The sequence below is a fragment of the Nocardiopsis sp. CNR-923 genome (genome assembly GCF_001942255.1).
GTDB lineage: Bacteria > Actinomycetota > Actinomycetes > Streptosporangiales > Streptosporangiaceae > Nocardiopsis.
This window is the reverse complement of record NZ_MKKC01000089.1, coordinates 1-44,840: the sequence shown is the minus strand read 5'-3', so window position 1 is coordinate 44,840 and position 44,840 is coordinate 1. Positions and strand designations below refer to the sequence as shown.

At 71.1% G+C, this 44,840-nt stretch carries 39 protein-coding genes, 1 other RNA gene and 9 pseudogenes; 16 read left to right on the top strand and 33 right to left on the bottom strand.

Annotated elements, in window-relative coordinates:
- Positions 1-110: 110 nt before the first annotated feature.
- The 3 genes from BJF83_RS15410 to BJF83_RS15400 all read right to left on the bottom strand — a co-directional run bounded on the left by BJF83_RS15410 (position 111) and on the right by BJF83_RS15400 (position 3,991).
- Entirely contained in the window at positions 111-911 is an 801-nt protein-coding gene (locus tag BJF83_RS15410) for a cyclase family protein (protein ID WP_075926839.1), read from the bottom strand.
- A gap of 236 nt (positions 912-1,147) precedes the next feature.
- The gene (locus BJF83_RS15405) at positions 1,148-2,269 is read right to left on the bottom strand and encodes an alpha/beta hydrolase (RefSeq protein ID WP_075926838.1); all 1,122 of its coding nucleotides are present in this window, start codon (positions 2,267-2,269) and stop codon (positions 1,148-1,150) included.
- An 84-nt stretch (positions 2,270-2,353) separates the two neighbouring features.
- Positions 2,354-3,991, bottom strand: coding sequence for an MFS transporter (locus BJF83_RS15400; RefSeq protein ID WP_075926837.1), 1,638 nt, complete (start codon positions 3,989-3,991; stop codon positions 2,354-2,356).
- Positions 3,992-4,372: 381 nt separating this feature from the next.
- Between BJF83_RS15400 and BJF83_RS15395 the strand changes: the two genes are divergently transcribed.
- From BJF83_RS15395 to BJF83_RS15380, 4 genes and pseudogenes are all read left to right on the top strand, one after another.
- Positions 4,373-5,413, top strand: a complete 1,041-nt coding sequence (locus BJF83_RS15395; protein ID WP_075926836.1) for an iron-siderophore ABC transporter substrate-binding protein — start codon at positions 4,373-4,375, stop codon at positions 5,411-5,413.
- A gap of 81 nt (positions 5,414-5,494) precedes the next feature.
- Positions 5,495-6,435 (top strand): annotated as a pseudogene (locus BJF83_RS15390) (FecCD family ABC transporter permease).
- Positions 6,432-7,483: pseudogene (locus BJF83_RS15385) on the top strand (FecCD family ABC transporter permease). Before BJF83_RS15390 ends, BJF83_RS15385 begins: the two co-directional pseudogenes overlap by 4 nt.
- A pseudogene (locus BJF83_RS15380) lies at positions 7,480-8,273 on the top strand (ABC transporter ATP-binding protein). The pseudogenes BJF83_RS15385 and BJF83_RS15380 overlap by 4 nt, the downstream one beginning before the upstream one ends.
- Positions 8,274-8,294: 21 nt before the next feature.
- Here BJF83_RS15380 and BJF83_RS15375 read toward each other — a convergent pair.
- Entirely contained in the window at positions 8,295-8,783 is a 489-nt protein-coding gene (locus BJF83_RS15375; protein ID WP_075926835.1) for a GbsR/MarR family transcriptional regulator, read from the bottom strand.
- Positions 8,784-8,996: 213 nt separating this feature from the next.
- Here BJF83_RS15375 and BJF83_RS15370 point away from each other — a divergent pair, with 213 nt between their 5' ends.
- Positions 8,997-9,623 carry a TetR/AcrR family transcriptional regulator gene (locus BJF83_RS15370; protein ID WP_075926841.1) on the top strand — a complete coding sequence of 209 codons (627 nt, stop codon included), beginning with the start codon at positions 8,997-8,999 and terminating at the stop codon, positions 9,621-9,623.
- Between the two features lie 75 nt (positions 9,624-9,698).
- On the opposite strand, the gene BJF83_RS15365 is transcribed toward BJF83_RS15370, so the two are convergent.
- From BJF83_RS15365 to BJF83_RS15350, 4 genes and pseudogenes are all read right to left on the bottom strand, one after another.
- Entirely contained in the window at positions 9,699-10,910 is a 1,212-nt protein-coding gene (locus tag BJF83_RS15365) for an acyl-CoA dehydrogenase family protein (protein WP_075926834.1), read from the bottom strand.
- Positions 10,910-11,929, bottom strand: a complete 1,020-nt coding sequence (locus tag BJF83_RS15360; protein ID WP_075926833.1) for a phosphotransferase family protein — start codon at positions 11,927-11,929, stop codon at positions 10,910-10,912. Before BJF83_RS15360 ends, BJF83_RS15365 begins: the two co-directional genes overlap by 1 nt.
- Positions 11,926-12,707, bottom strand: a pseudogene (locus BJF83_RS15355) (SDR family oxidoreductase). The gene BJF83_RS15360 and the pseudogene BJF83_RS15355 overlap by 4 nt, the downstream one beginning before the upstream one ends.
- Before the next feature lies 1 nt (position 12,708).
- Entirely contained in the window at positions 12,709-13,464 is a 756-nt protein-coding gene (locus BJF83_RS15350) for an SDR family oxidoreductase (RefSeq protein WP_075926832.1), read from the bottom strand.
- 298 nt (positions 13,465-13,762) lie between these two features.
- Between BJF83_RS15350 and BJF83_RS30580 the strand changes: the two genes are divergently transcribed.
- Together BJF83_RS30580 and BJF83_RS15340 are read left to right on the top strand one after the other, a co-directional pair.
- Positions 13,763-13,906, top strand: a complete 144-nt coding sequence (locus BJF83_RS30580) for an N-acetyltransferase (protein ID WP_316042288.1) — start codon at positions 13,763-13,765, stop codon at positions 13,904-13,906.
- Positions 13,907-13,916: 10 nt separating this feature from the next.
- Entirely contained in the window at positions 13,917-14,816 is a 900-nt protein-coding gene (locus BJF83_RS15340) for an LLM class flavin-dependent oxidoreductase (protein WP_075926831.1), read from the top strand.
- 19 nt (positions 14,817-14,835) lie between these two features.
- Here the strand turns inward: BJF83_RS15340 and BJF83_RS15335 are convergent.
- A pseudogene (locus BJF83_RS15335) lies at positions 14,836-15,791 on the bottom strand (zinc-binding alcohol dehydrogenase family protein).
- 161 nt (positions 15,792-15,952) lie between these two features.
- Here BJF83_RS15335 and BJF83_RS15330 point away from each other — a divergent pair.
- Positions 15,953-17,429, top strand: a pseudogene (locus tag BJF83_RS15330) (carboxylesterase/lipase family protein).
- Positions 17,430-17,669: 240 nt separating this feature from the next.
- Here the strand turns inward: BJF83_RS15330 and BJF83_RS15325 are convergent.
- From BJF83_RS15325 to BJF83_RS15265, 14 genes and pseudogenes are all read right to left on the bottom strand, one after another.
- Positions 17,670-20,046, bottom strand: a pseudogene (locus BJF83_RS15325) (Tex family protein).
- 317 nt (positions 20,047-20,363) lie between these two features.
- Positions 20,364-21,557 carry a site-specific integrase gene (locus tag BJF83_RS15320; RefSeq protein ID WP_075926830.1) on the bottom strand — a complete coding sequence of 398 codons (1,194 nt, stop codon included), beginning with the start codon at positions 21,555-21,557 and terminating at the stop codon, positions 20,364-20,366.
- The gene (locus BJF83_RS15315; protein WP_075926829.1) at positions 21,554-24,289 is read right to left on the bottom strand and encodes a hypothetical protein; all 2,736 of its coding nucleotides are present in this window, start codon (positions 24,287-24,289) and stop codon (positions 21,554-21,556) included. Before BJF83_RS15315 ends, BJF83_RS15320 begins: the two co-directional genes overlap by 4 nt.
- Positions 24,290-24,537: 248 nt before the next feature.
- On the bottom strand, positions 24,538-25,755 hold the full coding sequence (locus tag BJF83_RS15310) for an FtsK/SpoIIIE domain-containing protein (protein WP_143831901.1): 1,218 nt from the start codon (positions 25,753-25,755) through the stop codon (positions 24,538-24,540).
- Positions 25,737-26,681, bottom strand: a complete 945-nt coding sequence (locus tag BJF83_RS15305; RefSeq protein WP_075926827.1) for a hypothetical protein — start codon at positions 26,679-26,681, stop codon at positions 25,737-25,739. The genes BJF83_RS15310 and BJF83_RS15305 overlap by 19 nt, the downstream gene beginning before the upstream one ends.
- 134 nt (positions 26,682-26,815) lie before the next feature.
- The gene (locus BJF83_RS15300) at positions 26,816-27,892 is read right to left on the bottom strand and encodes a hypothetical protein (RefSeq protein WP_075926826.1); all 1,077 of its coding nucleotides are present in this window, start codon (positions 27,890-27,892) and stop codon (positions 26,816-26,818) included.
- Positions 27,893-28,097: 205 nt separating this feature from the next.
- On the bottom strand, positions 28,098-28,298 hold the full coding sequence (locus BJF83_RS15295; RefSeq protein WP_075926825.1) for a hypothetical protein: 201 nt from the start codon (positions 28,296-28,298) through the stop codon (positions 28,098-28,100).
- Positions 28,295-28,438: a hypothetical protein gene (locus BJF83_RS27505; protein ID WP_158070377.1), complete on the bottom strand. Its 144-nt coding sequence runs from the start codon at positions 28,436-28,438 to the stop codon at positions 28,295-28,297. Before BJF83_RS27505 ends, BJF83_RS15295 begins: the two co-directional genes overlap by 4 nt.
- Entirely contained in the window at positions 28,435-28,683 is a 249-nt protein-coding gene (locus tag BJF83_RS15290; protein ID WP_075926824.1) for a hypothetical protein, read from the bottom strand. Before BJF83_RS15290 ends, BJF83_RS27505 begins: the two co-directional genes overlap by 4 nt.
- Positions 28,684-28,802: 119 nt before the next feature.
- Entirely contained in the window at positions 28,803-29,126 is a 324-nt protein-coding gene (locus tag BJF83_RS15285) for a hypothetical protein (RefSeq protein ID WP_075926823.1), read from the bottom strand.
- Between the two features lie 94 nt (positions 29,127-29,220).
- A complete protein-coding gene (locus BJF83_RS15280; RefSeq protein WP_075926822.1) occupies positions 29,221-29,595 on the bottom strand; it encodes a hypothetical protein in 375 nt (124 codons plus the stop codon).
- Positions 29,596-29,634: 39 nt separating this feature from the next.
- The gene (locus tag BJF83_RS15275) at positions 29,635-29,982 is read right to left on the bottom strand and encodes a hypothetical protein (protein ID WP_075926821.1); all 348 of its coding nucleotides are present in this window, start codon (positions 29,980-29,982) and stop codon (positions 29,635-29,637) included.
- Between the two features lie 23 nt (positions 29,983-30,005).
- Positions 30,006-30,398 carry a hypothetical protein gene (locus tag BJF83_RS15270; RefSeq protein ID WP_075926820.1) on the bottom strand — a complete coding sequence of 131 codons (393 nt, stop codon included), beginning with the start codon at positions 30,396-30,398 and terminating at the stop codon, positions 30,006-30,008.
- Between the two features lies 1 nt (position 30,399).
- Complete coding sequence (locus tag BJF83_RS15265) at positions 30,400-30,609, bottom strand: AlpA family transcriptional regulator (RefSeq protein ID WP_075926819.1); 210 nt, start codon at positions 30,607-30,609, stop codon at positions 30,400-30,402.
- Positions 30,610-30,942: 333 nt separating this feature from the next.
- Here BJF83_RS15265 and BJF83_RS15260 point away from each other — a divergent pair, with 333 nt between their 5' ends.
- Entirely contained in the window at positions 30,943-31,743 is an 801-nt protein-coding gene (locus BJF83_RS15260) for a GntR family transcriptional regulator (protein ID WP_262391573.1), read from the top strand.
- Complete coding sequence (locus BJF83_RS15255) at positions 31,740-32,288, top strand: AAA family ATPase (protein ID WP_075926818.1); 549 nt, start codon at positions 31,740-31,742, stop codon at positions 32,286-32,288. The genes BJF83_RS15260 and BJF83_RS15255 overlap by 4 nt, the downstream gene beginning before the upstream one ends.
- Positions 32,289-32,460: 172 nt before the next feature.
- Here BJF83_RS15255 and BJF83_RS15250 read toward each other — a convergent pair whose 3' ends face one another.
- From BJF83_RS15250 to BJF83_RS29290, 5 genes are all read right to left on the bottom strand, one after another.
- The gene (locus BJF83_RS15250; RefSeq protein WP_075926817.1) at positions 32,461-32,814 is read right to left on the bottom strand and encodes a hypothetical protein; all 354 of its coding nucleotides are present in this window, start codon (positions 32,812-32,814) and stop codon (positions 32,461-32,463) included.
- A gap of 156 nt (positions 32,815-32,970) precedes the next feature.
- Entirely contained in the window at positions 32,971-33,831 is an 861-nt protein-coding gene (locus BJF83_RS15245) for a deoxyribonuclease IV (RefSeq protein WP_075926816.1), read from the bottom strand.
- A 71-nt stretch (positions 33,832-33,902) separates the two neighbouring features.
- A complete protein-coding gene (locus BJF83_RS29300) occupies positions 33,903-34,148 on the bottom strand; it encodes a hypothetical protein (protein WP_262391572.1) in 246 nt (81 codons plus the stop codon).
- A gap of 2 nt (positions 34,149-34,150) precedes the next feature.
- The gene (locus tag BJF83_RS29295; RefSeq protein WP_262391571.1) at positions 34,151-34,540 is read right to left on the bottom strand and encodes a hypothetical protein; all 390 of its coding nucleotides are present in this window, start codon (positions 34,538-34,540) and stop codon (positions 34,151-34,153) included.
- Between the two features lie 20 nt (positions 34,541-34,560).
- Positions 34,561-35,286 carry an FAD-binding oxidoreductase gene (locus BJF83_RS29290; RefSeq protein WP_262391570.1) on the bottom strand — a complete coding sequence of 242 codons (726 nt, stop codon included), beginning with the start codon at positions 35,284-35,286 and terminating at the stop codon, positions 34,561-34,563.
- 61 nt (positions 35,287-35,347) lie between these two features.
- Here BJF83_RS29290 and BJF83_RS15235 point away from each other — a divergent pair, with 61 nt between their 5' ends.
- From BJF83_RS15235 to rnpB, 5 genes and pseudogenes are all read left to right on the top strand, one after another.
- Entirely contained in the window at positions 35,348-36,343 is a 996-nt protein-coding gene (locus BJF83_RS15235) for a YafY family protein (protein ID WP_075926815.1), read from the top strand.
- Between the two features lie 88 nt (positions 36,344-36,431).
- Positions 36,432-37,213, top strand: a pseudogene (locus tag BJF83_RS15230) (Nif3-like dinuclear metal center hexameric protein).
- Positions 37,214-37,310: 97 nt separating this feature from the next.
- Positions 37,311-38,072 (top strand): zinc ribbon domain-containing protein, encoded by a 762-nt coding sequence (locus BJF83_RS15225; RefSeq protein WP_075926814.1) that lies wholly within the window; start codon positions 37,311-37,313, stop codon positions 38,070-38,072.
- The gene (locus tag BJF83_RS15220) at positions 38,069-38,728 is read left to right on the top strand and encodes a histidine phosphatase family protein (protein WP_075926813.1); all 660 of its coding nucleotides are present in this window, start codon (positions 38,069-38,071) and stop codon (positions 38,726-38,728) included. The genes BJF83_RS15225 and BJF83_RS15220 overlap by 4 nt, the downstream gene beginning before the upstream one ends.
- Positions 38,729-38,743: 15 nt before the next feature.
- Positions 38,744-39,130, top strand: an RNA gene (gene rnpB, locus BJF83_RS15215) — RNase P RNA component class A.
- 447 nt (positions 39,131-39,577) lie between these two features.
- Here rnpB and BJF83_RS29285 read toward each other — a convergent pair.
- From BJF83_RS29285 to BJF83_RS15205, 4 genes are all read right to left on the bottom strand, one after another.
- Positions 39,578-39,700 (bottom strand): hypothetical protein, encoded by a 123-nt coding sequence (locus tag BJF83_RS29285; RefSeq protein WP_262391569.1) that lies wholly within the window; start codon positions 39,698-39,700, stop codon positions 39,578-39,580.
- An 89-nt stretch (positions 39,701-39,789) separates the two neighbouring features.
- Positions 39,790-41,031 (bottom strand): helix-turn-helix domain-containing protein, encoded by a 1,242-nt coding sequence (locus tag BJF83_RS15210; protein WP_075926812.1) that lies wholly within the window; start codon positions 41,029-41,031, stop codon positions 39,790-39,792.
- A 218-nt stretch (positions 41,032-41,249) separates the two neighbouring features.
- Positions 41,250-41,405 carry a hypothetical protein gene (locus BJF83_RS27500; RefSeq protein ID WP_158070376.1) on the bottom strand — a complete coding sequence of 52 codons (156 nt, stop codon included), beginning with the start codon at positions 41,403-41,405 and terminating at the stop codon, positions 41,250-41,252.
- 58 nt (positions 41,406-41,463) lie between these two features.
- On the bottom strand, positions 41,464-41,739 hold the full coding sequence (locus BJF83_RS15205; protein WP_075926811.1) for a hypothetical protein: 276 nt from the start codon (positions 41,737-41,739) through the stop codon (positions 41,464-41,466).
- Positions 41,740-41,956: 217 nt separating this feature from the next.
- Between BJF83_RS15205 and BJF83_RS27935 the strand changes: the two genes are divergently transcribed.
- Positions 41,957-42,106, top strand: coding sequence for a hypothetical protein (locus BJF83_RS27935; RefSeq protein ID WP_187347161.1), 150 nt, complete (start codon positions 41,957-41,959; stop codon positions 42,104-42,106).
- Here BJF83_RS27935 and BJF83_RS15200 read toward each other — a convergent pair.
- Positions 42,055-44,414, bottom strand: a pseudogene (locus BJF83_RS15200) (SulP family inorganic anion transporter). The gene BJF83_RS27935 and the pseudogene BJF83_RS15200 overlap by 52 nt on opposite strands.
- Positions 44,415-44,840: the final 426 nt, after the last annotated feature.

The window sequence follows — 44,840 nt, the reverse complement described above, 5'->3', positions numbered from 1 at the left end:
GGATGTGGGTCAGGTGATCATCACGCGGGAGACGGTGATCGACAACGTCAACCCGACGATCGTGCCGCGGAGCCAGCTCGACGAGGGACCGGAGGAGAAGCCCGCCTGAGTCACCACAACGCCAGGACCCGGCACGGGCCGCCGGAGGCGTCCTCCCCCGGGAACACGCCGACCACGAGGGTCGCGCCGGTCGGCGGCAGCTGGTCCAGTCCCCGCAGGCACTCCAGCCCCCACCGGTCCGCCCTCCCGATCACCTCGTGCGCGGGGTACTCCGTCGTCGACCCCGGGTCGGTGCTCAGGGTGTCCACCCCCACCCCGGCCACACCGCGCCGCGACACGAGGTACTCGCAGGCCTGTGGCCCGAAGCCGGGGAAGTGCCAGGCGCCGTCCCCGCCCACGCCGCGCACGGCCTCGTCGCCCTCCGGCCAGCGCGCGTCCCATCCGGAGTTCATCAGCACCGCGGCACCGGCCGGGATCGGCCCGTGGACCCGTTCGAAGGCCAGCACGTCGTCCACCGTGACCACGGTGTCGGGATCCTCGGCCGCCCTCGCCCGGACGTCGATGACCGCGGCGGGGACGACCAGTTCGTGCGGCGCTATCTCCGGGACGGTCCTGCCGCCCCCGATCACGTGCGCCGGCGCGTCCAGGTGGGTGCCGGTGTGCTCGGTCAGCGACCAGCGCTGCAACCAGAACCCGAACGCGCCGTCGGCCTGGGCTGGCCCGGTCGGCTCCCTGCGGGGCTTGTCGTCGTCGAAGCTGGGCATTGACGGCGACACCACATGGCTGAGGTCGGCGATCCGTCGGTGGCCGGACGGCCAGGGGCGGGGAGCCGCTGGAGCGCTCGGGGGCTCGGCCGCGACCGCCTCCCCGCTCCGGGACCGGACGGTCTCACCGGTTCCGCGCAGACACATGGTTCCTCCCCTCGGCCGCCGTGCCCGCCACGACGGCGCCTGGCCCCACCCTGGCACATCCGCCCGCACGGCGAAGGGGGCCGACCCCCGTGGGAGTCGGCCCCGTCAGATCCGGCTTCGACACGTGGAACGGTCGCCCCGGGGGGTTTCGTACGGGCGCCGCCGAGGCGCGGAACCCCCGGTTGTTCGCGCCCGCACCCGGCCCGGAGCCAAGCGGCGGCCCAAGACGAGCGCCGTCAGCCGACGGACTCGGTCAGCCACGCGTCCATGTCCTCGAAGACCGTCTCGGCGTTGCGCTCCAGGCCCATGTAGTGACCGGCGTCCGGCACCATCAGGGTGCGGACGTCGGGCGATCCGCTGTACAGGTCGGCCTGCAGCTGGACGTCCCGGATACGGGCGTCCTCCTCACCGAAGACGACGTGCACCGGGACGTCGATCTCGTCCATGCGCATCAGGTCGACGTAGATCGCCGAGGTGATGGTGGACATGTCGTTGCACGGGTGCGCGTTCTGGAGCGGGGTGACCGCCTCCAGCATCTCCGGGGTGGCGTCGGCGAAGTTGCCGGTCAGGAACTCCTCGGTGCCGTTGTCGTAGTAGTTGTAGCCCTCGGGCAGCTCGGGGCGGGGGTCCTCCACAGCGGGGCTCATCCGCTGGAGGCAGCCGCCGGTCGCGGCGATGAAGCGCTCGTCGGCCTCGGGGGTGAAGCCGAGGTCGCCCCAGCCGTGCACGGACAGGCCGTCCACGTTGCCGAACGAGATCGCGGCGATGTTGACGATCAGACCGCCGTTGGACTGACCGGCGAGGACGACCTTGTCGAACTCGGGAGTGCGGCGGCCCGGGATGGCGCCCCGGTCGGCCGAGCGGTCGAGCTCGTAGTCGCCCTCGCGCAGCTGCTCGACGATCTGGTTGGTGATGTCGGCCTGGGCGCCGATACAGGTGTCGTAGCCGTTCGGGACGCCGCTGGCGTCGTAGCCGATCCGGTCGACGCTGACGGAGACGTGGCCGCGCTCGGCCATCTCCTCGACGTGGTTGTAGCCCTCCAGGTCCATGTTCCAGTACCACTCGCCGCCGGCGATGCCGTGCTGGTACATGGTGACCGTGAGGTCGCGGGGACGGCCGCGGAAGGCGTCGGCCGGCGCGGTCAGGTGACCGGCCACCTCGTAGGTCCCGCCGTCGGTGTTGCACTGCACGGCCGACCGGTTGACGTTGTCCACCTCGAAGGTCACGGGAAGCTGGATGACGTCCCCGCCGCCCCGGGCCGAGGTGTCGGGTTCTGCGAGCGCTGAGCCGGCGGCGGGCGCGGCGACCAGCCCGAGGGCGGTCGCGGACGCGAAGATCGCCCTGTTGATCCGTCGCATGATGGCTTTCCTCTTCCTGGTGAGAACTGCGTCGTCCCGGAAAGGACGGGGGTTGAGCGGGCGCGGGTCCGGGCCCGCGGGTCTTCAGCGCGCGTCTTCGGCGGGTTCGGTGCGCGGCGCGGGGACGGTCGTGTCGGAGTCCGCGACTGGGGTCCGGTCGGTGTCGGCGGTCGTGGGTGAGACCTCCTCCGCCGGGGACCGGGGCTCGCGCAGCAGGCCGATGACGAAGGGCGCGCCCGCCAGGCAGACCGCGGCCAGGATCCACAGTGTGAGCTGGAAGGCGTCGGTGTAGGAGGCGGCCATGACGGCGAACACCCCGGTCTGGTCGCCGGTGACCGAACCGGCCGCTCCGGCGAGGTCGCCCTGGGCGACCTGGTTGGCCAGGGCGCCGATGTCGGGCGTCGGGCCGGAGGTCGCGGAGGGCAGCCGTTCGGCGAGGTTGGTCTGGGTCAGGCTGACCAGGAGGGCGCCCATGCCGGCGACCGCGATCGCCTCGCTGGCCAGGCGCATGGTGTTGAACATCCCCGCGGCCATGCCCGCACGGGCGGGTTCGACGGAGCCGACCGCGGCGCCGTCGATGATGCCGAAGGAGATGCCGACTCCGGAGCCGATGACCGTGAGCGGGCCGAGCAGCCCGATCAGTGTGGTCTCGGGGCCGAGGGTGGTGAGCCAGGCCGCGCCGAGCCCGATGAGGAGCATGCTCAGGCCGAGCAGCCAGCCGATGGGGATGTGGCGCAGCATCTGGCCCGCGAACAGCGGGAGCGCCATGACCGGGACGGTCAGCAGCATCATCGTCAGGCCTGAGCCCTGCGGGGACATTCCGTTGACGCCGATGAAGTAGGAGGGCAGGAAGACCAGCAGGCACACGAAGCCGAAGGCCAGCAGTACCGGCACCAGGCACACCGCGATGAAGCGGGGGTTGCCCAGCAGGGAGAGCTCGAACATGGGGCGCCGCTGCACCCGTTCGGCCGCCGCGAACGCGACCATGAGCACCGCCGCGAGGGCGAAGCCGCCGAGCACGACCGGGTCGCCCCACCCGCGCTGTGGCCCCTCCACCACGCTGAGCGTCAGCAGGAACAGGCTGCTGGTGAAGGTGGTCGCGCCCCACCAGTCGACGCGGGTGGCGTCGGGGTCCCTGGACTCGGGGAGCCTGGCCACGCCCAGCAGGACGACACCGGCGATGACCGCCTGCGCGATGAACACCCCGCGCCAGCCGAACGCGCCGACCAGCAGTCCGGCGGTCGAGGGGCCGAGCGCCAGCCCCGTCCCGAAGGAGGCGCCGAGCATGCTGAAGGCGCGGGCCCTGACGGCGGGGTCGGTGAAGACCTGGGCGAGCAGGGCGGAACCGGCGGTCATCACCGCGGCCGCGCCCGCGCCGGAGGCGCCGCGCAGGACGTCGAGCAGGACGATGTCGCTGGTCAGTCCGCTGGCCAGGGAGGACAGTGCGAAGAGGGAGAGTCCGAGGGCGAACACCAGGCGGCGGCCGAACAGGTCCGCCAGGCCGCCGCTGGCCAGCATGAAGCTGGCGAACATCACGTTGTAGGCGTGCACGACCCACTGCAACGGAGCGAGGTCCGTCTCCAGGTCGGTGCCGATGTCGGGGAGGGCGACCGACGATCCGGTCAGGGCCGCGGGCAGGAGCGCCGCGGCGACGCACACCAGGACCAGCGGCAGCCAGGACCGACCGATTCCCGTCGCCTGCGCGGTTGGGGGTCCGGACACGATGACGACTCCTTGCGAGGTTCCACGGGCATGGATCACTGATATCGATCAAGATGAAGCATCCTGACTATAATCAGATATCTGATATCCACGCAATCGCGTCGGGTTCGCCGGCCGCCGAGTGTGACCCTCGGCACGTTCGCCGTCGTCGCGGAGTGCGCTGGGGGCTGTCCTGGCGGGAATCTCGCGCCGCCGGGTGGGCGCGGGCCCCTCCGTGGGATTCAGAATTTTTGAACTCACCGGGAGGTGAGGTTAGACTTACCTTGGTTGTCGTCAGGTTTGTCCTGGTCCGTCCCCCCGTGTCGCCTCAGGGGCTCCCACCCCCGCGCGGCCCTTCCGACACGAGGCGACCTCCCCCGTCACGAAGAAAGCAGCGTCAGCATGGACCTCACCCTGCGCCGTCTCGGCGCTCTCGGATCGACCGCACTCCTGGCCCTGGGCCTGGCCGCCTGTGGCGCCGCACCTTCGGAGCAGGACGGGGGCGACTCCGCCTCGGCCGACGGCGCCTTCCCCGTCACCATCGACCACGCCCTCGGCACGGCGGAGATCCCCGAGCGGCCCGAGCGCGTGGTCACCCTCGGCCAGGGCTCCGCCGAGACCGCGATCGCCCTCGGCGTCACCCCGGTCGGCATCGAGGGCTATGAGTGGGGCAGCGACGACACCGGCTACCTGCCGTGGATCCACGAGGCCGTCACCGAGGCGGGCGACGAGCTGCCCACCCAGTTCGCCGGGGCCGACGACATCGACTTCGAGGCCGTCATCGAACTGGAGCCCGACGTCATCCTCGCCCCCTGGTCCGGGATCACCCAGGAGCAGTACGACGTCCTCACTGACATCGCGCCCACGGTCGCCTACGCCGAGGAGGCGTGGAACGCCGAGTGGGACGAGCAGATCGAGGTCGTCGCCACCGCGCTGGGCCGACCCGACGAGGCCGCCGGCCTGATCGAGGACATCGAGGGCCGCTTCGCCGCGGTCACCGAGGAGCACCCCGAGTTCGGGGACCTCGTCTTCTCCTACGTCTACACCGACGGCCCCGGAACCCTGGGCGTGTTCATGCCCACCGAGCAGCGCGTGGCCATGGTCGACAACATGGGGCTGACCGTCGACCCGGTCGTGGCGACCTTCCCCGAGACCGAGGGCACCGACTCGGCGGTCATCGGCCTGGAGAACGCCGACCAGCTCGGCGACAGCGACCTGATCTTCACCTTCTACACCGATCCCGAGACCCGCGCCGAGATCGAGGCGCAGGACCTGTACGCGGCGATCCCCGCAGTCGAGCGCGGCTCCGTGGTCGCCAGCGACGACACCTCCTTCGTCACCGCGTCCTCGATCATCAACCCGCTCACCGTCCCCTGGGTGATCGACCGCTACGTGCCCCTGATCCAGGAGGCCGCGGAGAACATCGACGGCGCGACCCCCTGACGCCACGATCGTGCAGAACTTCCGGCACCGCCCCGGAGGTCCCGCCCGCACCACCGCCGCGCTCGCGCCGGCGCCGCGGCCCTGACCGGGGCGGTCGTCCTGAGCCTCGCGCTCGGCGGGCGGCCCACACCGCCCGCGACCTGTGGGCGGTCCTGACCGGTGAGGCGGACGCCTTCACCACAGCCGTGGTGGAGAGCCGCCTGGCACGGACCGTCGTGGGCGCGCTCTGCGGGGCCGCCCTGGCCCTGGCGGGCACCCTCATGCAGGGCGTGACCCGCAACCCGCTCGCCGACCCCGGCCTGCTCGGCGTCAACGCCGGTGCGGCGGCGGCTGTGGTCACCGCCACCGCCCTGTTCGGACCCACCACGACCGCCGGGGCACTGTGGTGGGCGCTGCCCGGTGCGCTCGCGGCCGGACTGACCGCCCACGCGGTCGGCACCCGGGGCGGCGACGGCGGGACGGCCCGCCTCGTCCTCGCCGGAGCGGTGGTCTCCGCCGTCCTGACCGCCTACGTCCAGGCGGTCTCACTGAACATGCCCGAGGTCTTCGACACCTACCGCTACTGGGTCGTCGGCTCGCTGGCGGGACGGGACCTCGACGTCTCCCTGGCGGTGCTGCCCGTCATCGCCGCCGCCACCGTCGTCGCCCTGCTCGCGGCCGGAGGGCTCAACGCCCTGGCCCTCGGAGAGGAGGCGGCCGTGTCCACCGGGGCCAACACCGCCGCCGTGCGCGCCGGCGCGCTCCTCGCGGCGATCGTCCTGGCGGCAGCCGCGACCGCCGCCGTGGGACCGGTCGGTTTCGTGGGCCTGGCCGTCCCGCACGTCGTCCGCGCCCTGGTCGGTGTGGACTTCCGACTGCAGGTGCCGTTCGCCCTGCTCGTCGGCCCCACCGTGCTGCTGCTCGCCGACGTCGTCGCCCGCACGGTCGCCCGGCCGATCGAGCTCATGGTCGGCGTGGTCACCGCATTCGTCGGGGCACCCGTGCTCCTGTATGCGGTGCGCCGGATGCGGGGGACGACATGAGCCGGGCATCGGGCCGTCGGGAGGGCCCCGTGTTGAGAGTGGGGCGGGTGATCGCCCTGCCCCTCCACTCGCGTGCCCTGCTGTGGGCCGGCCTCTACGTCCTCCTCGTGGTGGGGATCGCGGCGCTCACGCTCACGCTGGGCCGCCTGGGCATCCCCCTCGGCCGCCTGCCCGCCGTCGCCGCCGGCTCGGGGGAGGCCGCGGAGACCTTCGTGCTCGAACGGCTGCGCGGCCCCCGACTGACCGTCGCCCTGGGCGTCGGCGCCGCCCTGGGCACGGCGGGCGCCCTGTTCCAGTCGGTGACCCGAAACCCGCTGGGCAGCCCCGACGTGATCGGGTTGGGCGCCGGAGCCGGGGCCGGAGCGGCGATCGCCGCGCTGCTGCTGCCCGGCGCCGTGTCCGTCCCCCTGGGGGCGCTGGCCGGATCGGCGCTGGCCATGGTCCTCGTGGCCCTGGCCACCGGTACCGGGCTGCGCCACCCCGGACGACTCATCGTCGCGGGCATCGGTGTGGCCGCCATGGCGCACGCCATCACCCAGTACGTCGTCGCCGTGCTGGCCAGGAACGAGGCCGCCGTCCTGTCCGCCTACATCTACGGCAGTCTCGGGGCGCGGTCGTGGGAACACGCGGCGACCATCTGGCTCGCGCTGGCCGCAGCCGTCCCGTTCGCCATGGCCCTGGCCGGTCCGGTCGCGGTCAACGAGATGGGCGACGAGCTGGCCGACTCCCTGGGCGCGCGGGCCGGGCGCACCCGTACGGCGGCCATCGTGCTGTCGGTGGTGCTGTCGGCCGCCGCCGTCGCGTCGCGGGACCGATCGCGTTCGTGTCGCTGACCGCACCGCAGATCGCGCGCCGGACGACCGGGGTCCCCGGGCCGAACCTGGCGGTGTCCGCCCTGGTCGGGGCGCTCCTCCTGGTCGCGGCGGACCTGGTCGTGCAGCAGGTCCCGGCGGCTGAGGGGCTGCCGGTCGGCGTCCTGATCATGGCGCTGGGCGGCGTGTACATGGGCTACCTGTTGGTTCGAGAGTGGCGAAGGGGAGTCTTGTGAGCGAGGCCGACGGCGCGGTGCTCACCGCGGAGGGCCTGACCCTGGGGTACGGTGCCGACCCGGTCGTGCGCGACCTCGATCTGGAGGTGGCCGAGGGGGAGTTCACCGTTATCGTCGGCCCCAACGGCTGCGGCAAGTCCACCCTGCTCAAGGCACTGGGCCGGGTGAACAGGCCGGTCTCGGGCCGGGTGCTGCTGCACGGCCGCGACGTCCGGGCCCAGCGGGCCAAGGCGGTCGCCAGGCGCATGGCCCTGCTGCCGCAGGGCCCCATCGCCCCGGAGGGCATCACCGTCCGTGCGCTGGCCGCGCGCGGACGGTACCCGCACCACACGCTGCTGCGGCAGTGGAGCCCGCGCGACGAGGAGGCGGTCGACGGGGCGCTGGAGCTCACGGGGATGACGGACCTCGGCGACACGCTGGTGGGTTCGCTGTCCGGAGGCCAGCGCCAGCGCGCGTGGGTGGCGATGGTGCTCGCCCAGGACACCGGTGTCCTGCTGCTGGACGAGCCGACCACCTACCTGGACATCGCGCACCAGTACGAGTTGCTGGAGCTGTTCGCCGACCTGCACCGGCGCGGGCGCACGATCGTCGCGGTCCTGCACGACCTGGCGCAGGCCTCCCGGTTCGCCACCCGGCTGGTGATGATGGCGGGCGGCCGCGTGGTCGCCGACGGCGCTCCCGAGGACGTGGTGACCGCGCGGCTGGTGGCGGACGCTTCGGGCTGGCCTGCGACGTGGTGCCCGACCCCCGCACCAGAACTCCGCTGGTCATTCCGCACGAACGGTCCTGAGGTGGGACGCGGAGACCGGGCTCAGCGGTCGCGCCGGGCCTTGTACTCCTCCCAGTGCGCCAGGAGGGTGTCGTGGTAGCCGTCCAGCCAGGTCATGTAGTCGTACATGTTGCGCAGGCGGGTGCGGGACGGGGGGCTCAACCCCGGTAGCCGGTCGAGCGCCGACCGGGCCAGTTCGCGCTGCTGCCTCAGGTAGTCGCGTTCGTTGCGCAGGAACCCGCCCCAGACGTCCTCGTCCATGCTCACCAGGCGGGAACGCCGGTCGGGCGCCTCCCTGAGGGTCACGAAGCCCAGGTCCACCAGGCGGCGCACGGACTGCGAGACCGACCCGCGGCTGACCTGGGCGCCCTCGACGATCTCGTCGGCGGTGACCGCCTCGCGGTCGGCGACCAGCAGGAAGCCGACGATGCGCCCCTCGGCGCGGGGACGGCCCTGGGACTGCCAGAACTCGGAGAAGCGTCGGACGAAGTCGGCCCTGAACTCCTGCTCCTCCCGTGCGTTCTCCGACATGCCGGTCAGCCTATCGCCCGCCGCGCGCGGCCGTGTCGGTCCGCAGCGGGTCCAGCCTCGCCGACGGGGCCGCGGGCGAGTACGCCCGCGCGCCGCGTCCTGCGCCGATGACGCCGAAGGACCGTGCGTCGGCACGTGCACTGGGTACCAGCCGGTCGGTATGCTTTCCTGGTCGATGGCGAAGCGCCCCGAGGGCGCGAGGTGAGGCTGGACATGGCGCGAGGACAGCGATTGATCGGACCGGACGGCGGGGCCGCACCCGAACGCGGAGCCGTGCCCGAACGGCTGCTCGGAGCCGCGACGCGGCTGTTCGCCCAGCGGGGCTTCGAGGGGACCTCCGTGCAGGAGATCGTCTCGGCGGCCGGGGTCACCAAGGGCGCGATGTACCACTACTTCGGCTCCAAGGACGACCTGCTCTACGAGGTCTACGCGCGCGTGCTGCGGATGCAGACCGAGCATCTGGTCCGGATCGCCGCCCAGGACGCCCCCGTCACCGAGCGCGTCCGCGAGGCGGCCGCCGACGTGATCGTCACCAGCGTCGCCAACCTGGACGACACCGTCATCTTCTTCCGCTCGATGCACCTGTTGGACCAGGACAAACAGCGCACCGTGCGCGCGGAGCGCAGGCGCTACCACGAGCTGTTCCGCGACCTGGTCCAGCAGGGCCAGGACGAGGGGGCCTTCCGCGACGACGTGCCCGCCGACCTGGTGGTGGACTACTTCTTCGGGTCCGTGCACCACCTGGGCACCTGGTACCGCAAGGACGGCGCCCTGTCCGGCGAGGACGTCGGGCGCCACTTCGCCGAGCTGCTCATCAGCGGACTGCGTCCGAAGGACTGACGGAGGGCGCGGCACCGGGGACCGGACCGCGCCCGGGCACGGTCCCCGGTGGAGCGCGGGACCGAGGCGGAACGTCTACCGGTACCGCGCCAGCTCCGCGCGGGCCAGCGACCGCAGGTGCACCTCGTCCGGACCGTCCGCGAGCCGCAGCGTCCGGATGCCCGCCGTCCACGCGGCCAACGGAAGGTCCTGGCTGACCCCCGCCGCCCCGTGCGCCTGGACGGCCCGGTCCAGGATCCACTCCACCGTGCGCGGCGTGGCGATCTTGATCGCCTGGATCTCGGTGTGGGCGCCCCGGTTGCCCACGGTGTCCATGAGGTAGGCGGTCTTGAGCACCAGCAGCCGCAGCTGTTCGATCCTGACCCGCGCCTCGGCGATCCACTCCCGTACCACCCCCTGGTCCGCCAGGGGACGCCCGAACGCGACGCGGTCCAGCACCCGCCGGCAGGTCAGTTCCAGGGCCCGCTCCGCCATACCGATGGCGCGCATGCAGTGGTGGATCCGCCCGGGACCCAGGCGGGCCTGGGCGATCGCGAACCCGTCTCCCTCATCGCCGATGAGGTGGTCGGCGGGCACGCGCACGTCCTCGAAGACCACCTCGGCGTGGCCTCCGTGGTCGTTGTCGTCGTACCCGTACACGCTCATGCCCCGCAGGACGGTCACGCCCGGGGCGTCGCGCGGCACGAGCACCATGCTCTGCTGCCGGTGCCGCTCGGCGTCCGGATCGGTCTTGCCCATCACGATGAGGACCGCGCAGTCCGGGTTGAGCGCCCCCGTGATGTACCACTTGCGGCCGTTGACCACGTAGGAGTCGCCGTCGCGGGTGATCGTGGTGGCGATGTTGGTGGCGTCGGAGGAGGCCACGTCGGGTTCGGTCATCGCGAAGGCCGACCGGATGCGCGCCTCCAGCAGGGGCTCCAGCCACCGCCGCTTCTGCTCCTGGGTGCCGAACATCGCCAGCACCTCCATGTTCCCGGTGTCCGGCGCGGCGCAGTTGAGCGCGGCGGGGGCCAGCCGGGGGCTGCGTCCGGTGATCTCGGCCAGCGGCGCGTAGGTGAGATTGGGGACGCCGCCGTGCTCGGGGTGGCCCGCCAGGAAGAGGTTCCACAGGCCCTGCTCGCGGGCCCTCTCCTGGAGTTCCCGCACGACCGGCGCGGTGGACCACGGGTCGTCGCGTTCGGCCAGTTGGGCCTCCAACACCGACTCGGCCGGGTAGACGTGGTCGTCCATGAAGGCCAGCAGCCGCGTGCGCAGCAGCTCGGTCTCCTCGTCGAAGGTGAAGTCCATCATCGCTCCTTCAGGGTGGCGTGGGCGCGCTCGACCAGCGGCGCGACCATCGCGCCGATCCGGTCGAAGCCCGCTCCGACGGTGAGGCCGCGGCTGTGCCGAAGGTGGATGCCCTCGGCGATCACCGCGAGCTTGAAGCAGCCGAAGGCCACGTACCAGGCGAGCTGGGACACGTCGCGACCGGTGGCCGCCCTGTACAGCTCCACCAGTTCGGTCGAGGAGGGGAACCCCTCGGCGGAGGTCGCGGGAGCGGAGTCGCCGACCAGGCCGTCGGGCTGCTCCCGGTAGACGAGCATCAGCCCCAGGTCCACGAGCGGGTCCCCGAGGGTGGCCATCTCCCAGTCCAGGACGGCCGTGAGATCGCCCTCGGGGGTGATGAGGACGTTGTCGAGCCGGTAGTCGCCGTGCACGATCGCGGGCGCCGACTGCTCGGGGACCGTCCGCGCCAGACGCTCGTGCAGTTCGTCGATCCCGGGGACGTCCCGGCTGCGCGAGGCGTCGAGCTGCTTGTGCCACCGCCGCACCTGGCGTTCCAGGAAACCGGAGGGGCGGCCGAAGCCGCCGAGCCCGACCTCCGCGGGCACCACCGCGTGCAGTTCGCCCAGTGTGGCCACGAGCGACTCCGCCGCGGCGCGGGTCCGCTCGGCGCCCAGCACCGCGATCTCGTCGCGGGTGCGGAACGGAGTGCCCGCCACGTGCTCCATGACGTAGAACGGCGCCCCGAGCACGTCGGGGTCCTCGCACAGGGTGTACGTGCGCGGGACGGGGACGGGGGTGTCGCGCAGCGCCGTCATCACGCGGTACTCGCGCGCCATGTCGTGCGCGGTCGCCAGCACGTGCCCCAGCGGCGGGCGGCGCACCACCCACACGCCGGCTCCGTCGGTGACGGCGTAGGTCAGGTTGGACTTGCCGCCCGCGATGACCCGTCCGGTCAGCGGGCCCGCGACCAGCCCGGGCGTCGCCCGGTCCAGGTACGCCCGCAGCCGCTGCGGGTCCAACCCGGGAAGCTCCTCGGTCACGTCCCGTCCTTCCCCGTGAAGACCTTCCCCCTCAGGCGCCGCATCCCCGCCAGCCAGCCGTCGGTGTCGGCGGCCCGGGCCGCGTAGTACCCGGCGACCTGCGGGTGGGGCAGGATGAGGAAGCGTCCGTCCGCCAGCCCCGCCATGACCGCGTCGGCGGCCTCCTCGGGGGTGATCGCGTCCGCGTCCATCAGCGCCTTCCCAGTCGGCCCGCTGGCCTCCAGCATCGCGGTGCGCACCCCCATCGGGCAAACGCACTGCACGGTCACGCCCCGGTCCCCGTAGGTGGCCGACAACCACTCGCCGAACGCCAGTGCGGCGTGTTTGGTCACCGAGTAGGGCGCGCTGCTGAGCATCGTCAGCAGTCCCGCCGCCGAGACGGTGGACACGAACCTCCCCTGGCCCCGCTCCAGCCAGCCGGGCAGGAGTTCGCGCGCGGCGCGCACGTGCGCCATCACGTTGACCTGCCAGGACAGTTCCCAGTCGAACTCCGGGGTCTCGGGTCCGGACCGACGCCCACACCGGCGTTGGCCACGTAGAGGTCGATCGCGCCCAGGTGGGCGCCCGCCTCGGCGACGAGCTCCGTGACGCCCTCCTCGCTCGCCGCGTCGCCCGGCACGGCCACCCCGCCGATTTCGTCGGCCACGGCCCTGGCCGCGGCGGCGTCCAGGTCGTTGACGACCACGCGCGCCCCGGCCCCCGCCAGCCGGCGCGCGAGCGCGGCCCCGATCCCGTTGCCCGCCCCCGTGACGACGGCGCCGCGTTCGCTCAGCTTCATGTCAGAAACCTCCGGTGAGCGTGACGCCACCGTCCAGGACGAGCGTGCGGCCGGTGATCCAGGCGGCGTCGTCGGAGAGCAGGAAGGCGACGGCGCCGGCCACGTCCTCGGGGACGCCGAGGCGGCCTAGCGGGTAGGCGGCGGCGGCCTCCTTCTCGCGCCCCTCGTACAGGGCCGAGGCGAAGCGCGTCTTGACCAACGCGGGAGCCACCCCGTTGACGCGCACGTCCGGCGCGAGTTCCACGGCAAGATCGGCGGTGATGTGGCTGAGCATCGCCTTGGTGGCGCCGTAGAAGCCGATGCCGGGCGCGGGCTGGTGCCCGGCGATGGACGAGACGTTGACGACCGCGCCGCCGTGCTCGCCCATCCACGCCTTGTGCGCCGACCGGACCCACGCGAGCGCGGACAGCACGTTGACCTCGACCATCTTGCGCGCGGCGGACGGGTCCAGGTCGATCAGCCGACCGAACACCGGGTTGATGCCGGTGTTGTTGACCAGCAGGTCGACGCTGCCGAAGGCCTCCATGGCGGTGGCGATCGCGGCGTCCTGGTGCTCCGGGTCGTCGGCCTTGCCGGGCACGGCGACAGCATGGTCGGGGCCTCCCAGGGCCTCGACCGCCTCGTCCAGGGCCTCCGCGCCGCGCGCGGTCAGGCACACCCGCGCGCCCTCGTCGACGAGGCGTCGGGCGATCCCCAGGCCGATGCCGCGGCTGGCGCCGGTGACGATGGCGGTCCGCCCGCCGAACCTGGATGTCATCTGGTTCTCCTTAGACCGACTGGTCGGTATGTATGAGGGGACTCTACGCCGCCCCGCGGGCGCGCCGCAAGGGGACCCCGGGGCCGCCACGCGCGACAATGGCGCTGGGACGAACCGGCCCGGACCGCGAACGGCTGAGCGAGGCTTCCATGGCAACCGAGGTGATCGACGCGCCGGACCGACGCCGCTACGAGTTCAGGATCGACGGGAAGACCGCGGGCTCTTCCGAGTACGTGCGCACCGGTGACGTGGTCGCCTTCACGCACACCGAGATCGTCCGCTCCCGCGAGGGGAGGGGCTGGGCGGGACCCCACTGCGCCAGGCCCTGGACGACGTCCGCCACCAGGGGCTGTCCGTCCTGCCACTGTGCCCGTTCGTCAAGGAGTGGATCGCCCGTCACCGCGAGTACGCGGACCTGGTCCACCGGGCGCCGGCGGAGTAGGGGGACCGCGATGACCGACTACGGACGCGACGTCGCCTTCGGCGTCTTCCCCACACCCAGCGCCGACCCCGCCGACCTGAGGACCCTGTGGGCGGTCCTGGCCGCGGCCGAACACGGCGGACTGGAGTTCGCCGGGATCCAGGACCACCCCTACCAGCGCGCGCACCTGGACACCTGGACCCTCATGGCCGCCGTTCTGTCCCGGACCGAGCGGTTGCGGGTCTTCCCGGACGTGACCAACCTGCCCCTGCGCTCGCCCGCGATCATCGCCAAGGCGGCGGCCAGTCTGGACGTGCTCTCCGACGGCCGTTTCGAACTGGGACTCGGCGCGGGCGCGTTCTGGGACGCGGTGGCGGCGATGGGCGGGCGGGCGCGTGCGCCGCGCGAGGCCGCCGACGCCCTCCTGGAGGCCGTCGAGGTGATCAGACTGCTGTGGTCGGACGCCCGGTCGGTGCGCTTCGAGGGCGAGCACTACCGGCTGTCCGGGGTCCGGCCGGGGCCCGCGCCCGCCCACGACATCGGGATCTGGCTGGGCGTCCTGGGGCCGCGGCTGCTGCGCGCCCTGGGCCGGGTGGCCGACGGCTGGCTGCCCTCCAGCGGCTACGCCCGTCCGGCCCAGCTCGCGGACATGCACGCGCGGATCGACGCGGGCGCCGCTGAGGCGGGTCGCGACCCCGCGTCGATCCGGCGGGCCTACAACGTGTGGGGCAGTATCACCGACGGCTCGTCCGGAGGGTTCCTGGAGGGGCCCGTGGAGCAGTGGGTGGACGAGCTGACCGAGCTGGTACTGGAGTACGGCATGGACACGTTCGTGTTCGGTCCGGCGGCGGAACCGGTCGCGCAGGTGAGCCGGTTCGCCGCGGAGGTGGCTCCCGCCGTCCGCGAAGCGGTGTTGGCCGAACGGGGGTGACCGCGGCGGGGTGGTGCACCTAGCGGGACGGGTCGAGGGTCAGCTTTCCGACGGTGCCGCGCGAGCGCAGGTCCTCGTGCGCCCGACGCGCCTCGGACAGGGGGTAGGTTCCGCCGAGGACTGGCCGCAGACGGCCGTCGGCGACCATCGCGAACAGCTCCGCCATGGCCTGGCCGACCACGTCGCCGGGCAGAGTCCAGGCGTGCGGCAGCCACATCCCGGCGACGGTGGTCGAGAAACGCATGAGGTTGGTCGGCTGCACCGGCGTGGGCTCCGCACGCGAGGCCATTCCGTAGAACGCCAGACGGCCGAACGGGGCCAGCGCCCGGATGCTCTCGTCGGTCACCCTGCCGCCGGCCATGTCGAGGACCGCGTCCACCCGCCGACCCCCGTTGGCCGCGACGATCGCCTCGGTCATGTCGGGGGCGGCGGAGTCCACGACGCGTCGGCGCCCAGATCGAGGGCGAGGTCGCGCTTGGCCTGGCTGCTGGCGACCGCGATGACCCGGCCGGCGCCGAACTCCTTGGCGAGTTGGACGGCGAGCGTGCCCACCCCGCCCGCGGCGGCGTGCACGACCACGGACTCGCCCGGGTCCAACCGCACGCTCCTGCGCAGCAGCACCCAGGCGGTCGTGCCCTGGACGACGAGCGCGAGCGCGGCCTCGTCGGAGACCCCGTCGGGGACGTCGAAGGTCGTGCCCGGCGTGGCCACGGCGCGTTCGGCGTAGCCCCCGCCGCCGAGGACCGCCACGACGCGGCGGCCGTCGGCGGCGCGTCCGACGATCTCACCGCCCGGGACCATCGGCAGGGAGGAGGGGGCGAGGTAGCTGTTCTCGGCCTGGTGGGTGTCGGCGTAGTTGATCCCGGCTCGGGACACCTCGACGAGGATCCCGTCCGGCCCCGGCTCGGGGTCGGGGAGCTCGGTGGGCACGAGGACCTCGGGTCCGCCGAACTCGGTGATCTGGATGGCGCGCATGGTGGCCTCCGTTCACGGATACGTACCGACCGGATGGTATGGCACGGAGCGATCGCCCGCGTACGTCACCCCCTCGATGGGCGCCGTGCCCGGCCCGCCCCTTGCACGACGAACCTGACGTTGTTAGGAAAGGGGGCGACAAACCTGACGGGAGGCCACCGGTGGGCGTCGAGCGGATCGTGACGACGGAGGGCGGACGGGCGCGGGGCATCCCCTCGCCGCGCTCCGCGGACGGGAACGTCACCGTCTTTCGAGGGTTGCCCTACGCCGCGCCGCCCTTCGGAGCGAACCGGTTCGCCGCGCCCGAGCCCGCGCCGGAGTGGGAGGGCGTGCGCGAGTGCGCGCACTTCGGACCCCCGGCGCCCCAGAGCGTGGGGATGATCGGCGCCCACCCCTGGCGGCCCGGGACCTCGCTGGACTGCCTGACGCTCAACGTGTGGACCGGAGCGCGGGAGGGGGACCGCGCTCCCGTCCTGGCGTGGATTCACGGCGGCGCCTACATCGTCGGTCCTCCGCGGAGGCGACCTACGACGGCACCCGGCTGGCCGAGAACGGGCTCGTCGTGGTGAGCCTCAACTTCCGCCTCGGGTTCGAGGGCTACGGCCACGTCCCCGGGCGGCCGGACAACCGGGCGCTGCTCGACCAGGTCGCCGCCCTGCGCTGGGTCCGCGACAACATCACGGCCTTCGGCGGGGACCCGGGCAACGTCACGGTAGCGGGGGAGTCCGCAGGGGCGGGCGCGGTGGCGTGCCTGATGGCCTCGCCCCTGGCACGGGGTTCCTTCCGCCGAGCCGTCGTGCACAGTCTCCCGGGCGACACGCTGTCGGCGGAGTCGGCCCTGGCCGTCGCCGAGCGCGTGGCCGAGGCGGCGGGGGCGCCCTGGAGCCCGAGGCGCTCGCCGAACAGCCTCCGGAACGGCTCCTGGCGGCCACCGACGACGTCCTGCGGCGTCGGCCGGGCGCCCTCACCTGCTACGCGCCCGTGGTCGGCGGCCCGGAACTGCCAGTGTCCCCGCTCCGAGCGGTCGCCGAGGGATCGGCGCGCGACACGGACCTGCTCATCGGCCACAACGCGCACGAGTACCGGCTCTTCACCGGGCTGGGTGGCGGCGCGGGCATCGCCGACGAGGCCGCCCTCACCAGGGCCGCCGTCAGGGCGGGGCTGCCCGAGGGCGCGGTGGCCGGCTACCGGGCGCTGTACCCGTCGGCCACCCTGGACGAGTTGTACGACGAGATCATGGGCGACGCCCTGTTCGCGGAGTACACGGTGCGCTTCGCCGAGGGGCACGCGGCCGGGGGCGGCCGGTCGCACTTCTTCCGACTGACCGCCGAGACCACCGTGCTGGGCGGCAGGCTCGGCGCCTGCCACGCCTTCGACCTGCCCTTCGCGTTCGGCACGCTCGACACCGACATGGCCCGGTTCCTGCTGGACGACACGGTCACCGACGACCACCGGTCGCTGTCCAAGCGGATGCTGGACGCCTGGGCCGCCTTCGCCGCCTCCGGCGACCCGGGTTGGCCGCCGGTGACGGCCGAGGCGACCCCGGTCAGGGTGTGGGACCTGGTCGACGACCTCCATCCGACCGATCGCTCGGCCGTGCGCGACCTGTGGAGGGGCGTGCCCCTCGACCCCCGTTGACGCGTGGCCGGAGCCCGCTCTCCCGACGCTCCCCGCCCCTCGGCGGCGCGGGCCGTACGGAACGGCGCACGGCGTGGAGACGACCCGTGTCCGCCACCTGCGGGCGGGTGGCGTCCCGTGTCGTCGCGGGTGAGGGCGGACCCGTGGACGGCGAGCGCGCGGCGACGGTGATCCCCGGCTCGGAGGCCCCCGCGACCGCGCCCGACCGGGACCCTCGGGCCCCGGTCGGGCGCGGGGACGCTACCTACTCAGACCGGCACGGCGCAGGGCGTCGGCCATCGCGCCGGAGGGGGCGTCCTTTCGGTCCTGCCCGCCCCGGCCGCCGCCCCACGACCCTGCCGCCGCCCCGCGCGCCGGTCACCGCGGCCGCCGCGCTCGTCCCTGCCGCCGCGCTCGTCGCTGCCGCCGCGGCCGTCGCGCGCCCGGAGGACTCGTCGTCCAGGCGCATGGTGAGCGAGATGCGCTTGCGCGGGACGTCGACGTCCCGGACCTTCACCCGGACCACGTCGCCAGGCTTGACCACGTCGCGCGGGTCCTCGACGAAACGGTTCGACAGCGCCGACACGTGCACCAGGCCGTCCTGGTGCACGCCCACGTCCACGAACGCACCGAACGCGGCCACGTTGGTCACCACGCCCTCCAGGATCATCCCGGGCTCCAGATCGTCCAGCTTCTCCACGCCCTCCTTGAAGGTCGCGGTCGTGAACGCGGGTCGCGGGTCTCGGCCGGGCTTGTCCAACTCGGCGAGGATGTCGGTGACGGTCGGCAGGCCGAACGTGTCGTCGACGAAGTCCTGGGGCCGGATCCGCGACAGCGCCTCCCCGTCGCCGATCAGCGACCGCAGATCGGTGCCGGCCCGGTCCAGGATGCGGCGCACGACCGGGTACGCCTCGGGGTGCACGGCCGAGGCGTCGAGCGGGTCGTCGCCGCCGGGCACACGGAGGAAGCCCGCGCACTGCTCGAATGCCTTGGGGCCCATCCGCGGGACCGAGCGCAGTGTCCCACGCGTCCTGAAGGGGCCGTTGGCGTCGCGGTGGGCGACGATGTTGCGGGCCAGGGTGGACGTCACGCCCGACACCCGGGTCAGCAGGGGGACCGACGCCGTGTTGACGTCCACGCCCACACCGTTCACGCAGTCCTCGACGACCGCGTCGAGCGAGCGCGACAGCTTCGCCTCGGCCAGGTCGTGCTGGTACTGGCCGACGCCGATGGACTTGGGGTCGATCTTGACCAGCTCGGCCAGCGGATCCTGGAGCCGGCGGGCGATGGAGGCCGCGCCACGCAGGGACACGTCCAGGTCGGGCAGCTCCTCGGAGGCGTAGGCGGAGGCCGAGTACACCGACGCGCCCGCCTCGGACACCATCACTTTGGTCAGCTTGAGCTCGGGGTGGCGCCGGAGGAGGTCGGCGGCGAGCCGATCGGTCTCGCGCGAGGCCGTTCCGTTGCCGATCGCGACGAGCTCCACGCCGTGCTCGGCGCTCAGCCGAGCCAGCGTGGCCAGGGAGCCCTCCCAGTCCTTGCGCGGCGCGTGCGGGAAGATCGTGTCGGTCGCCACGACCTTGCCCGTGCCGTCGACGACCACGACCTTCACACCCGTGCGCAGGCCCGGGTCCAGGCCCAGCGTCGGACGGGATCCGGCGGGGGCGGCCAGGAGCAGATCGCGCAGGTTGGCGGCGAAGACGTTCACGCCCTCGTCCTCGGCCCGTTGCCACAGCCGCATGCGCACATCGATGTCCAGACGGACCAGGACGCGCGTGCGCCAAGCCCAGCGGACGGTGTCCTGGAGCCAGCGGTCGGCGGGGCGACCGCGGTCCACGATGCCGAAGCGGTGGGCGATGGCGTCCTCGTAGGAACTGCGGGGCGTGGTTCCGTCGGCCCTCTCGGCGGGCGGCTCCTCCGGCTCCAGGGTGAGGGTGAGCACCTCCTCCTTCTCGCCCCGGTACAGGGCCAGGACACGGTGGGAGGGCAGTTCGGTCAGGGGCTCCGAGAAGTCGAAGTAGTCGGCGAACTTCGCGCCCGACTCCTCCTTGCCCTCGCGGACGGCCGATCCCAGGCGGCCCCGGTTCCACAGCCGTTCGCGGAGCACCCCCGTCAGGTCGGCGTCCTCGGCGAAGCGCTCGACGAGGATCGCGCGGGCTCCGTCCAGGGCGGCCTTGGCGTCGGCCACGCCCCCGTCGGCGTCGACATAGGCGGCGGCGCTCTCCCACGGGTCCAGCGAGGGGTCGGCCAGCAGCCCCTCGGCCAGCGGTTCGAGCCCGGCCTCGCGCGCGATCTGGGCTTTGGTGCGACGCTTGGGCTTGTAGGGGAGGTAGATGTCCTCAAGGCGGGCCTTGGAGTCGGCGGCGTTGATCCTCGCCTCCAACTCCTCGTCCAACTTGCCCTGGGAGCGGATCGACTCCAGGATCGACGTTCGGCGTTCGGCCAGCTCGCGGAGGTAGCGCAGGCGTTCCTCCAGTGTGCGCAGCTGCGCGTCGTCCAGCCCGCCGGTCGCCTCCTTGCGGTATCGGGCGACGAAGGGCACGGTCGATCCGCCGTCGAGGAGTCCGACGGCGGCGGTGACCTGGTGCGCGCCGACGCCGAGCTCGTCGGCGATGCGCTGGTCGATCGTGGGTGTCACAGGGGTCGTCACGGGTAAACGTCCGCTCTCTGGCTGTTCGGTGCTGGGCCATTGTCTCGGCGGGACGGACGGTTGTCATCCCGGCGCGGCCCGTGGCCCAGCCTCCGTAGCCGCGCGGCCCTGGGATCGGCGACGGCGCGGACCGGTGGCCCGTGGCGGGCGGAGCCGCTCAGGGACCGTTGCCCTCCAACAGGTCCGGGGCGTAGTACTCGTCCACCGGGATCGGGCCCCGGTACCCCTGACACATGCACTGGCGGCATGGCACCACGTGCAGGTCAGGGCTACCGCGAAGGGGCGTCAGGGGCCTAAGAGGGTGCCTAACTGTCTTCCTCCACCGCCTCGCTCGCCAGGATCACGTCCATACGCTGGGCCCCCTCGGTGAGCACGGGCCTCAGCTCCCGTCGATAGTACGTCTCCGTGGTCACCGTCGTGGCGTGGCCGGCGATGCGCGCGATCTCCTCGACCGGGACACCGTCCGCGGACATGAGGGAGACGAAACTGTGTCGCAGCTCCCGCAGTGTCCAGTTCGCCAGCCCGGCCCGTTTGATGATGGGCCGGAACATTTTGTGCGTGGTGAAGCGCGTGTAGGACTTCCCCAGCGCTGTGCAGAACACCAGGCCTGTGTTGTGCCAGCGCTCACCGGCTTGCGCCCGCTGCCGGTCCTGCTCCTGGCGGCGGATCCTCAGAGCCTCCACCGCGAGTCCCCCCAGGGCGAGTGTGCGCTTGCTTTTCCGTGTCTTGGTGTCGCCGCCCACGCGGTCAGAGCGCCACACGGAAATGGATGGAGGGATGGGTGGCTCCGCGTTCGGGTCGCCTTCCAGATCCACTAGATCCCATTGCAGGGCCCGAGCCTCTTCGTTACGGATTCCCGTGGTCAGCATCACGACGATGTAGGCGTAGAGTGCGTAGCCGCGCGCTGCGCTGACAAGGGCCCGCGCTTCTTCCAGCGTCAGTGACTTGCTTGCGCGTCCGGGACGCCCATCAGGCGCTTCCACCAGATCCGCCACATTGCGGATGACCTTGCCGCGTTTCTGCGCCTGCTTGATAGCGGACCTCAGGATCCACAGGAGCCGTCGAACGACCGACGTGGCCAGCGCATCGGCTCTGTCATCGAGCCATTCCTCGACGTCTTCCGGTTCGAGGTCGCGCAGTTTGAGACGACCCACGGAGCCTTTGATGTGGACCCTGAACTGCTGGTGGTACTGGTCGACGGTGTCCGCGGAGCGTCCCTTCTTGGGGGTGCTCAGCCATTCCTCGACCGCGTCAGCGACCGTGTATCGAGCGGAGGACTTGACCCCTGCCTCTACTTCGTTGCGCAGCTTGCGGAGCTCGTTGCGCACCTCGGTCTTCGTGGCCCCGTAGACCTTGGGGCGGCGTCGCTTTCCGCGTGCGTCCAATCCAAGCGAGATGGCTCCCACATAGCACTTCTTCGTGCTGTCCCAGTGGATGCTTCCCTCACCGCGTCGACCGCGGCGCTTCTTCGGTTCCTCGGGATCTGGGCTGGTGGTCATGCGGTGTGTTCCTTTCCATGGATGCGGAACCCGGTGTTGTGCGTGGCGGTGCGAACCGAGGTGTGTGAGGACTCAGACTGCGACGCGGCGGTGCATCGCGCACGGCGTGCAGTGGCGGGGGTGGGGTGTTTTGGCCGGCCTCGAAAGCGGCTTCCGCACGCCATGCACTCACCCGACTCGGCGGACTCGGACGGTTGGGGAGCGGGAGAGAGTTGCCGCATTGAACCGTCACCACCGTCAATACCGTCACCATGGCCGTGTTCACCCTGGTCAGCCTGGGTGCTGGAGGGTGACGGTCGGAACGGTCGACCGTCACCATCGATCGGCTGACCGTCACCGTCATCTGTGAGCGTGGTGACGGTTGAGCCGAGTGGTGACGGTTGGGTGACGGTTGCAGATCCCCGACCGTCACCGCTGTCTGTGCTGTTCAGGAGGTTGCTGAGGTCAGCTAGTGACGGTGGTGACGGTTGGATGCGCCCACTCTCCGCTGAGGGGGTCAGCAGGTGCAGCCGTTTCCCGCCGTGTCCCCGCTTGGTGCTGTAGTCGATGCCCATGGTCCGCAGCGCCGGGGCGATGCGCTTGAGCGCGCCACCGGCCGCACGCGGGCTGGTCGGCCAGCCCTTCGCGCGGGGTTTGGGCTTGAGGTCGACACCATCGCCTATGTGCACATGGTCCAGTTCGGCCAGAAGTTCCCCGGCGCTCCCGCTCCACTCGGTGCCCCGGATGCGCATCATCTCCAGTACCGCCGAACCGAATGCGTCGCCTTCCAGCACATCGGCGACGACGTCCCGGGATCCCTCGGTGTAGGTCCGTAGCGTGTTCCAGCCGTTCAAGTGGTCGATGGTGGCCAGAACACGGGCGAAGTCGGCCATGCGGGGCTTGCGCTCCAAGTCGACATGTGGACGGGCCTTGAGTACCCGGGCCAACAGGTCGAACAGGGACGCCAGAATCGCCGGGTGCGCGTCAGCGTAGGCGCGCTCGATCTCGGCTTCGTCCCGCCGCTTGCTGTCGGGGATCAGCTGAAGTTCGAGGGTGAGCATGCGCTCGGCCAAGTCACCCTTGAGCGCTCCGGCGTCGATCGTGGTCATCGCGAGGACTCGCCGAAACTCCAGCGCGATCAGGTCGTCATCGGTGTAGAGGGCGCGCTCTGGGATTCCCGCGCCGGTCACCGCCATGCACAGCGTGTCCGACAGCCAGTCGGGAATCCTGGAGACGTTGTCCAAGCAGATCGCCCACGAATTGAACGCCTGCGTCGACCACGCCTTCATGTCACGCGGAGGCAGACGCTTCGGCGCGCCTGAGGGGTCGAGCAAGTTCACCGCGGCCTTGGCCGCGTTCGACTTCCCCGTTCCCTGCTCTCCGGTGAAGGTGAGGATCGGGTGGGGGATGTCGGGCATGAAACCCGCCACCAGCCATCCGACCAGGAGTCGGAAGTGCTCCTCGTCGATGTTGAGCAGCGCGTGGAGCTTGGCTAGGCCGTCACCCTCGCGGATGGGATCCGGAAGGGGGCGCATGATCTGGGACCGGCGGAAGGTGACGGGGGATCGAGAACGGCGCTCCCATGCGCCAGGACCGATGATCACGCAGCGGCCGTCGGGTGTACCCAGGTCCACGACGATCTGGTCCCCGTCGTTGGCCACGCGCGGGCTCAGGCGGCGTTGTTCGCAGCGCCCGGCCTTGCCCTCCAAGACCATGGCCGCGTCGGTCAACGCGGACTGGGAGGGCACCCTCCCGCGGTTCTCGCTCCCGTAGACGTCCGCCAGGCGCGCCCGGAGGCCGGCCTTTCCCCTCAACGGCAGGGCGACGTTGGGGCCGTCCTTCTCAACCGCGTAGGGGCGACCGTCGTCGGACAGGAACAACTCATACCTGCGCACCGTGAGTTCCACGAGCTGTGCGGCGACGGACACGCCCTCCTGACCGTCACCGTCATCGCCATCGGCCGACGGGAGAGGAGAAGGCGACGCAGCGGAGGAAGGGACGGGGACGAGCTCGGTCACGCCGTATCCCGCGGCGGCGTGGTCGGAGAAGTCCTTGCCTTCCTTGGCCTGCACCACTCTCACCGAATGGGCATGGCCTTCCAGTCCAGAAGAGATCGCGGCGGCGTGGGCGTAGCCGGGTTCGTCCCGGTCAGCGATTACCACGACGTCGGCCCCTGACAGGACCTCGTTGTACTCGCGGCGCCACTTGCTCCGCTGGCCAGCCTTCGCCGCTCCGTCGTAGTTGCAGGTTGCCACCACACCAGCGCGCTCTAAGGCATGGACATCCTTCTCACCTTCAGCGAGGTAGACCGTCTGCCCCTGGGCGACGGCCTCGATGACGGCGGGAAGGCGGTAGAGCACGCGACGTTCCACGGCCTGTTTCCAGAGCCACCCGCCGCGGCCATCTGGCTTACGGCAGCGGAAGTCCTTGGGAACACGGCGTTCCTTGACGAAGAGCACACGCCCCTGTTCGTCGGTGTACTCGTACTCAGCCGTGACCGTGCTCCGCTGCGCACCGGCGGCTTGTGGATCGTCCCGCAGGTCGCTTCGGCTCCAGCCGAGAACATCCAAGACGTCGTCCTTAGCGCATCCCACGTGGCAGTGGAAGACCACGCCGCGATACTTGCTGGCGGGACCGATCGACAGGGAAGGAGAGTGGTCCTCGTGCGCTGGGCACTGGGCCTTCCTCCCAGAACCGTCGACGTGTTTGCCCAGTTCGGCCAACCGCTGGATCAGGCGTTCGTGAGCACTCATATGTGCCACGCCCCTTGGCTCCGATGCTGGTTGGTAGCCATCAACGTTTGCTACTTTCCGTAATCGACAATGGGAAGGTGGTAGCTGACTGTGGGAGGGGTGCAACCCTGCCCCACAGGGCTGTTCCGGGGTGTTGTCGCAGGTCGAGCTAGTGCGCTACACGCCTGCTCGGACGCGTTTTTGGCGCGCTAGTGGGGTCGCTAGTACTAGCGACTCTCACCGCTAGTGGAAGCGGCCGGTTTCAGACGTCACCCGGACCGGTTTTGGTCACGCTCCGCGATCACGGCGGTGACCTCGTCCAGGCTGATCCCGTACTTGGTGGACCGCTTGCCGTTCACCGTCCGCCCGACCGGTCCGGGCTTGATCCCGTAGGGCTTGACGGCAGTGTTGAGCTGACGGGCCTTGGCGGTGTCCTCCAACTGCGCCCACGGCCCGTACACCTGCGGGCGAAGATCGGCGAGCCGGTCGACCAGGTCCACCGACCACACCTTGTCCTCACCCCGGGGCCAGACCGCGGCCAGGTCCTCAAGCACGTCGCTGGCGGCCGGAGCGGCAGCGGCGGCTTCTTCCCCTGCGGCCACCCCCGTCAGGCGTCCGGCCCGCTCCCGCAGAACGCGGGCACGGTCAGCGACCCTCTCAGCGTCGGGGCCGTCCACGAACGCGCTGCGGCAGATCAGCGGGTCGTCGGCCACACCCACCGCATAGGCGATGCCCTTGTCGGACATGGTGAACGTCGTGGACCGCAGCCCGTTCTTGTAGCTGGACGTCCCAAGAACCATGTCGTTCTCGACCTGCCCCATCACCTTGAAGCACAACCGCAGACCCACGTTCGCGGACACCCCCGTGGGGATGGCGTCCTTGTCCGGTCGCTGCGTGGCCGCGATCAGGATGATCCCCAACGCGGGCCCCAGACGGATCATCTCCTCGGCGATCTGGCTGGCCTCGGTGCCCAACTCCTTGTGGTCGAACAGCATCTGGCACTCGTCCACCGCGAACACGATCGGGTGCAACCCGAGCTTCTTGTTCGCGGCCAACTCGGGGGTGACCTTGTTCTCCGGGCACAGATCCCGCGGCAAGCCAGCGATGACGTCGGCCCGCCGGACCAGTTCTTTGCGGACCTCACGCAGGGACCGCAGAGCCCGTTCCAAGACGGGGTCGGTGAACCCCTGACCGTAGTCGTGGCAGACCTGTTCGAGCATCGACAGGTCACCGGTGCCCTTCAGCTCGAAGATCCGCAGCTGGACGGTGACGTCCAACGCCGCGGCCAGCAACAGCACCCGCAACGCGAACGTCTTGCCCATCCTGGGGATCGCGCCGATCAGCAGGTTCGCGAACATCAACGTGACGTTGACGGGACGTCCGCGCTGGTCGACCCCGTAGGGGAGCGGGTCGAAGATGCTGGCCGAACCGCTCTCCAGGAGCGGCCAGGGGGCCTGTTTGGCCTTGTTCATGGGCTGGTCACCCACCCACAACACCAACCGGCCCGGGTGTTCGTCGGAGACACCCTCGGGCCACACACACCCCAAGGGCGGCGCAGGCCGGAGGCGAGCTTCTCACGCCGCTCCACCACGTCCGCGGCGGTGACCCCGTAGGGCAGGTCAACCTCGGCCCGCCACCCGGGGCCGTCCCGGGTGATGGGGGCGGTGAAGCCGATCCCCGCACCCTTGGGGGCCAGGGCCTTGGTGACCTCGCTGATCCCCAACGCCCCCAGGGCGCGCAGCACGGCGTCGGAGTCAAGCTTGGCCACATGGGTGGGCAGCACGGCCCGGTCGATGATCGGCCGGTCCGGACGGCGCCCGAGGAGTCCGAGCACCAGGGACGCGCCGAACAGCGTCCACCACGCTCCGATGGTGGCCACGCCCACCGCGCCGAGGGTGACCAGCACCGGCAGGACGGCCACGACGGTGAGGATGACGCGGGCCTTGACGCGGTGGTCGTGGCGCATTGTCAGCATCAGGTACCGCTGGGAGTCGCCGTTGACCTTGCTGAGCAGTCCCTCACCGAGGTCCATCCTCAGCTCACGCCCAGCGGCCTCCCTGATCAGCGCCCGGGACTCGGTGTCGGCGACCCAGCGGGTATAGCCGCCCACGACACGGGCCAGCCCACGCGGGGAGCGGCCCATCAGCCGGAGCACGTACAAGGGTGAGCGGGTGGCGTGGTAAGCGCCCACGTGGGCGTAGTAGGCGACCACCCACCGAGCCACCCGACCGGCCTCGGAGGTCGAGCGCATCCACGGGGGCAGGACGGGTCGGGCGGTACGGGACCGCTCGGCGAGGCCGGCGAGCCAGTGGGACTCCTGGGCCCACTCATCGACCTGGGCGTCCACACGGAGCACCGGGCTGGCGTCGTCAGTGTCCAGGACCTCCACGTCGGCGTCCTCGACCACCTCCACACCGGCACTGGCGTCCGGGGTGGGGGCTCACTCGCGGGTTCGGGGGTGGTGGCGGTTGGGGAAGGGCAGCACCCGCCCGTCAGTGTCCTGCCCGTGGGGCAGTTCCCAGGGCGCGTGGTACGGGGTGGGGCGGCTCATGCTGCGTTCTCCTCACGGGCAGCGGGGATGGCGGTCAAGTGGGCGGGGTCGGTGACGGTCCCGGTGCGTTCGGCGCGCATCGACAGCACCCGCTTGGCGCGGTCGAACCCGCACCCCAGAGCACTCTGAACACGGCGCACGGAAGCGCCCTCGGGCATTTGTCCGGCCGCGATGATCTGGTCGAGGCGCTCGGCCAGATCCTCATCCGCAAGCGCCCGGGTGGACTGCTGGGAAGCGGTCGGGGTGGCCGCTTTGGGGAGCGTGCGGCCCTTGTCGGAGCGGGCTTTGGCGGGTGCTTCCGAAACCCGCTGTTTGGGCTGGTCAGGGGTCGAACGGCGACCGCTCTCAGCAACGGTTCCGGGAGCGGCCTCGATCGCGGCCGGGGTCTTGCTCCCAACGGCAGGGCCACAGCACCGGATAACGGGCAGCCGCACCGCCCCGGCGGGGATATCGAGCGCACGCACAGCGTTCCGGGACCGGTCCACCGAGGCCGCTTCCGGAGCGGTGTCGGGGGTGCTCTCAAAAGCGCTCTCGCCACCCTCACGCGGGGCGGTCTCAGAAGCGGCCTTCTCATCCGCGTCAGTGGTGTCGAGGGTGTCCAACAGCGGTGCGCCCTGGGTGGGGTTGGCCTGGGTGACAGCGCTCTCGATCAGCCCGATCAGGTGCGCGGTGGTGGCCGCTCCGATGGGCCCCAGCGAGTGCGCGATCAGACCGCCCACACCCTGCCAGGACAGGGCATCGGGCCAATGTCCGATCGCGTTGAGCACGATCGAGACGCCCAACGCGCCCTTCATGATGGTGTCGGCCTGGTCGCCGAGGATGCCGCCGGAGGTGGACAGCCACGACCGGCACAGGATGATCCACCCCACTCCGGTGATCAGCGCCGGTTCCAGCAACCACAGCGCCCACCACATCGCGGTGCCCGCAGGGGTGGCGGTCATGGTGGTGACCCCGGCGTGGACTCCGGCGGTCGACCAGATCCCGAACGCGGCCAGAACCGGGAGCAGCACGAGCAGGGACAGGGTGCGGGTGCGTGAGATGCGCAGGGCGCGGGCTTCGGCGGTGCCGCGCACGTCCGCGGCGGCCTTGGCCTTGCGCAGCCGGTCGGTGGCCTTGTCCCGTAGCGCCCGTTGGCGGATGCGGCGCTGGTCACGGGCGGCGGTCTGGCGTGAGCGTAGCCGGTCCAGACGGTCAGCGGTGCGGGCCTCAGTGGTCGCGCGTTCTCGGCCAGTTCCCGGCGGATCTTTGCGGCCTCGGTGGTGTCGGGGTGGGGTGCCATCAGCGTGTGCCTCCTTCCGGGTGTCGGGTGGGGATGGGGGGCAGGGGGCGGGCGACCAGGTCGGCGGTGTGGTCCAGGGCCAGGGCGGCCCCGGCCAGCGGCAGGGCCGCCAGCCGGAGCACGACCACGACCAGGGCCAGAAGCAGCACCACGGCGAGGGTGAGGACACCGGCGGTCTGGATCATGTGCGTGGTCGTCACCGGTCGTCCTCCTCGGTGAGCGGTCCGAAGAAGGCCTCGACCTCGTCGCGGAGCATGATCCGCCCGGTCTGGGTGTTGAGGAGCGTGTCGGTGGGGACTTCCCACACGTCGCCATCGCGGTCGATGTAGCGCTTGGTCATCGGTTCGCCTGCCTCGTGTCGCGGGAACGGCGGGCAACGGTGCGCGTCTGGGTGAGGAGGCGGACCCGGCGGCGGATGCTGGAACGGCGGCGGTGCCAGGAGTCGGCACCCGCGAGCGCGAGAAAGCCGCACGCGGCGGCGAAGATCGCGAGGAGGACCGGGTTGGTGCCCTCGTCGACGGCGATCCCAGCGGCCAAAAGCGCGACCAGAGCGGCGAGGAACACGTTGATCTGTCGGTGTCGCATGATGGTGGTGATCCCTTCGGTTGGGGCGGCCTCGGCCTGGCTTGGTAGGCGGTGGCTGGGGCCGCCGGTGTGGGGTTCAGGGCCCAGCCTCGTGCGTTCGGGTGGGGCCCGCCGGGTTGTCAGGCTTCAGTGGTGTCCGCGGCCGGGACGTCCTCGTCGACCAGGTGGACGGTGAACGCGGCCAGAACCGGTTCCTTGCTGTTGGCGGCGCGGCCGTACACGAACCCGTGGCCCTGGTCGGGGTGCACGTCGACCCGCAGGTCCCCGTCATGGGCGAGGAGCGGACGGACGTGGGCTGAGATGAGGGAGTCCAGGTCTTGGACGATGTGCGGGCCGAATCCGGCGTCGGAGATGCGCACGTTGGCGACCAGGTCCTCAACGCGGGTGTGCAGGCCGACGTGCTGGAAACGGATGACGCGGCTGTAGGGCTTCGGGCGGCTCATGGTGGTTCTCCTCAGGCGTTGTTGCCGGTCGTGGTGGTGTGGTTTCGGTGCGCAGTTCCGTCGTGGCTTCCAGGGCGACGGCACCGCGCGGAGGTCAGCGGTTGGTGTGGGAGCGGCTGGGGGTCGGGGTGGCGACGTGGGCCGCAGCCGAGACGGTGATGCCCGTGTCCTGCCAGTTCTGGTGGTAGATGGACGCGATCCCGGACCAGGGGGCGGGGGTGGGCTCCCCCACCACTCGGGCGACGTCGGCCAACCACGCGGCCCGTTCCAGGGCGGTGGTGCCCTGAGCGTCGATGTGCAGCTTGACCAGCGGCGTCCGCGAGCCTCGGATGTGGTCGGTGAAGACGCCCATGTGGGGGCACTCGGCCCACTTCTGGTCCATCTGCCCGACGATCACCGACGCGATCACCAGGAGTTCGGGCGTGGACAGCAGACGCGTGGCCTGAACGGTCTGGGGTGTTGCGATCATGTGCTCGTTTCCTTTCTTTCTGCCTCGGGGTGGGGTGGGTCAGCGGACGCGGTCGCGGCCGTTGGTGGTGCGGGTGCGGATGTCGGCTCCCGGGTGGCCGTTGCGGAGCACGGTGACGTCGCCCTTGGTGGTGCGGGCGTCGATCCGGTGCGCACCGGCAGCGGAGACGAACACGCTGCCGTTCGAGGTGTTCGCGCGGGTGACGGGGGCGCTGGCGTTGATGTCGATGGACCCGTTGGTGGTGGACGCGTCGATCTCTTCGGAGGCCGCGCCGATGGTGAGGGACCCGTTGTTGGTCCCGGCGTCCACGCGCACGGCCCTGTCCAGGTCCAGGGACCCGTTGTGGCTGTCGAAGTCCACACGGCCGTAGACGCCGCAGGCGCGCACCGTGCCGTTCGTAGTCTGGATGATCAGGCCGGTCCCCTCGGGGAGGCGGACGTGGACGCGGGTTGGCTCACGACCGCCGTCGGGGTGGCGCTGCTTGAACCGACATACAGGTCACCGCCGGAAAAGGCCACGGTGCCGGAGATGTTGCCCGCCTGGATGACCGCGCCACCGCGGTGGGACACGTTGGTCACCGTGCCGAAGCTGGTCATGGTGCCCTTGCTCTGGGGGAGGGTCACCATCCACCGCTGTGCGGCCAAGGTCTGGACGGCCTGGTCGATGATCTCGGCGGGGCCGGTGATGCGGGCGCTGGCCTTGGTCAGGCAGGGGACGGTCTCGATGGTGATCTCGGCGGTGGGGGCGGTCAGGTCCAAGGTGAACGGACCGAGGAAGGCGGCGTGGAAGGTCGTGGCGGTCATGTCAGGCCACCTCGTTGACGCACTCGCGCTCCAGGAGCTTGACGAACTCGTCGACGGCGGCAGCCGGGATCCGGCGGGACCGACCGAGCTTGATGAAGCGGAGGCGGCCGGCCTTCATCTGCTCGTACAGAGCGCTGCGGCCCAACGAAAGCCGTTCCATGACTTCGGGGATCGTGAGCAGCGCCTTGGTACTGCTGTTGGAGTCGGGCATGCTGGTGATACTCCTTCCATGGAGTGGCGGTCCTGGGGTTGTGCTTGGCGGTGCGACCCAGGGCCGCTTTTGCGTGCTGGAAGGCTGTCCGCTGCTGTCCCCGCGCGTCCGGGGCTGTTCGCTGACGGCCATGAGAGGAAGCTAACAGTTGATATGGGAACAGGTCAACTGTTAGGCATGAGAAACTTTTCATACCTGCTCTGACCTGGGAATACGCTGACTGTCCACTGTTAGGCCACAGGTAGGATGTCCGGGTTGGCACCGTTCCTACTGGAAGAGCAGTCCATGACCTCTCGCACTCGCATGCCGCGATCCGAGGCTCTGTATGAGCAGGTGGCGCGCAACATCCGCAACGACATCGAGGCGGGGGTACTCCGGCACGGGCAGGTCCTCCCCTCTACCCGAGAGCTGGCGCGCCAGTGGGAGGTCAGCGTCTTCACGATCACGGAAGCGATGAAGCTGCTGGTTGAGGAAGGGCTTGTCATTAGCAAGTCGCGTTCTCAACGGGTTGTCAATGCTCCGGATCAAGGGCGGCGGCTCGGAATCCGTCTGCGAACGCCGAATGTCATTTTCGTTGGTGGATACGCAGGTAGTGGGAAAACAGAACTCGGCAGAATCATCGCTCGCTCGACTGGTTGGCCGCTTCTTGACAAGGACACGCTGACGCGCCCTGTGGTGGAAGCCGCTCTGGAAGTTCTCGGGTGCTCTCCGCACGACCGAGAGTCGGAAACTTATTTGACTAAGATTCGACCACGCGAGTATGAGGCGCTGGCCGCAGCAGCTCGGGAAAACGTTGAGTGCGGAACAAGTGTGATCGTGACGGCACCGTTTATTCGAGAGCTCAACGATCCGGCTTGGATCGATCGGGTAAAGGCTACATATTCGAGCTTGGAGTCGAAGACCACCTTCGTATGGGTCTACTGCGACGAAGAAACGATGCACACCTACATCCGGCATCGGGGGGCGGCCCGGGATGCGGCCAAGTTGGCGGACTGGGAGGGGTACCTAGCCGGCATCAGGGCGGACTTCCGGCCACCAGTGGACCATGTCCTAATCGACAACTCGGCGTCGAGTTCCCCGTTGCAGATCCAGGCGGATCAGCTCTTGAAGGAGATCCTGGAAGGAAATGAATGAAGATCCAGGGGATTCTTCTCTACGGTCCGCCAGCGTCGGGGAAGAGTACGATAACGCGCGAGATCGAAAAGCTTGACGGACGCTTTGCTCTCTTCAGGAAGATCAAGGTGGGAGGCGGAAGGTCTGCCGAATACAGAGTGGTTGATCGAAGCTATCTCGAAGATCTCTGGAGTCGTGGTGAGGTTGTTTGGGAGAATTATCGGTACGATGCGTGCTACGTAGTTGACAGGCGTGGTGTCGTGGAGATGGCCAAAGGTGGTTTTCCAGTGGTCCATCTAGGGCAGAAGGAAGCGATTCCCACCATTACCGAGGCGCTCCATGGGCAATGGCTCATCGTTTCTCTGACTTGCCCGCGTGGGATAGCGCTGCAACGGATAGTGGATCGCGGTACCGGTGATACCCGTGCCCGAGTGAAGGCGTGGGATGAGACTGAGCCGCTGGAGTACGCGGACCTGACGGTCGACACCGGGGCCGTCACCGCACAGCAAGCGGCGGCCGAGATCATCGCGGCTTTCTCCCGCCGGTCGGGGGATGCCGCCAGCTGAGCAGCGATCATCGTCTCGGCGATGAAAGGGGGCCAGACGCGTGAAGCGTCTGGCCCCTTGGCGCACAGACCTGCTGGTTTTCTCTCTCCCCGGGGTGCCTAACAGGGTGCCTAACACAGGCGGACACCCCCGGGCACCCACGGACGTGGGCGGACCGCTAAGCCCTGAGGGCTTAGGGACCGTTGCCCTCCAACAGGTCCGGGGCGTAGTACTCGTCCACCGGGATCGGGCCCCGGTACCCCTGACACATGCACTGGCGATAGGTCGACCCGCTCTGCCCCGTCCAACGGCCGGGGATGACGACCTGCGTCATGCACTTTCTGGACTCCCGGTCGTGGAAGACCAGGTGGTGGCCGCATCCGCAGAGCGGCTGGGGCTGCTGCGGGCCGCCGTACGGGGTCCGGGCCTGTTCCTCGCGCCGCTGCTGTTCGAGCGATTGCCTCGCCTGGCGCCGGGTGAGGATCCGACCGGCCAGGAATGCGCCGAGGGCGATCGTGGCGCCGACGACCATGGAGACCGGATCCATCCGGGGCTCCCTTCCATTGACGCGAGGCCCATCCCGCACGGGCGTGTCCGTCCATTGTGACCCATTCCCGTGGACAACGACGGTGGGGTACGCGCCGGTTCCGTGCACGCCCGGGAGGATCGCTCCGACCTGGACCGACCCCGCGCCCACCCGGGGTCAGCTCCCGCGCAACTCCTTGAGCGCGGCGACGTCGGCCGCGTGCGGCTTCGCCGGGCCGGGCGTCTCCAGGATCAGCGGGATCCCCGCGGTCACCGGGTGCGTGAACAGCTCGCCGAAGGGCCGCGCCCCGATGTGCCCCGCGCCGATGTTCTCGTGGCGGTCCTTCTTGCTCCCGCACGGCTCCTTGGAGTCGTTCACGTGGATCACCCGCAGCCGGTCCCCGCCCACGGCCTGACCGAAGCGGTCCAGGGTCGCGCGCATGCCCTCCGGCGTGGAGATGTCGTGTCCGGCGGCGAACAGGTGGGCGGTGTCCAGGCACACCCCCACGTTGTCGTGCCAGTCCAGGGCCTCGAAGTAGGGCACCAGGTCGTCGACGGTGGCGCACAGCACCTGGCCCTGGCCGGCCATCGGCTCCAGGAGCACCGGCGGGACGTCGTCGCCGAGCCGCTCCAACAGGGGCATCAGCCGGGTCCGGACCCGCTCCAACCCGGCCTCGCGACCTCCGGAGACCGCGGACCCCGTGTGCACCACCACACCGCGGGCGTCGATCTCCCCGCCCCGGGTCAGCGCGTGCTCCAGGGACCGGACCGACTTGTGCGCGGTCTCCTCGTTGGGCGCGCCCAGGTTGATCAGGTAGGGCGCGTGCACGAACAACGGGAGGTCGGTGCGCTCCCGCATCCGGGCGTCCTGCTCCGGGTCGCCTCCGTTGGTCGCCCATCCGCGCGGATTGGACACGAACACCTGCACCGTCTCGGCGCCGATCTCCTCTGCGTAGGCCAGGCCCTTGGCGGCCATGCCGCCCGCGACCGGAACGTGGGCTCCGACTGGGGACTGGGGTCGCTGTTGTTCATTGTTCATAGCGGGGACCAGCCTAGACGCAGGTGGGCACGGGTCCGGCCGCACGCGCGGGGTGCGGCCGGACCCGTCCCTCACACCAGCGGCGGGATCCGGTGGTTGGACAGGATTACCTCGTCCGGGTCGTACGCGCCCCTGATCCGCGACAGACGCCGAACGTCCTCCGGTGCGAAGGCCTCCCCCACCTCGGCGTCGCCGAGCGGGCCGAAGCTGAACCCGAGCGAGCGCCCGATCGCCTGCCCGGAGAACAGCGCGGCGGCCCCGTCCCGCAGCTCCCGAGCCCCCGGATCCTCCTCGCCGCCCCCGTTGACGGTGATCACGGTCAGTGAGTAGGCGGCGTCGCGGTGGCCGACCGCGTTGGAGGGCTCGGTCGTCGCGCCAGGGCTCCGCCCAGGTGGCGCAGCCCCACCACCGCCGTGAACGGCAGTTCGGACCCGGTCATCTCGGTCAGCCGTGCGGTCGCCGTCGGGTCCAGCCCGTCCAACAGGAGGTTGCGTGACCGGAAGCCATGCGGCTGGTCGGGTTCGGCGTACACCTCACCGGACCTGGCGTAGGGCAGCTCGCCCAGGGTCTGGGTGAGGATCGGCCCGGCGGCGCGCAGCGGCTCGACCACGGCCGGCCCCCGGTTGGGACGGCCCGCCCAGGCCACCACCACCTGGGCGACGTGCCTGCCCCGCAGCGGTTCGGGCACGCCCGGAACGTCGGGGAACACCACCTTCGTCAGCCCCGAGGTCAGCTCCTCGGGAACCGTGGCGGTCCACTCACGCCACGCGTCCAGGATCTCGGCGCCCCGTCGACGTCGAAGAAGAGGCTGCCGGCGTAGAACCGCTCCAGGGGGAACAGCCGGATCTCCATCCCCGTGACCACTCCGAACGCGCCGCCACCGCCGCGCAGAGCCCAGAACAGGTCCGGTTCCTCCTGCTCCGTCACCCGGCGGGCCCTCCCGTCGGCGGTCACCACGTCCAGGCGCGTGACGTGGTCGGCGGCGTAGCCATGCGTCCTGGCCAGCAGTCCCATGCCGCCGGTCAGCGTGTACGGGACCGCGCCGACGCCCGGCGCGCTCCCGGACAGCGGGGCCAGCCCGTACTCGGCGGCGGCCGCGATGACGCGGGCCCAGGGCGTGCCCGCCTCCACCCACGCCGTCCGCCGGTCGGGGTCCACCCGCACCCCGGCCAGACGGCGGGTGCTGATCAGGACGCCTCCGTCCAGGGGCACGCCCACCCCGTGGCCGCTCGCCTGGACCGCGACCCGGAGCCCCTGGTCGGCGGCCACGGCCACGGCTGCCCTCACGTCGTCCGCGTCGGCGGCGCCCACCACCGCCGAGGGGCGGTGCCTGCCCGTCAGCTGGAGCCCGGTCCGCTCCGCGTCGTATCCGTCCCGCGTCGGCGAGAGCACCGGTCCGGAGACCCGTGCGGCCAGTGCTTCCACCACGTTCGTGTCCTGCGTCGTCTGCGTCATGCGGACAACGTAGAAGGCATTGCGGCCACATCTTGGCCGCGGTGACTGGCATCCTTGGTTCATGGACGACACATCGGTCCGCAAAGGCATGCCGCAGCGGTTGCTGCGCCTTCTTTCTCTGCTGCAGAGCCGTCGTGAGTGGACGGGCACGGAACTGACCGGCCGCCTCGGGGTCAGCGCCCGCACCCTCCGTCGGGACGTCGACCGGCTCCGGTCCCTCGACTACCAGGTGGAGGGGGTGCCCGGGGCCGCGGGCGGCTACCGGCTGGCTCCCGGGCACGAACTTCCGCCCCTGTTGCTCAACGACGAGGAGGCGGTGGCGATCGGGCTCAGCCTGGCGACCGTGTCCGGTGTCGAGGAGAGCGCGCTCCAGGCGCTGGCCAAACTCCAGCGGGTGCTGCCGTCCCGGCTGCGCCCGCGCCTGGCCGCGGTGAGCGACACCACCACGGCGGTGCGCCGGAGGGACGTCCCGACCGTCAGCCCCTGCGACCTGGGGATGCTGGGCTCGTGCTGCCGGGAGCACGCGGTCGTGGACTTCGACTACCGAAGCCGGGAGGGCAGCCGAGGGGAGCGCCGGGTCGAACCGCACCACCTGGTCGACTACCAGGGATGCTGGTACCTGATCGCGCACGACACCGACCGCGGCGACTGGCGGACCTTCCGGGTGGACCGGATGGACGGCATCCGGCGCACGCACCGCCGCTTCGCCCCCAGACGGCTGCCCGCGGCCGACCCAGCCGAGTACGTGGTCCGCTCGTTCGCGGGGGCGACCCACCGTCACACGGCGCGGATCGGTCTCGACCTGTCCGCCGAGACCGTGCGCACCCGGCTCCACGGGCTGATACCGTGCGCGATCGAGGCCACGGGACCGGACGCGTGCGTGGTGCGGATCAGCGCCGACGCGCTCGACCTGGCCTGCCAGTACACGCTGGCCGTGATCTCGCTGGGCGCCGACTTCGACCTGGACGCGCCGCCCGAGGTCGTCGACCGTCTGGGCTCCGTGGCCAGTCGGCTCACGGACCGGCTCCCCGAACGCGGCGGTCCGGTCAGGCGCTAGGGTCGTGGCCGTGAGCACCGCGACCCCATCCCACAGCCTGGCCGACGTGATCTGCGCGTTCGAGGAGATCTACCCACCCGCGTGGGCGATGTCGTGGGACGCGGTCGGACTCGTGTGCGGCGATCCCGATCAGCGTGTGGAGCGCGTCCTGTTCGCCGTCGACCCGGTGGCCGCGGTCGTGGACGAGGCCCTGGAGTGGGGGGCCGACCTGGTCGTCACGCATCACCCGCTCATGCTGCGCGGCGTCACGACCGTCGCCGCGAACACCCCCAAGGGCAACGTCGTCCACCGGCTCATCCGCGCCGGGGCCGCGCTGTACACCGCGCACACCAACGCCGACACCGCCGCGCCCGGCGTGTCCGACGCCCTGGCGCGCGCGGTCGGTCTGAACGGGCCCCTGCGTCCGCTCGACCCCGACACCGCCGACCCCGAGGGGCGGCGCGGCATCGGACGGATCGGCGTCCTCGACCAGCCGATGATCCTGCACGACTTCGCCGCCCAGGTCGCCCAGGGCCTGCCCGCCACGCGCCCGGGATCCGCGTCTGCGGAGACCTGGACCGCCTGATCACCACGGTCGCCGTGTCGGGCGGGGCGGGCGACTCCCTCCTGGGCGTCGCCCGGGCCGCGGGCGTGGACGCGTTCGTCACCTCGGACCTGCGCCATCACCCGGCCTCGGAGTTCGCCGAGGACCCGGGACCCGCGCTGGTCGACACCCCCCACTTCGCCAGCGAGTGGCCCTGGCTCGCCGACGGGGCGATCCACCTGGCCGACGCGCTCGCGCGCGGGGACGGCCGGGATGGGGCTAACGTGGAGATCCGGGTGTCGACGGTCGTGACGGACGCCTGGTCGCAGACCTTCCACCACATCTGAGGCCCCCTTCCGCCCCGCCGGGCGGCCGAACCAACTGCACAGAGACGGGCGCGGACGGCGACCCCGCCTTCCCCAGCCACTCCAGGAGACGTGACACGTGAAAGCCGAACCCGCCGCACAGGCCAGATTGCTCGACCTCCAGGCCCTGGACACCGAGCTCCAGCGTCTGGACCACCGTGCCCGGAACCTCAAGGAGGACTCCGAGTCGGTGGAGCTCAAGGAGAGCGTCGACCGGATCGACGCCGAACTGATCGCCGTGCGGACGCGGATCTCCGACGTGGGCCGTGAACAGCGCAAGGCAGAGAGCGACGTCGACCAGGTGCGGGCGCGTGCCGAGCGCGACTCGGGACGCCTGGAGTCGGGGGCCATCACCAACTCCAAGGAGCTGCAGAACCTCCAGTCGGAGATCGCCTCCCTGAGCCGCCGCCAGTCCGAGCTGGAGGAGGTGGTCCTGGCGGTGATGGAGCGCGCCGAGGGACTGGAGACCGAGTTCGCCCGTCTGACCTCCGAACACGAGGAGACGGCCGCCCGGTACACCGAGGTCACGGCCCGTCGCGACACCGCAGTCGCCGAGATCGGCCTGGACCGGGACCGAATCGCCCGCAACCGCGAGCGCGTCGCCGCCGACGTCCCCGCCGACCTGCTGGCGCTGTACGACAAGCTGCGCGGTCAGTACGACGGGCTGGCCGCCGCGCCACTGCGGTACGGGCGCTGCGGCGGATGCAAGCTCGCGCTCAGCACGGTCGAGCTCAACGAGATCCGGGCCACCCCCGCCGACGAGATCGTCCGCTGCGAGGACTGCCGCCGCATCCTCGTGCGCACCGAGGAGTCGGGTCTGGGCCCCCAGGCGGAGCAGTGAGCGCCGGCTGGGCGTCCGCGCAGGGCCGGCCGACCCGGCTGGTCCTGCTGCGGCACGGGCAGACCCCGCTGTCGGTGGAGCGCCGCTTCGCGGGCCGGGGTGACTTCCCGCTGACCGACGACGGACACGCCCAGGCCGCGGCCGCCGCGCGCCGCCTGGCCGGGTGGTCGATCGACGCGGTGGTCTCCTCGCCCCTGCGGCGGACCCGGGACACCGCCGCCTACGCGGCGAAGGAGCTCGGACTGTCGGTCGAGACCGACGAGGGGTTCGTCGAGACCGACTTCGGGGACTGGGAGGGGATGACCTTCGGCGAGGCGCGTGCCCTGGCGCCCGAGCAGGTCGACCGATGGCTGGCCGATCCGGAGACGGCTCCGCCGGGCGGCGAGAGCTTCGCCGACGCCGCCGCGCGGGTCGTGGCCGCGCGGGACGCACTGGTCGACCGGTACGCGGGCCGCACGGTCCTGGTGGTCACCCACGTGACGCCGATCAAGGTGGTCGTCCAACAGGCGATGCTGGCGCCCTTGGCGGCGCTGTACCGGATGCACCTGGACACGGCCTGCCTGACCGAGGTCGACTGCTACGCCGACGGCCCCATGGTGGTCCGCGCGCTCAACGACACCGCCCATCTGGACGGAAGCCCCGGCCAACGCGCGTAGAATGCGGGGTGAGGGGGAGTCGGCCAGACGGTCGCGGACCCGTGCCCACGGCACGGGTTCGAGGAAAGTCCGGACTCCACAGGGCAGGGTGGTCGGCAACACCGACCCGGGGTGACCCGCGGGACAGTGCCACAGAGAACAGACCGCCACCGCTCGCGGTGGTAAGGGTGAAACGGTGGTGTAAGAGACCACCAGCGGCCGGAGTGATCCGGTCGGCTAGGTAAACCCCACCCGGAGCAAGGTCAAAAAGGGAGTCTTCGGGCTCCCGCGCGGATGTTCGAGGGCGGCCCGCCCGAGTTCGCGGGTAGACCGCACCGAGGCCGTCGGCAACGGCGGTCCCAGATGGATGGCCGTCCGGTCCCTTCGGACCGACAGAATCCGGCTTACCGGCCGACTCCCTCCCTCACCTGCGCGTATGCAGTTGAGAGGGGCTCATATCCCGGATCTATCCCGGCTACCCGGTGGTAACACACCGCTTATCAGTGGGCATGACAGACACGATGAAGCGGTCGTGCTGGCGAAGAACACCAGTGAGGGCCACCAGCCTCCCACTGGTGGCCCTACGCCCGGGGTGACGGATTCCCGGGTGACCGCCTCTTACCCTCCATATGAGGCGGTCGTGTGGACCCGCGCTGCGGTTGTCGACCAGCGCCCTTCCCCAAGGAACACGGGACCGCAGCGCGGGAGACTACGGGCGCTCGCTCCTGGGCGCGCGAGGTGTGTCGCGGCGTTCCCCGCGCACGAGTTCAGAGGCTCCCGGGCGTCTGCGAGGGAGCGGGCCGCCGTCGGGGACGCGGACGGCCTCACGTGGGGTGCGTGGTGCGGTGAGCCGGGCGAACTCCTCAAAGGTCACCGGAGGGACTCCCAGCGCTGGTTGCCCCACGGGTCCGGGTTGATCATCCGGGCTTCGAGCTGGTCGGCGGTGTCCTCCATGAGGGTCGGCTCGACGCCCTCGACGAGAGCGGTCGTCATCGGTCACCTCGGGGGAAGCCGTGTGCGTGGTGACACGACGCTAAGCGCGCACGAAGGCAAGGGAGGGCACAGTATGTACCCCCTCGACATCACACGGTCAGCAGCCCCAACCGGTCCGCCAACTCCGACGCGCGCCGCTGTCGACGTCCGTCTCGCTCATCCAGTTCTTCCAGGACAATCCGCCGCGCGTATCCGTTGAAACGGATCGTCTCGGGTGCTGCCTCGTGCGCGGCTTCCAGCACCGACAACGCCGCTTCGGGTTGGGCGTCGAGGTAGTAGGCGCGTGCCTGTTCGATCTCGTGCCGCGCCCGGCGCGGACGCGACGGGATCTGTGTCGACGCGGCGCGGGCGGCTTGCCGCACCGATTCCCCACCGGCCCGAAGTTCTACGGCGATTGTGACGGCGTGTGCGCCCATGATCGCTTGTGAGAACGACGTGACCGGGTGGTAGTAGTCACCGGGGAGCCGCGCGGCAACCTCGTTTGCCGCGTCCCACCTTCCCCATGCCGTGCCGATTTCGCCCCGCCGCGCGGCTGTGTAGCCGTCCTCGAACAGCATCGCCCCCCGGATCGCCGCGACGTTGACGGCGTCACTGTCGGCATAGCGGCCGAGGAGTTCCAGGGAGTGTGACGTCACGACGTCGGCCGCGTCCCAGTCTCCGGCGTCGCGGTGCGCCTGGGCCATCAACCACGCGGCAACGCCGATGGCGTGCATGTCGCCAGAGTCATGGGCGGCAATCATGCCGCGCTCGGCGACACGCCAGAGAAGATCCTGGGCGGGCTGGTAGGCGATGAAGAACTGTGAGAGCGCGTACACCTCGGCGAGGATCGCTTGGGCGGCACGTCGGGTGGTGCGGTCGTCGGCCTGGTGAGCGGCAAGCTGGGCGTCTTCGATCAGCGCGGGCAGGAGCTGCCCCAGCACTTCCCGATGGTGGGGTGAGGAGTGCCGCGCCGACCATGCCTGGTCGAGGCGCGCACGCAGGTGCGCGACCGGGGGCGCCTCCCGAGGAGACAGAGCAGGAAGCGCGTTGATGGCCGCGCGGACCTGGGGCAACCGTGGGTGGCCGGGGCCGGTGAACAGCGATATGGGCATGGACTGATCGCCTGTGAGCTGGGCAAGGTCCCGCACTCGCAATGCCTCTGCCAGCCGCAGGAGTATCGCGAGCTTCGGCGTCTGGAGTCGGCCGGTTTCCACGGCCTTCACCCATGACGCGGACTTGCCCACCAGACCGGCGAGGACGTCACGGGTCATGCCGCGACGGGTGCGCTGAATCTTCAGGCGTTGCCCAAAGGTGAGCGCCGCGTCCGCAGGGTCGGGGGTAGGCTGTGGCATACCGGGCCTCGTCTCTCTGGTTGGTCGCACTTCTCAGAGTAGGGCGGGGCCTTCGCCGTGTCAGGAGGTTGTCGAGCCACGGCACAGCGAAGCGGGCCGCCCCGGAAGGGACAGCCCGCTCGCACCGCGTGGTCACGCGGTGCGGCACTCCCGGACGCGGTCACGCCCCCACCGCTCGGAACGGTTGAACCGTGCGGCAAGCTCCTTACCGGTGCGCGTCACCCCCTCGTCGAGGGCGGCACTGTACGCGGCACGCGCCCGGACGCGACCACCCGCCCGGCGTCGACCGCGCCGTCGTCGCCGCGCTGGAATCCGTGCTCGTCGAGGACCTTGAGGACGTCGGCGACGAGGCCGAACGTGATGCGGTTGTTCATCGGGCCTCCGCCTGGGCGCCGCCGTTGTGCGGCCACGGGCACAGCTTCCCGGACCGCTCTATGCCCTCGACGAGGGCGAGGGTGAGCGTCTGGTCGGGCGCCACCACCGCGCGGACTGGTAGGCGTCGGGGACGGTGTCGGGGTCCGGCACGCCAAGGGCGGCGAACAGGTGGGCGCGGGTGGCACTGCTCATGCGGCGGAACACGTCGACCGCGCGGTCAAGGGTGACGGCCGCGCCGACGGCGACCACGACGTGACCGTTGGGGAGGGTGAGCGTCCAACACGCGTCACGCGGGGGGAACTGGGCGAGGGTGATGGACAGCGGCGCAGACATCGCCGGGGCGGGAGCTCGGGTTCCGTCCCGGCGGACCGTGCGGCCGTGACACGCCGGGGCTACGGGGCTACAGCGTTCGGGTGATGGCCCGAGCCGTGGGTCCGAAGGTAGATTGGCCCTGCGTTCCTCACCCTTGGCGGGGTCGGGAGCGCGTCCGCCCGTGGGCCGCGAGGTCGGCGGCCCGACGGGCATCGGCGTTCACGGGAATGGGTGACACTTGTTCGGCTCAGCGTTCATCTGGGTGATCCTCTTCGGCCTGCCGATCCTGGCCATCGTCGTGATCATCGCGCTCGCCACCTACCAGGCGTCCGGCGTTCAACAGGACGGCCGTGACGACGCACCGGACGGGGACTCGTCGATCAACTGACCACCGACGTTCGTGCCCGTGCGCTGCGGCGGGACCGTGCCGGTGACGACGCCCGGCACAGGCGTGAACCGGCCCGTCGCGGCGTCCAACAGGTGCACCCGCGCCGTCTCCAGGTCGTAGTACATCCCCGTCAGCGTCAACGTCCCCGCCTCCGCCCGTTCCCGAACCGCCTCGTAGCTCATGAGGTTGCCGAGCTGCTCCTCGACGTTGACCTGGGCCAGGCGGCACAGCGTCTCCGCCGTCGGCGGGCCCTCCGGCAGGTCCGGCGCCGTGCCGAGGCGCGCCAGACTCGGTCCCGCGTTGGCCAGCCAGCGGCACATGTGCGACGTGCCCGGTTCGCCGGCGTCCGTGTGGGCCCCCTCCAGGAGCGCCCGCATCGCCCCGCAGTGCGAGTGCCCGCACACCACGATCGACGGCACCCCAAGGACCGTCACCGCGTACTCCACGGCCGCGCCGACCGAGCCGTCGCCGGGCGTCTCCGACGGCGGCACCAGATTGCCCACGTTGCGCAGGGTGAACAGGTCTCCCGGGCCGCTGGCGGTGATGAGATTGGGCACCACCCGAGAGTCGGCGCACGTGACGAACAGCGCGGTCGGGTTCTGGCCGTGTGCCAGGCGGCTCATCACCGACCGCATCCGGTCGGCGGTGCTTGCGTGGTACTCGCGGGCCCCGGCGGTCAGCAGCCCCAGGGCGTTCAGTTGGCCGCCGGTCTCCCCACGCATCTCCCACGGCGCCCACCACCGCGCCGGTCCGGTCGGCGCGGTCTTCGCCGCGGGCGCGTCCGGGTGGAGCTTCGCGTGTACCACTGCTCGTGGGCCTCGTCGATGTCGACGGCGCCGCCGCCCCGCTCGTGGTCCACACGCCAGGCGTGCACGGCCTCGAACGCCGCGTGGTCCATGAAGTCCACGTGCAGATCGAGGTCGACCCGGGCGCCTGGTGGGATGGTGCGCAGCACGTGCGCCAGGCGCGGCACTCCCAGGAAGGTCAGCGACCCGTGGACGGACACGTGCACGCGTCCGCCGCGCTCCTCGGTGAGCACGGTGAAGCGGGTCAGCCGACGGAGGGAGACGATCATCGCCAGCGCGAAGCCCAGGCACACCCCCTCCAGCAGCCCGAGGAAGACCACGGCGAACAGCGTGACCAGGTAGACGCTGGCCTCGTGGTGGCGGCGCAGGTCGCGCAGGTGGGCGATGGACACCATCCGTGCGCCGACGAAGACCAGCAGCGCGGCCAGCGCGGCCATCGGGATGAGTTCGACCACGCGCGCGAACAGGGCGACGAACACCAGGATCCACACGCCGTGCAGGATCGCCGACAACGGCGTGCGCCCGCCGGCCCGCACGTTGGTCGTGCTGCGCACGATCACGCCCGCCACGGGAAGGCCGCCCAGAGCTCCGCTGACGGTGTTGGCGGCGCCCTGGCCGAACAGTTCCCGGTTGAGCCGTACCCGTCGACCGCCGTGCTCGCGGTCCACGGCGATGGCCGACAGCAGCGACTCCACACTGGCGACCATCGCCACCGCGGCCACGGCCAGGACGACGCCGTGCCACTGGCCGCTCTCGGGCAGCGCCGGGCCGGACCAGGCCTCGATCAGGGAGTCGGGCAGGGTGACGGTCTGGACCTCCCACCGGCCCAGGGTGGCGATGGCCGTGGCGGTGCCCACCGCGACCAGTGAGGCGGGCACGGCCGACGGGCGGATTCGGCCGATGGCGGGCAGCCGGCCCCAGCCGAACATGATCGCGATGGTGATGACGCCGACCGCGACGGCGGCGGTGTGGTTGTGCGCGACCTGGTGCGGCAGGTCGGCGAGGTTCCTGAGCGCAGAGCTCTGCGGTGCTCCGCCCAGCGCGACGTGCAGTTGTGCGAGGGCGATGGTGGCGCCGACCCCGGCGAGCATGCCGTGGACCACCGCGGGGGAGACCGCCAGCGCCGCCCGGGCGATGCGCACGGCGCCCAGCGCGATCTGGAGCAGTCCGGCGAGCACGGTGATGAGGCAGGTGACCCGCCAGCCGTAGGTCGTGATCAGTTCGGCGACGATGATGGTCTGCGCCGCGGTCGGTCCGCTGACCTGGACCATCGAGCCGCCGAGCAGCCCCGCGACGATGCCGCCGACGACGGCCGCGGTCAGCCCGGCGATGAGCGGCGCTCCCGCGGCGACGGCGATGCCGAGGGACAGGGGGACGGCGACCAGGAACACGACGAGGGAGGCGCCGACGTCGGCCGTGACCGTTCTGCGGTCGAGCGGACGGCTGTGCGTGGCCGGTGCGGCAGGCGGCTCGGCCGGTGGCCCCTGGGCGTGGGTGCGCATGGTGGCTCCGTTCGGGTCGGACCAGGCGGTCGGGTGGCGGCGCACGCGGACGTCGGTGTCCGGACGGGGGATGCGCGTGGAGACGCGGAACGACGGTCCGGACGCGAAGAGTCCGGAGTCAATCACCAACTGTAGTCAATGGAGTGCAGGTGGTGTGACGGACTGTCGTGGATTCGGCAGACGTTTTCCTGGTTTCACACCGGACGTGCGTGCCGGGAACGAGGAACCGCCGAGGTGACGGGGGTGTCCCGTCGCCTCGGCGGTGTGAAGGGGTGTGCCGCGCGGCGCAGACCTGTCACGCCGTGTCACCGATGGCGGTCACCGGCGCGGTGTCCGGTTCAGGTGAAGCGGCCGTCCTCGTAGCCGCCCTCGTAGTGTTCCCGGCCGCGCGTGTGCGGGGGCGGTGCGTCGGGCGCCGTGCTGGGG

Excerpts from the sequence above, each read along its gene's own strand:
- BJF83_RS15405 (WP_075926838.1), bottom strand. The coding sequence starts at position 2,269 with ATGCGACGGATCAACAGGGCGATCTTCGCGTCCGCGACCGCCCTCGGG.
- BJF83_RS15370 (WP_075926841.1), top strand. The coding sequence starts at position 8,997 with ATGGCGCGAGGACAGCGATTGATCGGACCGGACGGCGGGGCCGCACCC.
- BJF83_RS15365 (WP_075926834.1), bottom strand. The coding sequence starts at position 10,910 with ATGGACTTCACCTTCGACGAGGAGACCGAGCTGCTGCGCACGCGGCTG.
- BJF83_RS15395 (WP_075926836.1), top strand. The coding sequence starts at position 4,373 with ATGGACCTCACCCTGCGCCGTCTCGGCGCTCTCGGATCGACCGCACTC.
- BJF83_RS15340 (WP_075926831.1), top strand. The coding sequence starts at position 13,917 with ATGACCGACTACGGACGCGACGTCGCCTTCGGCGTCTTCCCCACACCC.
- BJF83_RS15265 (WP_075926819.1), bottom strand. The coding sequence starts at position 30,609 with ATGCCCGACTCCAACAGCAGTACCAAGGCGCTGCTCACGATCCCCGAA.
- BJF83_RS15250 (WP_075926817.1), bottom strand. The coding sequence starts at position 32,814 with ATGGATCCGGTCTCCATGGTCGTCGGCGCCACGATCGCCCTCGGCGCA.
- BJF83_RS15410 (WP_075926839.1), bottom strand. The coding sequence starts at position 911 with ATGTGTCTGCGCGGAACCGGTGAGACCGTCCGGTCCCGGAGCGGGGAG.
- BJF83_RS15290 (WP_075926824.1), bottom strand. The coding sequence starts at position 28,683 with ATGCGACACCGACAGATCAACGTGTTCCTCGCCGCTCTGGTCGCGCTT.
- BJF83_RS29285 (WP_262391569.1), bottom strand. The coding sequence starts at position 39,700 with ATGACGACCGCTCTCGTCGAGGGCGTCGAGCCGACCCTCATGGAGGAC.
- BJF83_RS15205 (WP_075926811.1), bottom strand. The coding sequence starts at position 41,739 with ATGTCTGCGCCGCTGTCCATCACCCTCGCCCAGTTCCCCCCGCGTGAC.
- BJF83_RS15320 (WP_075926830.1), bottom strand. The coding sequence starts at position 21,557 with ATGACCACCAGCCCAGATCCCGAGGAACCGAAGAAGCGCCGCGGTCGA.
- BJF83_RS15280 (WP_075926822.1), bottom strand. The coding sequence starts at position 29,595 with ATGATCGCAACACCCCAGACCGTTCAGGCCACGCGTCTGCTGTCCACG.
- BJF83_RS27500 (WP_158070376.1), bottom strand. The coding sequence starts at position 41,405 with ATGAACAACCGCATCACGTTCGGCCTCGTCGCCGACGTCCTCAAGGTC.
- BJF83_RS27505 (WP_158070377.1), bottom strand. The coding sequence starts at position 28,438 with ATGACCAAGCGCTACATCGACCGCGATGGCGACGTGTGGGAAGTCCCC.
- BJF83_RS15235 (WP_075926815.1), top strand. The coding sequence starts at position 35,348 with ATGGACGACACATCGGTCCGCAAAGGCATGCCGCAGCGGTTGCTGCGC.
- BJF83_RS15315 (WP_075926829.1), bottom strand. The coding sequence starts at position 24,289 with ATGAGTGCTCACGAACGCCTGATCCAGCGGTTGGCCGAACTGGGCAAA.
- BJF83_RS15350 (WP_075926832.1), bottom strand. The coding sequence starts at position 13,464 with ATGACATCCAGGTTCGGCGGGCGGACCGCCATCGTCACCGGCGCCAGC.
- BJF83_RS15285 (WP_075926823.1), bottom strand. The coding sequence starts at position 29,126 with ATGAGCCGCCCGAAGCCCTACAGCCGCGTCATCCGTTTCCAGCACGTC.
- BJF83_RS15255 (WP_075926818.1), top strand. The coding sequence starts at position 31,740 with ATGAAGATCCAGGGGATTCTTCTCTACGGTCCGCCAGCGTCGGGGAAG.
- BJF83_RS29290 (WP_262391570.1), bottom strand. The coding sequence starts at position 35,286 with ATGACGCAGACGACGCAGGACACGAACGTGGTGGAAGCACTGGCCGCA.
- BJF83_RS15210 (WP_075926812.1), bottom strand. The coding sequence starts at position 41,031 with ATGCCACAGCCTACCCCCGACCCTGCGGACGCGGCGCTCACCTTTGGG.
- BJF83_RS15270 (WP_075926820.1), bottom strand. The coding sequence starts at position 30,398 with ATGACCGCCACGACCTTCCACGCCGCCTTCCTCGGTCCGTTCACCTTG.
- BJF83_RS15375 (WP_075926835.1), bottom strand. The coding sequence starts at position 8,783 with ATGTCGGAGAACGCACGGGAGGAGCAGGAGTTCAGGGCCGACTTCGTC.
- BJF83_RS15245 (WP_075926816.1), bottom strand. The coding sequence starts at position 33,831 with ATGAACAATGAACAACAGCGACCCCAGTCCCCAGTCGGAGCCCACGTT.